Source organism: Pseudomonas glycinis, assembly GCF_054871425.1.
On record NZ_JBTYHF010000002.1, the window covers coordinates 453,587 to 511,257 of the forward strand.

Consider the following 57,671-nt stretch of genomic DNA (forward strand, 5'->3'; position numbering starts at 1 on the left):
GTGGTGATCAGCTCGGACGTGATCCGCGATGAATTGAACATGCTCATCACCCAGAACGAGCCGACCTTCAAACCCATCACCAAACGCAAGGGCAGCGCCGGGCAGTTCGAGATCAGCGAAGATTCCCACGCATTGCTCTGTGCAACGCTGGGTCTGAATGCCGTTCAGTGACATCGTCGCGGTCAGTGGCTTGCTGCTGACCCTGACCACGTTCATGTTCAATCTGGCGTGGCCGGCGCTCAATGAAGCGCTGGCTGAGGATGAATTTCAAAAAGGTTCGCAGGGCCGCAAGCGCAGTCGAGACAAGGTGATGGCTGCTTTCTACTGGCGAGCATTGCCATTGACGTGCGCTTTCGTGGCGCTGTTTTACGTTAACTTGCCGGCAGCAGTCGGGATCATGCGCAGCAGCACGCTGGACCTTTGGGATTTCGATGTGGATCGCACGTTATACGTGATGGTGGTGGTTGCGCTGCTGGTGTTTGCGCTAGTGAACGCTGCATTGGCGCTGAGACTGCTGATGAAATGGCGAAATCTGCGTTGATCGCCAACAAAAAAAGACCCGGTTCAGCCTGCCTGAACCGGGTCTTTTTTCTGTGGGAGCGAGCCTGCTCGCGAACGCCTAATGTGCCTCACATCGCTGACAGGTGACGGCCATTCGCGAGCAGGCTCGCTCCCATATTGGTCACACGCCAAACTGCGCGCGGTACGCTTCCACGGCTGGCAAATGCTGTTTGAGCTGCGGATCGTCGGCGAGGAACTCCAGCACCTGATTCAGCGAGACAATGCTGATCACCGGGATGCCGAAGTCGCGCTCGACTTCCTGGATTGCCGACAACTCGCCGTTGCCACGCTCCTGACGGTTCAGTGCGATCAGCACACCGGCGGCCTTGGCGCCGTCCTGGGAAGCGATGATCTGCATCACTTCACGAATCGCGGTGCCGGCGGTGATTACGTCGTCGATGATCAAGACTTCGCCAGTCAGCGGTGCGCCAACCAGGCTGCCGCCCTCGCCGTGGGCCTTGGCTTCCTTGCGGTTGAAGCACCATGGCAGGTCACGGTCGTGATGTTCGGCCAGCGCAACGGCGGTCGTGGCCGCCAGCGGAATGCCTTTATAAGCCGGGCCAAACAGGACGTCGAAGGAGATGCCGCTCTCGGCGATGGCGGCGGCGTAGAAACGCCCCAGCTGCGCCAGGGCCGAACCCGAGTTGAACAGGCCGGCGTTGAAGAAGTAGGGACTGGTGCGCCCGGACTTCAGGGTGAACTCACCGAAGCGCAAAACGCCGCGATCGATGGCAAAACGAATGAAATCGCGCTGATACGCTTGCATGAAAAAAACCCCAAATACCACGGATTTAGCTAATTAGCTTGACGCCGTGTATCATACACGCACGCGATTTTTGGGGCCATTTATGCGGATCATCAGTGTGAACGTCAATGGTATTCAGGCGGCAGTCGAGCGCGGTTTGCTCAGTTGGCTGCAAGCCCAGAATGCCGACGTCATCTGCCTGCAGGACACCCGTGCCTCCGCCTTTGAACTGGATGACCCAGCCTTCCAACTGGATGGCTACTTCCTTTATGCCTGCGATGCTGAAGTCCCTGCCCAAGGCGGCGTGGCTTTGTATTCGCGGTTGCAACCGAAGGCTGTCATCAGCGGTCTCGGTTTCGAGACGGCCGACCGCTACGGGCGCTACCTGCAAGCAGATTTCGACAAAGTCAGTATTGCCACCTTGCTGTTTCCTTCGGGGATGAACGGCGATGAGGACTTGAACCAGAAGTTCAAGCTCATGGACGATTTCGGCAAGTACCTGGACAAACAGCGACGCAAACGTCGCGAGTACATTTATTGTGGCTCGCTGTACGTTGCGCAGCAGAAACTCGACATCAAGAACTGGCGCGACAGCCAGCAATCTCCAGGCTTCCTGGCGCCGGAACGCGCCTGGATGGACGAGATTGTCGGCAACATGGGCTATGTCGATGCGCTGCGCGAAGTCAGCCGCGAAGGCGACCAGTACAGCTGGTGGCCGGATAACGAACAGGCCGAGATGCTCAATCTGGGCTGGCGTTTCGATTACCAGATCCTGACCCCGGGCCTGCGTCGCTCGGTGCGCAGTGCACGCCTGCCGCGTCAGCCACGGTTCTCGCAGCACGCGCCGCTGATCGTCGACTACGACTGGACGCTGACCATCTAAGCGTCCTCGCAGCCAAAAAAAATGCCCGCATCGTGAGATGCGGGCATTTTTTATGCGCCATGCTTTCTAGACGGCAGCGAAGAATGGCAAGGCCAGGTACAGCTTGATCACGATGACGTTAACGATATCGATGAAGAACGCTCCTACCATCGGCACTACCAGAAACGCGATCTGCGATGGCCCATAGCGCTGCGTCACCGCTTGCATGTTGGCAATCGCTGTCGGCGTGGCGCCCAGACCGAAGCCGCAATGTCCCGCAGCCAGCACTGCGGCATCGTAGTTGCTGCCCATCACCCGGAACGTCACGAAAATCGCGAACAGAGCCATGACCAGCGCCTGCACGGCCAGGATGATGAAGATCGGCAATGCCAGCGCCGCCAGATCCCAAAGCTTCAGCGACATCAAAGCGATTGCCAGAAACAGCGAGAGGCTGACATTGCCGAGCACGGAAACTTCGCGCTCGAATACCTGATACAAGCCAAGCGCTGACAGACTGTTGCGCAACACCACACCCACAAACAGCACGCAAACAAACGTCGGCAGTTCGAATGCAGTGCCGTGCAGCACTCCATTCAACATGTTGCCTGCGAGCAGGCTGACGGCAATAAGCGCCAGCGTCTCGACGAACGAAAACGGCGTGATCGAACGTTCCTTGTTCGGCTGTTCAAAACCTCTTGGCAGTCGAGGCGCTTGCTGGGGACTGCAGCCCGGCACTTCCACGCGCTTGATCAGCAACCGCGCGACGGGCCCACCGATCAGCCCACCGAGCACCAGACCGAACGTCGCTGAGGCCAGCGCCAGCTCTGAAGCCGAGGCCAGGCCATATTTCTCGCTGAATACCGCGCCCCATGCGGCGCCAGTACCGTGGCCGCCGGCCAATGTGATCGAACCCGTCAGCAAGCCCATCAAAGGATCGAGTCCGAGCAAGGTTGCCAATCCGATGCCCATGGCGTTCTGCACCACCAGCAAGCCAATGACCGCCAACAGGAAGATGCCGACGATGCGCCCGCCCTTTTTCAGGCTGGCAAGGTCGGCACTCAAGCCAATCGTGGCAAAGAACGCCAACATCAACGGTGTTTGCAATGATGTATCGAAGCGGACTTCAATATCGAAAGTGCGCAATATCAACAAGAGCAAGGCAACCACCAGGCCGCCCGCTACCGGTTCAGGAATATTGTAACTTCGCAGAAAGCCGACACGCGTAACAAGCCCGCGTCCGAGCAGTAGTACTAAAGAAGCGGCCACGAGCGTGCCGTAGAAATCGAGCTCAATCATGTGGATTATTCTTGGCTAAGTATTCACGAGGCGAGCGTTTACCTGGGCTCGACGGGTGAACCGGCTGATTTTATCAACACTGATTACTGGGGAATTCAAGCGCCATCGATGGCTTGAACATATCGGAATGTTTCAACCGAAACATTACATCGGGCAACTTTAACAACCAGCTCGCGCCAATAACAAGAACGAGAATAAGCACGCGGTCGATCAGTTGTGACCAAAGATGTAATAGAGAAATATCAGCAAATAAATGCCAAACCGCACATCGACAACAGACTAGTCCTACAACAAAAAACAATTATTGAGTTGCACAAATAAAAATACCCCGATAAGCCGGGGCATTTCCATATAGCGATACAACAGACTGTTACTTGATCAGTCGCCAAGTGAACGGATATCTGTATGGGAAACCTTCGTTGGCTTTGACCCCTGCAATGATCGTCAGGACCAGTGCCGCGATTGCCAGCAAGCCAAAGAGGAAGAAACCGATGATCAGCAGCATGAGCAGGAAGCAGATCATTGAGGCTATCGCCACCGTGATCTGAAAATTCAGTGCTTCTTTGCCCTGTGCATCGATGAACGGGTCCTTCTCGCGCTTCATCTGCCAAAGGATCAGCGGCCCGATCAGATTGCCGAACGGAATCCAGATCCCCAGCAAGGCGGACAAGTGACAGAACATCGCCCACTGGCGAACCTCCTGGCTCGGTTTGGGCAGCAACTCTTGCTCGTCACTCATCACGTCCTCCTTGTGGTCAAAATCTCAGTCGGCCAGCGCAGCCTTCTGCAATTCGAAGATTTCGTTCATGCCCTGCTTGGCCAGTTCCAGCATGGCATTGAGCTCATCAGGCTGGAACGGCGCGCCTTCAGCGGTGCCCTGCACTTCGATGAAGCCGCCGGTGCTGGTCATCACCACGTTCAGGTCGGTTTCAGCTGCAGAATCTTCAAGATAGTCCAGATCCAGCACCGGCTCGCCCTGGTACATGCCGACCGAGACCGCACCGATCATCTGCTTGAGCGGGTCACCGCCTTTCAGGCCGCCGCGCTTCTTGATCACTTTCAAGGCATCGACCAGCGCAACCATGGCGCCGGTGATGGACGCGGTGCGAGTACCGCCATCGGCCTGGATCACGTCGCAATCGACGTACAGGGTCACGTCGCCGAGCTTGGACATGTCCAGCGCTGCGCGCAGAGAGCGGCCGATCAGGCGCTGGATTTCCAGAGTACGACCGCCCTGCTTGCCACGACTGGCTTCACGCTGGTTACGCTCGCCGGTGGCGCGTGGCAGCATGCCGTACTCGGCAGTCAACCAGCCCTGACCCTGGCCTTTGAGGAAGCGCGGTACGCCGTTTTCGACGCTGACGGTGCAAATGACTTTGGTATCACCGAATTCGACCAGTACGGATCCCTCGGCGTGTTTGGTGTAGTTGCGGGTGATGCGGATCGAGCGGAGCTGATCGGCAGCGCGACCACTTGGACGTTTCATAGGGATACCTGTACTGAGGACGGAAAACTGCCGAGCATTATAGAGCGCTGCACCGCGAGTGGGCACTGGTTAAAACCGCCGGCCGACGACCGAAGCCCCTCAAGCGCGCATAACCGACGGGCTGCAGCGCTTTGTCACACCGTGTGTTTGGGCGCATTCGCCGCACTGCGCTACAATCCTGCGCCTTTGCTGCCAGTCGGCTTAAATTCATTGAAATCGCGCCTGCGAAACAGCGTTTCGCGCCGATCTGCATTGCGAGGTCACCGCCATGGTGCACAGCATGACCGCCTTCGCCCGCGTCGAGAAAGCCGGCGTTCAGGGCACCCTGAGCTGGGAACTGCGCTCGGTCAACAGCCGCTATCTGGAACCGCACCTGCGCTTGCCCGAATCGTTCCGCGATCTCGAAGGCGCCGTGCGTGAAGCGCTGCGTCAGGGCCTGTCGCGGGGCAAACTGGAATGCACGCTGCGCTTCACCGAAGAAAGCACCGGCAAACCGCTGCAAGTGGACCGCGAGCGCGCCGCGCAACTGGTGGCCGCTGCGGAAACCGTGGCCGGGCTGATCAAGAATCCCGCCGCGCTGAATCCGCTGGAAGTGCTGGCCTGGCCCGGCGTGCTGGTGGCCGATGCGACCGACCCGCAAGCGCTGAACGCCGAAGCGCTGGCGCTGTTCAACCAGGGCTTGAAGGATCTGAAGGCTGGCCGCGAGCGCGAAGGCGCGGAGCTGGCTCGCTTGATCAACGACCGCCTGACGTCCATCGAAGAAGACGTGGTGACCCTGCGAGAACTGGTGCCGCAGATGCTCGCCACCCAGCGCCAGAAGGTCCTCGACCGCTTCGCCGACATGAAGGCCGAGCTCGACCCGCAGCGCCTGGAACAGGAAATGGTCATCCTCGCGCAAAAAAGCGACGTGGCCGAAGAACTGGATCGCCTGAGCACTCACATCATCGAAGTTCGCCGGGTGCTCAAGTCCGGTGGTGCCGCCGGGCGGCGTCTGGACTTCCTGATGCAGGAGCTCAACCGCGAGGCCAACACACTGGGCTCCAAAGCCTTCGACCCGCGCAGCACCCAGGCCGCCGTCAACCTCAAGGTGTTGATCGAGCAGATGCGCGAACAAGTGCAGAATATTGAGTAAGGCTACCCTGACATGACCCAACACACCGGCACCCTGTACATCATTTCCGCGCCGTCGGGCGCGGGCAAGAGCAGTCTGGTCAAGGCGTTGACCGACGCCGATCCGGAGATTCGCGTTTCCGTTTCGCACACCACCCGCGCCATGCGCCCGGGCGAAGTGGATGGCGTGAACTACCACTTCGTGACCCGCGAAGAGTTCGTGAAGATGGGCGAGCACGGCGACTTCCTTGAACGCGCCGAAGTCTTCGGCAACTTCTACGGCACCTCGCAAAGCCGCCTGCAGCAAACCCTGGACGAAGGTCACGACCTGATTCTGGAAATCGACTGGCAAGGCGCCGAGCAAGTGCGCAAGCTGATGCCGCAAGCGCGCTCGATCTTCATCCTGCCGCCATCGCTGCAAGCCCTGCACCAGCGCCTGACCAACCGTGGCCAGGACAGCGACGAGATCATCGACGGCCGCATGCGCGAAGCGGTCAGCGAGATGAGCCATTACGTCGATTACGATTACCTGATCATCAACGACGATTTCGCCCATGCGCTGGACGATCTGAAAGCGATTTTCCGCGCCAATCAGCTGCAACAGAAACGCCAGCAAGTGCGTTTCGGCAAATTGCTGGCTGAATTGCTCGGCTGAAACAGCACTTCCCAAAATGCCTGCAAGCGCTTTACATTGGTGCTTGCAGCGCGTTGAAGGGTCTGGTCAAAAAATCAGCGCTTCCCTAATCGCTGGTGATTTTTTAAACTGCTTAGTCCGCTCGCCCAACCGGGCAGCGCGCATATTGCATTCGCTCCGAGGAATACCATGGCCCGCGTAACCGTTGAAGACTGCCTAGAACACGTGGAAAACCGCTTTGAGCTGGTCATGCTCTCTACCAAGCGTGCCCGTCAACTGGCCACCGGCGGCAAAGAGCCATTGGTGCAGTGGGAAAACGACAAGCCGACTGTTGTCGCGCTGCGTGAAATTGCTGAAGGCCTGATGAGCTACGAGTTCATCGCCGAGCAGGAAATCGTCCAGGATGAACCGCTGTTCGCAGCGTTCGAGGACGAGTCGAACGAGGCCGTCTAAGCCTATGCCTGGTCGACGTAGCACGGCGCGGGGTCACAGCTTTCGGCAGGAATCATCATGCCGAGCATAGACGCCCTCGCCGATCGCTTATCGACCTACCTCGGCAACGACCAGGTCAACCTGGTCCGCCGAGCGTATTTCTACGCCGAACAAGCCCATGACGGTCAACGCCGTCGCAGCGGCGAGGCGTATGTCACGCATCCTCTTGCCGTGGCCAATATTCTTGCCGACATGCACATGGACCATCAGAGCCTGATGGCCGCGATGCTGCATGACGTGATCGAAGACACCGGTATCGCCAAGGAAGCGCTGCAAGCGCAGTTTGGTGAAACCGTGGCCGAACTGGTCGACGGGGTCAGCAAACTGACCCAGATGAATTTCGAGACCAAGGCCGAAGCCCAGGCGGAAAACTTCCAGAAAATGGCCATGGCCATGGCGCGCGACATTCGCGTGATCCTGGTCAAGCTCGCCGACCGCCTGCACAACATGCGCACGCTGGAAGTGCTGTCCGGCGAAAAACGCCGGCGCATCGCCAAGGAAACCCTCGAGATCTACGCGCCCATTGCCAACCGCCTGGGTATGCACGCGATCCGCATCGAGTTCGAAGACCTCGGCTTCAAGGCCATGCACCCGATGCGTTCCGCGCGGATCTACCAGGCGGTCAAACGCGCCCGGGGCAACCGCAAGGAAATCGTCAACAAGATCGAAGAGTCCCTTGGCCATTGCCTCGCCATCGACGGCATCCAGGGCGAAGTCAGCGGTCGGCAGAAACACCTCTACGGCATCTACAAGAAAATGCGCGGCAAGCGTCGGGCCTTCAACGAGATCATGGACGTCTACGCGTTCCGGATCATCGTCGACAAGGTCGATACCTGCTACCGCGTGCTGGGTGCTGTGCATAATTTGTACAAACCGTTGCCAGGGCGTTTCAAGGATTACATCGCGATTCCCAAGGCCAACGGCTACCAGTCGCTGCATACCACGCTGTTCGGCATGCACGGTGTACCGATCGAGATCCAGATCCGCACCCGCGAAATGGAAGAGATGGCCAACAACGGCATCGCCGCCCATTGGCTGTACAAATCCAGCGGCGACGAGCAGCCCAAAGGCACGCACGCACGCGCTCGCCAGTGGGTCAAAGGCGTGCTGGAAATGCAGCAACGCGCCGGCAACTCGCTGGAATTCATCGAGAGCGTGAAGATCGACCTGTTCCCGGACGAGGTCTACGTATTCACGCCAAAAGGCCGGATCATGGAGCTGCCGAAAGGCTCCACGGCAGTCGACTTTGCCTACGCGGTACACACCGACGTCGGCAACAGCTGTATCGCCTGCCGCATCAACCGTCGTCTCGCGCCGCTGTCCGAACCGCTGCAAAGCGGCTCCACGGTCGAGATCGTCAGCGCCCCCGGCGCACGGCCGAACCCGGCGTGGCTCAACTTTGTGGTTACCGGCAAGGCACGCACGCACATTCGTCATGCGCTGAAGCTACAACGCCGCTCCGAGTCCATCAGCCTCGGCGAACGCCTGCTGAACAAGGTGCTCAACGGTTTCGACAGCTCGCTGGAGAAGATCCCGGCAGAGCGCGTCAAGGCAATGCTTACCGAGTACCGCCTCGAACTGATCGAAGACCTGCTCGAAGACATTGGCCTGGGCAACCGCATGGCCTACGTGGTCGCCCGCCGCCTGCTTGGCGAAGGCGAGCAGCTGCCGAGCCCGGAAGGTCCGCTGGCAATTCGCGGTACCGAAGGCCTGGTGCTCAGCTACGCCAAGTGCTGCACGCCGATCCCGGGCGACCCGATTGTCGGGCACCTGTCGGCAGGCAAAGGCATGGTCGTGCACCTGGACAACTGCCGCAACATCAGCGAAATCAGGCACAACCCGGAAAAATGCATCCAGCTCTCGTGGGCCAAGGATGTCACCGGCGAATTCAACGTCGAGCTGCGGGTCGAGCTGGAACATCAGCGTGGCCTGATCGCCCTGCTGGCCAGCAGCGTCAACGCGGCCGACGGCAACATCGAGAAAATCAGCATGGACGAACGCGATGGTCGCATCAGCGTCGTGCAGTTGGTGGTCAGCGTTCACGACCGTGTGCACCTGGCCCGCGTGATCAAGAAACTGCGCGCTTTGACCGGGGTGATCCGCATCACCCGCATGCGTGCATAACCTGCCTATTACAAGGAGTCCTACATGACCAAAACCGTCATCACCAGCGACAAGGCCCCGGCCGCCATCGGCACTTACTCCCAGGCGATCAAGGCAGGCAACACCGTTTACATGTCGGGCCAGATTCCTCTGGACCCGAAAACCATGGAACTGGTCGAAGGCTTCGAAGCCCAGACCGTCCAGGTCTTCGAGAACCTCAAAGCCGTGGCCGAAGCCGCCGGCGGTTCGTTCAAGGACATCGTCAAACTGAACATCTTCCTCACCGACCTGAGCCACTTCGCCAAGGTCAACGAGATCATGGGCAAGTACTTCGACCAGCCATACCCTGCCCGCGCCGCCATTGGCGTGGCCGCCCTGCCGAAGGGTGCGCAGGTTGAAATGGATGCCATTCTGGTCATCGAGTGATGCGCACGGCGCGGCCTCCACGCCGCGCCGACTGCCGCAAGAAAAGGTTTTGAAAGGATTCCACCATGCGCAAAGCGCTAGCTCTCTCGCTGCTCGCCCTGTTTCTCGGCGGCTGCGCCAGCGACCCTGCCGACCGTGACATCAGCGGCACCTGGATCAATCAGGTGGCAATCGATGCCGCCGCCAAGGGCGGCCCCCTGCGTGAAGCGCTGCAGGCTTACGGCCCGAATCTGGAATGGGACGTCAACACCAAGGCCGGTCAGGCCCGCTACACCAACGGTTTTGAGAACGTCGAAGGACGGCTGCTGGGCGAAGAGTCCGGCGCCTGGAAAGTCGACTTCTATGGCAGCTCCGCCAGCGAACTGAAACGCGACGGTGGACGTTTGCAGCAAGCTGCCAGTGACAACGAACCCGAACAAGTTTTCGATCGCGCACAGATCCCGGTGCCGGAAGGCGCGCCAATCGGTGCAAGCTTCGAACGCGCTCTGTATTCAGCGTATTTGGGCGGCAACTGGACCATCGCCAGCGGCCAGGGTGAAGGCGGCACTGTGCAGTTCCAGGCAGACGGCCAGGTGACCGGCCTGCCGGGCGTTGATCGTTATGCCTTGTGCCTGGCGGGCGATTGCGCATCGATGAGCAATGGCAACGACAGCATGTGGCTGCAACTCAATGGCCAGGGCAACAACTGGATCTTTGTGCGCAAGGGCAAGGAGCTTGAGATTTTGCAAGCAGTCAACGCTGCGCTAGCGGATGAGCAACCGCAGTTCGCCGCGGGTGAGCGCAAGTGGTTGCTGGAAAAGCAGTAACCTGCCTCCGAAATCTCAGAAGATCAAATGTGGGGGCGAGCCTGCTCGCGAACGCGGTGGGTCAGTCAAACTGATAATGACTGACATACCGCATTCGCGAGCAGGCTCGCTCCCACAGTGGTTTTTGTGTTGCTGGAAATTCAGCACTTACCTTCAAGGATCGCTGCATAGCCTTCGCGGTAGCTGGGATATTTCGGCACCCACCCCAACGCTTTCGCCCGCGCATTACTGCAACGTTTGCTGCCAGTGCGCCGCACGCTGGCGTCTTCGGCCCATTCAGTCACACCCAGGTACTCGCGCAACCAGCCCACCACTTCGGCCAACGGCGCTGGCGCGTCATCCACACCGATATAGAGCTGGTCCAGCTTGACGCCCTCGCGGTCTTTTTCCAGCAAGAACGCCAGCAGCCCCGCTGCATCATCGGCATGAATACGATTGCCATACAGCGGCGGCTCGACTGCCACGCGATAGCCGCGACGCACCTGGGTCAGCAGCCACTCGCGCCCCGGACCGTAAATGCCGGTCAGGCGCAGCACGCTAGCCGGGATGCCGCTATTGAGCGCGACCTGCTCGGCTTCGAGCATCAAGCGACCTGAATATCCGGCCGCGACCGTCTCGGAGGTCTCATCCACCCATTCTCCGTCCTGCTGGCCGTACACGCTGCTGCTGGACACGAAGATCAGTCGCTCGGGCACTTGCCCATAGTCGTTCAGCCAGCTCAGCACGTTCTGCAAGCCTTGCACGTAGGCCTTGCGATAGCCCTCTTCGTCGTGATCGGTGGCCGCAGCGCAATACACCAGATAATCGACAGCACCTACCGGCCAGGTCGCCGGGCATTCTTCGTTGAACAGATCGCCGGCGACGCCGATGACACCCTCCGGCAGCTTGGAAACGTCGCGGCGCAGGCCATGGACTTGCCAGCCAGCCGCCAGCAGTTGCGTGGCCAGACGACTGCCGACATCACCACAACCGGCAATCAAAACAGAAGGCGCGGACATCAGAAAACTCCCATCAGAAAGGCACAGACTAGCTCTGGCACAGGACGAACGGCTAGCAATGAAGGAAAAAAAGTTACTCTATTACTTTTGTTAACAAGAATTACTTGCAATAATGCATGCCACTTTTGTTCTCGGCCTCACGAGGCCTGGAAGAGCAACAACGTTTTTCTATCTCAGGTCCGGCCAGCATGACACGTAATCAAACTCCCGCTTCGCCAACCACTCGACCTCGCGCCTGGAGCGCTGTCGCGGCTCTGTTGCTCAGCCTGATGCTGGCACCGACCGCCGCCTTCGCCGACGCTCAAGCGCCCGCCACCCCAGCCGCCACCGAGCAGAGCGCAACCGCTGCCCCTCCGGCTGCACCGGCCGCCACCGATCCGGTGCAGGCTGTCGACGCGGCCGACGCACCTGAAGCCCTCGAAGCCGACAACACCTTGGGCATGGCCCACGACCTGTCGCCGTGGGGCATGTATCAGAACGCCGACATCATCGTGAAAATAGTGATGATCGGTCTGGCCATCGCATCGATCATCACCTGGACTATCTGGATCGCCAAAGGCTTCGAGCTGATGGGCGCCAAGCGTCGTCTGCGTGGCGAAATCGCCGCACTGAAAAAAGCCACCACACTCAAGGAAGCCAGCGCCACCGCTGGTAAAGAAGGCACTCTCGCCAACCTGCTGGTGCACGACGCGCTCGAAGAGATGCGCCTGTCGGTCAACAGCCGTGAGAAAGAGGGTATCAAGGAACGCGTCAGCTTCCGCCTTGAGCGCCTCGTAGCGGCCTGCGGTCGCAACATGAGCAGCGGCACCGGCGTCCTCGCCACCATCGGTTCGACCGCACCGTTCGTAGGTCTCTTCGGTACCGTGTGGGGCATCATGAACTCGTTCATCGGCATCGCCAAAACCCAGACCACCAACCTCGCCGTTGTCGCACCGGGTATCGCTGAAGCCCTGCTGGCCACTGCACTGGGTCTGGTTGCGGCGATTCCTGCGGTAGTGATCTACAACGTCTTCGCCCGCTCCATCGCCGGTTACAAGGCGCAGGTCTCCGATGCCTCGGCAGAAGTCCTGCTGCTGGTCAGCCGCGATCTCGACCACCAGCCTGAGCGCAGCTCGCAGCCGCACATGGTTAAAGTGGGGTAATCGGCCATGGGCCTGCATTTGAAAGAAGGCGCAGACGACGATCTGGCCGAGAACCACGAAATCAACGTCACGCCGTTCATCGACGTGATGCTGGTGCTGTTGATCATCTTCATGGTGGCCGCGCCGTTGGCCACTGTGGACATCAAAGTCGACCTGCCCGCCTCGACCGCCAAACCGGCGCCGCGGCCGGAGAAACCGGTGTTCCTCAGTGTCAAAGCTGACCAGCGCCTGTTCCTCGGTGACGACGAAGTGAAAGCCGAAACCCTCGGTGCCACCCTCGACGCCAAGACGCAAGGCAAGAAAGACACCACCATCTTCTTCCAGGCCGACAAAGGCGTGGATTACGGTGACCTGATGAGCGTGATGGACAGCCTGCGCGCCGCCGGTTACCTGAAGGTTGGTCTGGTCGGTCTCGAGACGGCAGCCAAGAAATGATCACGACGCGCCATAAGCTGACGCGTTACAGCGGTAGCCTGGCCGTGGTGCTGGGTGTGCATGCGCTGGCCATCGCGCTGGCGCTGAACTGGACTGCCCGCCCGCCCATCGAATTGCCGCCGCAGGCAATGATGGTCGAGCTGGCCCCGTTGCCTGCCCCGCCACCGCCGGCTCCGCCGAAAGTCGTCACACCGCCGCAGCCACCGGCTCCGGTGGAAGAATTGCCGATTCCGAAACTGGCTGAAGTACCGAAAGCGGAAATCGCGGTACCCAAACCCAAGCCGAAGCCCAAGCCAAAACCGCCGAAGCCGGTCGAGAAAAAGCTGCCCGAGCCGCCGAAGGAAAAACCTTCCGAGGAAAAACCGGCCGATACTCAACCGACCCAGGCGCCAACGGAGAAATCCGCCCAGCCGGCACCGGGCCCATCGCCAGCTCAAGTGGCGGCCAAGGCCAGTTGGCAAGGCGCCCTGCTGGCGCATCTGCAGAAGTACAAGAAGTACCCGCAGAGTGCGCAGTCGCGGGGCAAGGAAGGCTTGAATCGTCTGCGCTTCGTGGTTGATGGCGAAGGTAATGTGCTGTCGTTCGAACTGGTGGGCCGCTCTGGCAACGCTGATCTGGACCGGGCCACCCTGGACATGATCCGCCGCGCGCAACCGCTGCCAAAGCCGCCGGCCGACATGCTCAACAACGGCTCGATCGAAATTGTTGCGCCGTTTGTTTATTCGCTGGAGCGTCGCCGTTAAGCAATATCGCAATCTGTGGGAGCGAGCCTGCTCGCGAAGAGGTCGTGTCAGTCAGCACATTTTTGCCTGACCCACCGCTTTCGCGAGCAGGCTCGCTCCCACAGGGTTCAGCGTAAACAGGGAGAGGCACCGAAAGGTGCCTTTTGCGTATCTGCCAGCGGCAAACCGTCCTCGACCGGTGTCGCACTCAGCCCGCAGTCTGATAACGTGCGTCTATCGATTGCAGCCGGTATGCTTGGCGCGCATCTTCATGGACGCTTGCTATGACCCTCACAGAATTACGCTACATCGTTACCCTCGCCCAAGAGCAGCATTTCGGCCATGCCGCCGAGCGTTGCCACGTCAGTCAGCCGACGCTGTCGGTGGGCGTGAAGAAACTTGAAGACGAACTCGGTGTGCTGATTTTCGAGCGCAGCAAAAGCGCCGTGCGCCTGACCCCGGTCGGCGAAGGCATCGTCGCCCAGGCGCAGAAGGTCCTGGAACAGGCCCAAGGCATTCGCGAACTGGCCCAGGCCGGCAAGAATCAGCTGACCGCGCCGCTGAAAGTCGGCGCCATCTACACCGTCGGCCCGTACCTGTTCCCGCACCTGATCCCACAACTGCACCGGGTCGCCCCGCAGATGCCGTTGTACATCGAAGAAAACTTCACCCACGTGCTGCGCGACAAACTGCGCAACGGCGAGCTCGACGCGATCATCATCGCCCTGCCGTTCAACGAAGCCGACGTGCTGACCCTGCCGCTTTACGACGAGCCGTTCTACGTGCTCATGCCGGCGCAGCATCCGTGGACCAAGAAAGAGTCCATCGACGCCGGCCTGCTCAACGACAAGAGTCTGCTGCTGCTCGGTGAAGGCCACTGCTTCCGCGATCAGGTGCTCGAAGCCTGCCCGACCCTGACCAAGGGCAACGACGGCGCCAAGCACACCACGGTCGAATCCAGCTCGCTGGAAACCATTCGCCACATGGTCGCGTCCGGCCTGGGCATCTCGATCCTGCCACTGTCGGCAGTGGACAGCCATCACTACGCCCCCGGCGTGATCGAAGTGCGCCCACTGACCGCGCCGGTGCCGTTCCGCACCGTGGCGATCGCCTGGCGCGCGAGCTTCCCACGGCCGAAAGCCATCGAGATCCTCGCCGACTCCATTCGCCTGTGTTCGGTGGCCAAGCCTGCCGCGCCGGTTACGGCCGGTTAAGCGAGCGTCATGACGGAGCTGTCGCAAGTGTCGGTGACGGCACTCAAGGGTGTCGGCGAGGCCATGGCCGAGAAACTGGCCAAGGTCGGCCTGGAGAATCTGCAGGACGTGCTCTTCCACTTGCCGCTGCGTTATCAGGATCGCACCCGCGTGGTGCCGATCGGTGCGCTGCGGCCGGGACAGGACGCCGTGGTCGAAGGCACCGTCAGCGGCGCCGACGTGGTCATGGGTCGCCGGCGCAGCCTGGTCGTGCGCTTGCAGGACGGCACCGGCGGGCTCAGCCTGCGCTTCTACCATTTCAGCAACGCGCAGAAAGAAGGGCTCAAGCGCGGCACGCGGGTGCGCTGTTACGGCGAAGCCCGGCCCGGCGCCTCAGGCCTGGAAATCTACCACCCGGAATACCGCGCGATCACCGGCGACGAACCGCCGCCAGTCGATGAAACCCTGACCCCGGTCTATCCACTCACCGAAGGCCTGACCCAGCAGCGCCTGCGCCAGCTGTGCATGCAGACCCTGACACTGCTCAAGCCGAGCACCCTGCCGGACTGGCTGCCGACCGAACTGGCCCGCGACTATCAACTGGCGCCGCTGGCCGATGCGATCCGCTACTTGCACAATCCGCCCGCCGACGCCGATGTCGATGAGCTCGCCCTCGGCCATCACTGGGCGCAGCATCGCCTGGCTTTCGAAGAACTGCTCACCCATCAACTGTCGCAGCAGCGTCTGCGCGAAAGCATGCGCTCGCTGCGCGCGCCAGCGATGCCGAAAGCCACCAGGCTGCCGCCGAAATACCTGAAGAACCTCGGCTTCAGCCCAACCGGTGCTCAGCAGCGCGTCGGCAATGAAATTGCCTACGACCTCAGCCAGCACGAACCGATGTTGCGCCTGATTCAGGGTGACGTCGGCGCGGGTAAAACCGTGGTTGCCGCCCTCGCCGCGTTGCAGGCGCTGGAGGCCGGTTATCAGGTCGCGCTGATGGCACCGACCGAGATCCTCGCCGAACAGCACTTCATCACCTTCAAGCGCTGGCTCGAACCGCTGGGCATTGAAGTCGCGTGGCTGGCCGGCAAGCTCAAGGGCAAGAATCGCGTCGCCGCGCTGGAACAGATTGCCAGCGGCACGCCAATGGTGGTCGGCACCCACGCGCTGTTTCAGGACGAAGTGCAGTTCAAGAACCTTGCGCTGGTGATCATCGACGAACAGCACCGCTTCGGCGTGCAGCAGCGTCTGGCGTTGCGGCAGAAAGGCGTCGGCGGGCGCATGTGCCCGCACCAACTGATCATGACCGCCACGCCGATTCCACGCACACTGGCGATGAGTGCCTACGCCGACCTCGACACCTCGATCCTCGATGAATTGCCGCCCGGGCGAACGCCGGTCAACACCGTGCTGGTCACCGACACCCGCCGCGTCGAAGTCATCGAGCGAGTACGCAGCGCTTGCGCCGAAGGACGTCAGGCCTATTGGGTGTGTACGCTGATTGAAGAATCCGAAGAGCTGACCTGCCAAGCCGCCGAAACCACGTTCGAAGACCTCACCGCCGCCCTCGGCGAATTGAAAGTCGGGCTGATTCACGGGCGCATGAAGCCGGTCGAGAAAGCCGCAGTGATGGCCGAGTTCAAGGCCGGTAATCTGCAACTGCTGGTCGCCACCACCGTGATCGAAGTTGGCGTCGACGTGCCCAACGCCAGCCTGATGATCATTGAAAACCCCGAGCGCCTCGGCCTCGCGCAACTGCACCAGTTGCGCGGTCGGGTTGGTCGTGGCAGCGCGGCCAGCCACTGCGTGCTGCTCTACCACCCGCCGCTGTCGCAGATCGGCCGTCAGCGTTTGGGCATCATGCGCGAGACCAACGACGGTTTCGTCATCGCCGAAAAAGACCTCGAACTGCGTGGCCCCGGGGAAATGCTCGGCACCCGTCAGACCGGCCTGCTGCAATTCAAGGTCGCCGACCTGATGCGCGACGCCGACCTGCTGCCCGCCGTGCGCGACGCCGCCCAGGCTTTGCTGGAGCGCTGGCCGACTCACGTCAGCCCATTGCTTGACCGTTGGCTGCGCCATGGGCAGCAATACGGCCAAGTGTGAGCACCGTCGCAGTTTGTGCAGGATCGTTCCTACAGAGCTGGTTATACTCCTGCCATTGTTTCAAAAACGGATACAGACCATGACCGAAGCTGCTCTCGTCCCCGAATCTCCGCAAGCTCCGTCTGTTATTCGGCTGCTGCTCAACAAGCTGGGCGTTGCCTACGAAGAAGTGCTCGACCACCACGGCCTCAATGCCTCGCGCAAGGTGCAGGCCGTGTTGCTGGACGATGCCGTGGGCGCGTTGATGGTGTTGTTTCCACAGAGCCAGTTGCTGGATCTCAACCGCCTCGCCGAACTCACTGGTCGCCGTCTTACAGCCGTGTCCACCGAGCGCCTGGAAAAGATGCTCGGCAAACACAATCTGAGCCTGCTGCCGGGCCTGCCGGCGCTGACCAGTTCGCCGTGCCTCTACGAAGAAAGCCTGCTGCGCGAGCCGAAGCTGCTGATCAACTCCGGCGAGCCGGGCCTGCTGCTGGAAATCAGCAGCGAAGACTTCAAATCGATGCTGACCAAGGCCAGCGCCGCCAACTTCGGCGAAGCCCTGAGCAGCATTCGCCCGAACCTCGACCGCCCGGACGATGACCGCGAGGAAATCACCCAGGCCGTGCAGGCGTTCACCGCGCGGCGCATTCAGCAACGTCTGGAAGCGACCATCGAGATTCCGCCGCTGGCCGAAACCGCGCAAAAAATCATCAAGCTGCGCGTCGACCCCAACGCCACCATCGACGATATCACCGGCGTAGTCGAAACCGACCCGGCGCTGGCCGCGCAAGTGGTGAGCTGGGCGGCGTCGCCCTACTACGCCTCGCCGGGCAAGATTCGTTCAGTGGAAGACGCGATCGTCCGCGTACTCGGCTTCGATCTGGTGATCAACCTCGCGCTGGGCCTGGCCCTCGGCAAGACCCTGAGCCTGCCCAAAGACCACCCGCAACACACCACGCCGTACTGGCAGCAATCAATCTACACCGCCGCCGTCATCGAAGGCCTGACCCGCGCCATGCCGCGCGCCCAGCGCCCGGAAGCCGGCCTGACCTACCTCGCCGGTCTGCTGCACAACTTCGGTTACCTGTTGCTGGCCCACGTCTTTCCGCCGCACTTCTCGCTGATCTGCCGTCACCTGGAGGTCAACCCGCACCTGTGCCACAGCTACATCGAGCAACACCTGCTCGGTATCAGCCGTGAACAGATCGGCTCGTGGCTGATGCGCTACTGGGACATGCCGGATGAGCTGGCCACCGCCCTGCGCTTCCAGCACGACCCAAGCTACGACGGCGCCTACGCCGAATACCCGAACCTCGTTTGCCTGGCCGTGCGCCTGCTGCGCAGCCGCGGGATCGGCTCCGGGCCGGATGAAGACATTCCGGATGCGTTGCTCGAACGCGTTGGTTTGAGCCGTGACAAAGCCAACGATGTCGTCAGTAAAGTGCTTGAGGCTGAAGTGCTGCTGCGTGAACTGGCTTCGCAATTCAGCCAGGCATAAAAAACCCGCGCTCACGGATCATTCTTTTTCCTGAGCGCGGGCAATTGCAGCTTCGTCATTTATCAAGCAATGAAGCGTGCGATCCATCCGCTCTTAGGCAGACTCAGCCGGTCTCGCCAATATTCACCGCACATAACAATTTTATTTTGCCCGGTAACTTGCACATTCAGAGTCGACTCCAGCCTCTCTGACGTATTAACTGTTACATAGCCACCGCTGAACTGCGTGTCAGGCTCGCCAGTAAGCTTGTAACGTGCACAGACGGCATGCATCTCGTCAGTTACGAACGCCCCGCCGCTGGTGCCGGCGACAATCAGCTTGCTTTCATCTGGGTTATCAAACGTACAACTCGTCCAGTTTTGGCCGATTTCAGGCACAATTTTTGTAAATAGAGGCTGACCATTATTGAAAAGAGGGTGAGGTGAGCCATCCGCACTGAGCACGACAATCACGCCCTCACCATCAAAAACCCCTTGGCCATCCTGGCCTCCAACCAGAGCAATTATTCCGTCCTTTTTTCTTACAGCAATATCGCGAAACACCGGCAGCCGATCAGACTTCACGATGAACTCGCCGAACTCATTGTCCCGCGTTCCATGTTCAGTGAAGCGCACAGCATAAGTCCCGAAGGTGCCTTCATCATCAAAGTCGCCATACACCACCAAGCCACCGTCTACATGAGCGGCCACTCCGCGGGCGGCGTTATCACCTGTCGCACCCAGCTCAGCCAATTCAACAGTGGCCGAACCGATTTTGTTGAAAGTGTTGTCGAAACTGCCGTCAGGATTGAGTCGCATGACCAAGCCTTTAGTTTGCTGTGAAGCATGATCAAAACCGAAATAAACCAGAGCCACTTTGCCCCCTGGCAACTCGATACCGGACGCACCAGAGCTGGCGCCGCTCTGGATTGCAGACTTTTCATGCCCAGGTATATTTTGGCGTGCACGAGCTGCCGTTAGCGCTCCATCAAGTGGTACGGGCCCTGAACCGTACGGAAATTTGGCGACACCGCCTTCACCGAATTTATCGTTGAGTCGCCCGTCTGGCAGGAGCTGGATAAGCACAAAACCGTTCTCACCATTCGGAGGGCGTGTACTGTATTCGACCGTAATCAGTACCCCTCCGTTACTCAGCAAGTTTGCGCCAAACTTCCCTGATAAAAATTTCTCCCCTGTCGAAATTCGCGCAAATCCTTGCTGGTTCTCGCCAAACCCGGTGCCAACATCAAGCTCGCCATGGTCCGTGAGCCGTGCGACTACGAAGCCGGGGAAAATACCTAATTCATTCGCCACGACGAACAGTCGGCCGTCAGGCAACGGAAGAACAACGTGCGGAGCAATGCTGATAAACTCGGGAAATTCCCAATTGAGTATGCCGTCAGCGGCAAATGTTGAATCAAGCTCACCTGCTTGTATGGTCATGTTGATAACTCTCCAATCCGGATAAGTCCCTTTACTGCTGGACATCTCGATCAAGCATCATTATGCAAACAAAAACACCTGTCATTTCTGACAGGTGTTCAGGGCCTTATGTGCCAATTTACCGACTTATTGAGCCAAACAATCACACTGGAAAGATGGTGCTTCAAGTCTTGGGCTTGGCCTTCCTCGGCACCAAATACTTCATCAACCCCTGAAACCACATCACCAGCGCCGGGTTACCCTTGAGCTGAATCGACTTGTCCTGAATCCCCTGCATAAACGCCAACTGCTTGTTCTTCGCCTGCATCGTCGCAAAGCCATAACCGGCATCTTTAAACGCAATCGCAAACGCCGGCTCCGCCACCACCCCAGACTTGCTGGTGATGCGCTGATCCTTGACCACGAAATGCCGCGCCACTTTCCCATCCAGCGTCTGCAACTGAAACACCAGATCCTTGTCACCCAACTGCTGCTGGAACGCAGGATTTGTCCGGCTGGCCTTACCCATCAACAAACCCATCATCCACAGGAGAAAACGAAATTTCATGCGCACAGCCTCAAAAGGAAAATGAACGGCCGGGGCAGTGTAAGGGATTCGGACGATAACGCCAGTATCTGACTCTATTGGAAGAGGATGCAGACCATTTCCCGCACGATGACCGCCAAGTCACGATTCCGCAAGCAACGTCCTACACCTGTTGAAACACATCCCTGTAGGAGCTGGCGAAGCCTGCGATCTTTTGATCTTCCGCCCCGCGAATCTATGGGAAATTTCCCGCAAAGTGCGGGGCTGTCCATGAACTAGGCGAGTTGGTGCGGTGGGGATAGGCTCTGTGGGTCGCCGCAAAATCGGTGATACGGACGTGCAAGTCCGGTTCAGGTGCACAATCGTTAGTGGCGTTTCGCCGAGCGTTTTCCTATGCTCCCGATCGTTATGGCGGCTGTGCGTCGGAGACCTTCGGGTCTGCCGGGTTCCTGAACCGGTCTTGCACACCAACGCACAGCTGCCACCTATTCGAAGTGCAAAGCGAATTGGTGTCGGCCTCATAACTTCAGGAAGCTGCACCATGATCAAACCAACACCCAATCCCCCAGAAAACCCCGATATTTCGCCCTACGAATCTCTGGAATCAAAGAAATTCCACGAAGCCGCCGAGCGCGCCCTCGACCACCATTTCAAACCAGCCGTTGAACCACATCCCAAACGCGAAACCGGCCTCTTCAAACTCTCCCCCGGCACCGACGCCGAAGCCCTCATGGCCAACGCCTCCGAAGACCTCCTGTCCATCAGCGTCATCGCCTGCGACCTCGCCGACGACCTCCACGGCTCCCGCCGCTCAGTGGCGCTGGCCCTGAGCAGAATGGCGGACGGGGTGAGATTGATGGTGGAAGGGACGCTCGACCAGATTGAAGTGCGAAGCGTGGCGGCCAAGCCGTAGTGAGATTGGTGAATGAAAAAAAAGGGGACGTTAAGTCCCCTTTTTCAATATTCCCTGCTTCACCACTGGCAGCCTGTTTCAGGTTTCGAATCTACGTTGTAATCGTTTTCAAACGAATACTTCTTTGCAGATTTGTAATTCGTATACGTCATCGCATCAACCCGGCCACCCTGAGTGACCATCTGATACTCACCTGTCAGTGCGCCATCAACTACTTCAACCCAAGTTGTCGTGTACTGGTAGGGCCGGCCATACACGAGTTCTTCTTGTTCAGTACTGCGATGAACCAGCCCGATTGCCTTTTTCGACTTGCTGTACTTGACGCCAGCACCGCTCCATTTGGCGACAGAGTCGTAATAGGTTCGGAATTCAAAATTTATGGGTTTGCCTTCGTAGGAGCGGAAGCAAAAAACCTCGGTCGTGACCTCGCTATGAGCCGCCAGAGGAACGAAAACGAGCAACGCGGAAAACAATGCAGACGAAAATTTCAAACCGAACATTCCTTTAGCGGTTCATGGGTAATAAAAAACACGCTTTCAGCAACTCAACGAACGCTGGTCACGCCTCGGGCGCCATAGCACTGCGCTCACCCACCCTCGACGGGATCTTCGAAGCCTTCCCCGCTTCAGACATTCGCGATGAGTATTGCTTGTATGCCGCCACCGCCCGCTCTTTATCGTTCACGGCCCAATAACTGTCAGCGAGATTCAGGTAAGCAACCGTCCTGTTTGGGTGGTTGGCAATCACTGCATTGAGCAACTCAATCGACTCAGCGTAATAACCCGCCTCGCCCAGTAAAAACCCAAGGTCGTTGGACCAGCCGGGACGCTGCGGGTAGTAGTACTTTGCGACGATATAGCTATCCGGGGGACAAGTGTCATGCGAGCCACCGCCCATCAACGCGTAGCTCATCGTATCCTTGAAGGAAGAGTCATCACCCTTTCGGTAGGCTGCCAGCGCCATATCCAGCAGATCAGCTGAATCGACAGTCATCAATTTCTTTCTAACGCCCTCAATACTGCCAATACGAGCAACCTGCAGCTTCTGCAGCGCTTCACGCCCATCGAAAGAAGCGAGAGTGATGGGGCCCAATGTCTGCACCGGCAACTCCACTACGCTAACAAGCGACCGGTCACAGGAGTCGTTGTTCGCCACTTCCAGCAGAGCTTTCAGCTCAAACTGCTTTGAACCTTTGTTGAAGGCGAACAACAGGTTGAAGTTGTAAACCGCGTTATCTTCCTCGCTGGTTACCAGCGCGATGTAATCCCCAGCCTCAACGAACGGTTGCTTGACCACAGCTTCCTCAGCCTGTGGATCAATGACGGTCATGACGCCAGGGCGACCTTTGAGTACATGGACGCTGAAGACACCCTGAAGAGCGGACGAGTACTGACTCTTGATCAGAGGCAGCGCCTTCGACGTATCGAGCAAAATTTCCTCATTACGTGCCTGCACCGGCGCGATCAACAACCGATTGGAGGCCTCGTCCGCATCTCCTGCCAGAACAAATACGTTTTGCCGTGATGCATCACCCAACAAGCTAGCCGGAATTTCCTTGAGGACTTGGGGCGCAGCAAGCGCGGGAGAACCCGGTACAGCGAGACAACAAGTTAGAGCGCAGAGAACGCTCTGCAATACGCGTTTCACTTTCTTCAATCCTTGATTCAATCAAATGATGTCCAAATACGTCCCAATTGAGCCCCGATTAGGCACCGGGTTCAGGCGCGCCGCATTTCAGCTCTTTGATTTGCTCGTTCTTGATCGGAATCACACAAGCAAGGCGCTTCTCTCCGAGCCCACGAAGCTCCGTCAAACTGAGCGTCACGTGCAACCCATCCTCGGCAAACACATGATCCTCAAACCCGGCATCGGCATAGTCCGTCCAAAATGCCTTGCCCTCGAAACTGCAAAACCGCTTGGAGGACAGCACTCTCCAACCGCCGTTGGGCGCCAGTATCTGGACCGTCAGGCATGGGCTGCCAAAGGTGCTGACATAACGTGCCACGACATCGCCGAAGCGCTGAGAGCCGGACAGGTACACCTTGTTGAGATCGACCACATTACCCGGCTCATCAGCGACGATTGTGTCCAGGTAGGCCGCACGCTCCAGACTTATTCTGGCCATGCAGTTGCTGATCGTCGTGACATGCGCTGCCACCCCAGGCTCGATTTCCGTGGCTTCAAGCGGGCACGTGGTGTCGCGTAGCTTGATCCAGGCGCGCTGGGATTCTCTGGCCAAGGCGACCAGCGCCTTACCCTGCTCAGGGTCGCGCCGTTGTTGAGCCTCAAACCGTCCCAGCAGCTTCTTGTAGCTGGCATTGAGTTGTGTGTCGGCTTCTTTGCGAGCTGCCTCCACACACCGATCGACCTGGGCGCTAACGGTGATTTCTTTACAGTCGTCCTCGGCTATCGCGCAGGAGGCAAACAGGCATCCAAAGGACAACGCGATAAAACGCGCAAACATGTTCAATTTTCCATTCCCTGAATGACGGATCGCTCAACGACACGTTGAGGTATTTTCTGCGTCTTGCCGTCGGCGCTCATCGCGTCGCGGTACTGGCTGTAATAGCGCTGCGCTTCGTCCTTGCGATCGAGACGCCAGAGTGAATCGGCGATGTTCAACATCAGTACCGTCCGTTTACCAACGGCCTCAACGCCGCGATAAAACTTCAGCGCCAACTCATCTCTACCGCCCTCGGCCAAATAGAAGGCCAAGTCGTTGAAAGCTTGAACATTGCGCGCCGGTGGGTGACAAGCCATATAGGACTCTGGACTTATAGTGCGAAGATTGAATTCGAGTTCTTCCACGCGAGATTGCGGCATCTCAATATTTGAGATCTTCTTCAATAAGTCCTTTGGAGACGGCGTCTGCATGACGAGGTCAGACGCATCCTCTTCTCCGGAAGTCCACCGATTGCCCTCCCACTTGCCGTAGCAAAACCTGGCTACGTGCTGACTGAGCACGCAACCGGTCTCCATCGAAATGACCCCGCAACCAGTTTCCTCTGTCGGGATTTCTTCACCCTCTTGGCCAATGACAACGCCATACAGAGTCTGAAGGAGGAGCAATGTTTTCTTGTCGGGACTTAACCAAGCCTCATGCGTTTCAGTACCCACCGCGGGTACATAGAGGGGAAACGTTTTTCCATTGGCGGTAATCGAGGCAACCGCCGACTCCGCAGCAGGCCTGCCCCATGTCTTGTCCTTCAGCGTCACTAAGTGCCCGCCAACCCCCACGATCTGAATATTTTCAGACAAGGCATTGGCTGAAGCTAACAGGCCCATGACAAACATCAACCGCTTAAGACTGCCCGCGAGAAGACGGATCATCCACTCACTCCTCATCCATCGGCGATGATTCCACGTCGGTCATGCTCAGCAGTCGAAATTCATTGTTCACAAATTCGTAGTAACGGTCCCGGTTACCACTTTCCAACGCATTCCCTTGGGCATCTTCTTCGCCGTCGAGCGTGATGCCGGAGACGATGATCAAGCGGCTGTCGGGCTGGTAAACCATGCCGAACGTGCTGCCGTCGTAAGCATTCGGCAGACCGCCAACCACTTCACCGGTCTGGGCGTCCAGCACTTCGCCGCAAATCGCGCTGCCGCCACAGCCGAGCCTGTGAAGGATGTAATGGCCGGCGAAGTTGACCTTGCCTTTCAGGGCTTGCACCCGTGCCTGATCCATCATTGGGCTGCTGTTCTCTTGCGGCACCAGCTTATGGTTGGGGCCGGTGAAAACGGGCGTGACGGTGTAATCCTTGAAGACTGGATCGGCAGCGAATGCCATGGACGCGGCAGCCAATATCAAGCTGCCGAGAAGAACCGAAAATCCTTTCACGCTGTAGCTCCGTCGACGTAATGCATTTTCGGGATGTTCATTCGAAGGCAATGACGCGCACCGCTTTCTTGATTTGCTCGAACCCTTCGTTGCTGATCGCCAGCGGGGCGGATGAACCCGATTCCGCCGAGCCAATCAGCACGTCTTTGCCCCTCAGCAGGCAAAAAGCGACGCGGGTTATGTGCCGTCGTGACTTGTCGTGGAAACCGAAAATGAATCCCGAAGAGTTCTCCCCGCCCCATTGCTCAAAGGTATAGGTGTTCGCACGACCGGCCAGCGAATTGGGCACCCAGCCCTGATCGGTAAGGGTCGCCGGACACCTGCGGTCGTTGTCGTCACGCAGGATTTGCACCGCAAACGCATCGTCTTCCGGGGGTTTCCAGTCGGTGAGAAGCGAAAAGTACTCCGAGTTTTCACACATCAAACCAAACCACGGCTGGCTCAGGTCGCCGTGTTTCTCGAAGTGCCAGTCGGCACCACTCGACGTCTGCGCTTGCCACAAGCCAGGAGCGCTGGACGGTTTTGGCAGTTGTTTGGCTGCGATAAATACCAAATAGAAATCGTCGAACTTCAGCCATTGGTTCTGCAGCAGCGGCATGGAGAACCGACACGAACCCATGTCTACAACTGTCTCGGTCGGGCCTTGCGCAACCGGCGACTGGCCGGGCTCGTTACCGACCAACACAGCACTTGCGGCAGTCACATAACCCACCTGTAAAAGCGCGACCAGACCAAAGATCAATTCGCGGAGGTATCGTAGTTTCACTTCGCATCCTTCGAATTGATCAATTCCAACTCCCCATCCCGATACACCACCTCACACCCCACCCACGCCGGATCCACCTGCGGCATCACCGCCGACGGCTTGCGCAACTCCCGCAACAACGTCGAGCCATGCGACAAGCGCCCACCCATCCGCGCAATCACCGCCCGCGCAGTTTGGTAGTGTGCATGCCGCCCGGGATCGAGGGTGTCTTCGAGCAAGATGTCGGCGCCGAGGATGCCCTGCACCTGCCCCGGATAAATCATGAACCCGGTCGCCAGCTCCGCACCTTCACGACCGTCCTGCCAGAAGCTGCCGTCGCGGGTGCGAATGTCGGGGTGCGGTGCAAACCAGTGCTCGCGATCCGCCAGCGGCATGGCTTGGTGCAGGCGGAAGAAGATGCGCATCAGGTTGTCGCGGTACCATTCGCGCACTTGCAGGTAGTAGCCGCGCAGGCCCGGCAGGCCGGTGGAATGGGCGAGGCGAATCAGAGCTGGCCATTGCGAGAATACCTGTAACGGCAACTCAGTCGCCCTAGGCCGAGGCGTAGCGGGATCGGTTTCCCACGGCAATCGATGCGGACTGTTTTCAAGGTTGTCGTAAGCGGTTGGCGGGCGGCCCAGCCAATCGCCGCCACTGCTGGCCAGCGCCGTGGCAATGCACAGATTGCCTTGCACCACGAATACGTAAAACCGGGTGAACCAGTCCGCGAGTTGTTGGCCATCGGCACTCTGGGCGACGAGTTCGGCCAGTTCCCGATCGAAGCGCTGCAAACCATTTTCAAGGTTCAGCAAATGCCCGCGAGCCTTGCGTTGCATACGCAAAAACAGCGGCAACGAACGCAGCATCTTCAGCGGTTGCCACGGCAGATGTGGCGTCGCGCCGCCAACTTCACCAGCGTAGTTATCGGCGCTGATGCCCCAGTCGGCCAACCGGGCGAGGAACAAATCATTGTTGATGTAGGACGCGCCGCCGAACACTGCGGTGAACGGCTCGTTGTCCTGCAACACCCGCGCATCCCAACGCGCCATGATCGCCGGAATACTCGCGGCTGCTCGGCGCTGGGCGTATTCCACTAGCACGCTCGGTTGCGGCGGCAGGATCTCGGCGATGTTCGCGGCGGTCAGGTGTCTGCGCCAGCCGTAATCGCTGATCGGCCGGTATTGCAGCAGCCACAGTTGTGAGCCGTCCCAGGCCCATTCGACATCGCCGGGCACGTAGTGGAACACGCGCAGTACGTCTTGCAAAAAGCGCCAGAGCAGGTCTTCGGTCAAACCGTGGGACGGCGTGAACGTGCCGCTGCGCCAGGCATCGCCGAGCCGCGAAAGCGTTGCCCGCGAGGGGCTGACGTGACCGTCGGCCAGCGATTCGAGATGGCCTTCCACCCACTCAAGTTCTACCGAGAGATGGCGCACGAAAGCGATGCCGGAAACGACCGGCGTGATGAAGCGCTGCACCACCACTTCCTCGACACCTTCGGCCGTCAGTTCGGCAATGCGTTTCGGCACATTGGCGGACGGCTCGCGCAGATAGGTGGTGCTCAAACCGGCATTCGCCGAGTCGGCCTGATCTTCACCGTAACTGGAGGATCGCACCGCCCAGGTCACATCAGGTTGGGCGACGAGAAATGCCGGCAGACGCGGATCGGTGCAATCGTTGAGGGTCAGCGCTGCCGGTACCGCTTGCCGGGCCAGTTCAGCCAGGCGCAAACGCCCACCCTTGGTGTGCGCGACAAACCCGCGCTCGCCCGACTCCAGCCACTGCGCGAACTGCGCAGGCGAGTCGATCCACGGGTAATGACCCCAACCAGATTTGAGGCTGATGGTCAGATCAGCGCGCGCAAGAATCGCCGACCACGCCGCCGCTTGCTCGATGCCGAGCACCGCGTCCTGATCGCCCCAGACCAGCTCGACCGGATCGGTGATCCACTCCAGCAGCGGCAGCGCAGTGTCGGCGCGAACCAAATCCCAGTGCGGTACGAACGCACGGCAGCGCGCATAACCGGCGCCCATGCGCTGGTACTGCGCGGGTGTCCAAGTCTGGTTGGAAAACTTGCGCGCGAACAGCGTGGGTTTGTTCGACAGCAGCCAGTGGATGGTCTTGCGGATCGGAAGCGGCGACATCAGTGCCGGTAACAGCCGCTGCCACAAAAACGCACCGACCGGCGCCAGCAAAACACTGCGGGAAAAGTGCCCGGGCCGACGTTGCAACGCATGCAACACCAGCAACGCATTGACCCCGACCGCCATGATCGCACTGCCCTGCTGTGTCATCGCCAGCAAGGATTGCGCGTAGTCCGCCAGATCCTCGCAAGGCGGCTGCGAATTCGCGCCGAAGCCCGGCAACTCCAGCGGCACCACGTCGTAGCGCTGGAAGTGTGGCAGCGCGTCGTCCCACCAATCGGCAGCGCTACCGTTGCCGGCCAGCAGGTATATCAACGGCTTGCTCATGAGCGATCCTCAGGTCAGATCGCGCAGAGCGGCGTCGAGGGTTGGATAACGGAATGTGTAGCCGGCCTCGGTCAAACGCTGCGGCACCACGCGCTGACCGTCGAAGAACAGCTGCGCCATCTCCCCCGCCATTGCACGCACTGGCGCGGCGGGAATGTGCAACCACACCGGGCGTTTGAAGACCTTGCCGGCCTGCTCGGAGAACGCTGCCTGACTGACCGTTTCGGGCGCGACCATGTTGTAGGTGCCACGCAGAGTGTCGTCGTTGAAAGCCCGCGCGATCACCTGAAGCACATCGTCGCGATGCACCCAGCTCATGATCTGCCGACCATCGCCCATGCGTCCGCCGAAGCCCAGGCGAAACGGAATCAGCAACGGCGTCAACGCACCGCCCGGGCCGAAGACCACGCCGAGACGCAGCACCACCTGACGCACGCCGAACTCCGTGGCCGGTTGCGCGGCGGCTTCCCAACCCGCACAGAGTTCGGCCATGAAACCCTCGCCTTTGCTGGCGTGTTCGTCGAGGTTTTCACTGGCGTCGCGCACGCCGTAGAAACCGATGGCGGAGGCTTGAATCCATAGCGCTGGTTTGTGCTTGGTGTTTTTCAGCCAGGTCATCAGCGCTTCGGTGGTGCCGACTCGGCTGGCGAGCAGTTGTGCCTGACGCTTGGGAGTCCAGCGTGGGCCGGCGACAGGGGCGCCGGCGAGATTGATCACTACGTCGAAGGTGTCGTCGTGGCTGAGTTCGTTGAGAGAATGCACGCAGCGGACGCGGCCGTTGAATAGATTGGCCGCGTTCAATGGATCGCGCGTCAGTATGCTGACCGAGTGGCCGGCGGCGAGCAGTAGGTTGACCAAGGCTTCGCCGATAAAACCGGTGCCGCCAGTGATCAGCACGCGTTTGAAAGCGCCGCCGGCAAACGGGTTGGATTGGCTCGGAGTCTTTACTGAAGGAGATTTCCGGCGGTCATGCCGATACAGCCAAAACAGTGGCGGCAACAACACCAGCAATGCAAAACCATCTAGCCATAGATGCGACCAAACCTGTTGTTGCGCTGAGAGCCACATGTCCTGCGGCGCCCATAACAGGATGCCGGCGCTCAACCAGCCCCAGACTGCCGGGGCTTTCAAGCGATTGCCCAGGTGCACCAGCGCGAGCATGTACAGCGAATAACTTTGCAACGTCGCGCCGAACAGCGCGAGCCACCAGACCTGTTGATCGTGTCCGGCCGCGGGCACCGCATCGGTGCCCCAGAACGACAGTTCGAGGACTTGCAGGTAGCCATCGAGCAAGCCGGAGTCACCGGCCCAGGTCAGGGTAAGACCGGCGAGGATGTGCGTGATCGCAGCGGCATATAGCCAAAGCACCAACGCTGGGCGAAGCGAGGAAGAAGAGGCTGGCATTCCGTGTCCTGAGCGCATTCCTTGGGGGTGGGGAGTTTAAAGGAAAATCGGGGCGTCAGATGCTCAAGCGTTAAACGTTTTAGCGTGAGGGATTCAGACAAAACTTGTGCAAAACCGCCTCAAACAGCCCCGAAATTCAAATGCAGTGGCTGGCTTTGATCGGCGCCGTGGCTGACGATCCCAATCGCCCCACGTTGAAGACGCCCAACTGGTCACCTTTGTCAGCCGACATTTGATAACAGGCTAACGCCCGCGATATATCCTTCGTTCCCAACTCCCCACCCTCAAAGGTCGAGGCTAGGTAATTCATCGCGTCCGTGGAGCCCATGGTAATCGCTCGAATAACCTGCTCTTCTGCCTGCTTGGGATGGAGGCAGGGGCCGTTATAGTCAGTGGAGTTTCCTGAACAAAGAAACGTCGCATAGCCCATGGCACCCTTTGGTATTTTCGAAGCCGCTTTGAATAAAGCCTCAACCTTAGGGGTTTCCAATTGAGACGCCATTTGCGAAAGACTCAGGCTTGCCGCCGACAGGCTCGCCTGTGCATCACCCGACTCTGCAGCACACACAAAATTCTCCAGGGACGCTTCAATCAGCTCCGCAGTCAGCCGGTATTGCTCAAGAAACCCCAGCCCACCTAACGCTTCGGCACGCTGATAACAAAAGTTTTCGGCGCGGCTCATTCCAGGGTTATCTGTTGTAACAAGATCCTTGTCGCTGATCGACCAGTCCTCAATCCCCTCAAGCACCCAGCACGCCTGACGAGAGAAGTTGAAGATCTTGATATTGCTGTTGCCCGCCCGCTTATCCACCACGTTGACGTGACTGTCGTCGACCTCTTCGATCTCGACTCCAGGCGTTTTGCCGGGTGTGATGGCGGCCATCAGCGGGTAGGTGAAAGTAGCCCCACTGACACCCGAGGTCGAAGGCTCAAAGGTACTTCGATCCTTCGCCGCTACCGGTTTCAACACCAGCGACTTGACCGTCATTGCAGTGAGACGGCGTTGTGATTCGCCGTTGGCGGAAAACGCCGCAATGAAAGGCGCGAATTCCTCCGAGGGGCAAGCGTCCCTGGTGGGAGCCGTCGACGAGTTCTTGTCGGATGCAAGAGCAGGGACAATCTTGTCCAGATACGCCGAGCGCTCACGACTCATTCTGGCGATGCACGAGTTAACCGCGAACACATGCGCCGGCATCCCCGTCTCGATTTCGAATGCCTCCAAAGGGCAGTTCGCATCGCGCAATTTCAGCCACGCACGTTGCGACTCCTTGACCTTCGCCGCGTACTCCGCGCCCAACGCCGGATCTGTTCGATAGTCAGACTCAAGCCGCGTCATCAACTGCTTGTAGCTGACGTTCAATTGCGCATCGGCAGCCTTCGTCGCCGCCTCCGAGCAGGGCACCATTTCCAGGCTTGAGGTGACATGGCTGCAGTCGTTCTGCGCATAGGCCGCTGAAACTGGCAGCAGCAGCGCGGCTAGCAGGGTTAAAACAAAACGGTTCACTATGTTCATCCTTGAGTCATTCAGGCTTTGCGTTTGGTGAATCGGGTGATGCATTGCTTGGGGATGTTCATTTCCCAGTAAGTGCTGAGCAACGCTTTGCGTTTTTTGTCGACGCGCAGATTAACGAAGTCGTCGCCGCAGTCCGGCTGTAACTCTTCGAAGGTGCCGGTTTTGGCTTGGTAAACGAATACCCGGTAGTAGTCGTACGTGCCCATGCCGTCATCCAGCTGCCAGATCGCGAAATCCTGGCCGCCGTCGAAATTGAAATCGTCGAACTGCATGTGGAGTTCGTTTTCGGCTTCAAAATCGATGGTTCGCGACTCGCTGTGCGTTTCGCTTTTAACCGCGATGTTCAATGTGGAGCCCTCGAGACCCAGCGTAGCGTTGACGCCGTCGGTGGGACTGAATGTGGTGGTTTCGGCTAACACAGGGAAGGTCCACATCAGAGCGAGCAGTGATACCGCTAGAGTTTTGACTGGCATGTACGGTCCTACTTCCATTTACGTTCGGTTTAACTGTTTTTTCATTTCCGGTTTTAAGCAAAAAACTGTAGTGGAAAATTGCGGCAGACCACTTCTCGTCCGTTACTGAGGAGTGGTCCTCCCAATATTATTCTTGAGTGCTTAAAGGTTTTCTTTCAGCTCTGTGCAGTCACTCGCAACGGCGAGGATTTTACGCGTACCATCATTAAGGACACACACAGGTTTTTCAAACCTACCTCGCATTTTCTGACAAACAGCGTCACCTGCTTTCTTATAAACACACTGTTCGCCGGAAATGATTAACTCCTTCCCTGGCATCAAAGTAATAACTTTAGAACCATCAATACGGTAGATATTATCGTAGATTGAATCACCAGCCTGCTGAACATCTTGATAATTTCCGTCCTTTAGTTCTGAAGCACCAGCAGGAATATCTCCGATATAGTGGGCTTCTCCGCCATTAGCTGGAGCAGCAAAAATCATTATTTGAGCATTTAAGCCCATATCGTCACTCGTCGGATAAGAAAATATGATCGATTTATTTTCCGCTCCTTGCGCTTGTCTAACGATATAATCTGACCGACATCCGCGATCAGTATTGTTAACAAAAAAGACTTCCTCTTCAAAAGAAAGAATCAACCTAGCCGAATCAGAACTCTGACCACGTTCTTTGCATATTAGGCTATGCTCAGCTGAGCCAGAATAAGCGGCGCCACTATAAACAAACAAAAGCAATATAATTAATCGAATCATCCGACTGACCTCAGAAACGAAAAAAAGGGGACAGACCACGTTTTTCGGAAAATCGTGGTCTGTTCCCATTTCCGTGGGACGGATTCAGCTAAAAGTGAACCGCCCCGTTTTCTCTATTGGCGCGCACACAACTTTTAATGTTTTTTGTCCTGCAAGCTAAAGTAATTTTTAATGCTCGCCGCATCTTTATAAGCACAGACCACTTTATTTCCCGTAACCAGATCTGCTCCCTCCATACAATTATCTAGAGATGGGTCAGGCAAATCGCCACTAAAATGAAGCAAGGATACACGTCCACCATCTCTCCTTATTGGAAGCTCCATTACCGAATAAGCAAAACCGTCAAATGCCGAGTTCGACAATTTTCTTTTTGTCAACACAAACATAGATTTTCCGGCTCTCGCAGGGGACTTCCACTCGTAGAAAAATACAGAAGCGATCTGATCCCCCTCAACCTTCCAAACATAGTTTAGAGAGGGTTTACCGGAGCTCAATGATGAGTAATATATCTCAGCATCGGCAACATGCTCTTCTTTAGCTATCGCCTTCAGACTATTTTTCAAAAAAAATACAGCGATCTTTTCTTCGCCCAAAGAGGCTACCACCGTAGGATGGAATTCACCTATTGTGGGTGCGGCATCCGCAAACACATTGGACGCTAGGAAACCAAAAACTACATACGGAATAAAATGCCGCTTAAATAGAGTTAAATATTTTTTCAACTTTATATATCCTTTTGAGGAAAAAATGGAACAGACCACGTTTTTCGTGGCAAATACTAAAACCGTGATCTGTCCTCATTTCACCCTAAGAGCTGCCCGCGGGATGGACTAAAAAAATAAATCCGTCCCTTTTATTACGATCGCTCTAAAACTCTCTTAGGAATTTTCATGGCTTTTCCCGACTGCTGCATCATAGAGATATATTTTTTATAGTTCTCTGCAGCCAAATCTTTTTGGCTCAACCCCCAATATGCATCAGCTATATTCAAGTAAGCGACAGTTCTCTCTGGGTTTTCAGAAATCACCTTTCTTAGTAGTTCAACCGATTCTGAATAATATCCTGCCTCAGCAAACAAAAATCCGAGATCATTTGTCCAACCCACCTTATCAGGATAGAAATACGCTTCAGCTATGTAGCTTTCAGGTGCACAGGACTCACTACTGCCCCCATCGGCAACAAGATAACCCATAGATTCTATGAGCTTGTTTTTATCATGATTTTTGTATGCAACGAATGCTTGGTCTGCCGTCGAGACAACAAAGGATGACATGAGTTTTTCACCTTTCACCCGCCCCGCCTGAATTTCTGAATTTAATTTTTGAAGATATTCAAATGCAGTCGCACCGTCGAAATCTTCAAGTGATTTAGAAATCAAAACATTCGAGGGTAAAACATAAGCACTTTTAAGAGATCTATCGCACGATTCATTATTAACCGTATAGACAACCCGGCTAACTGCCACACTTTTGCGAGTAGCATCATATTCAAATTGAACATTAAAGTTCTGCGACGTTTGGTCTTCTTTTTCGGTAATCAAATTCAAAACATCGCCGACAACATGAGCGTCTGACTTGAACGTGTATATTTCCCCTTGAGAATCCACAACACCTATAGTTTTATCGACGCCTTTAACAACAGACACATTGAAGCCGTCATAACTTTTAGGCGAGTACACATTATTAATTTTCGCCAACGCCGATTTTGCACTCAATATAACTGTGTCTTTCCCAGACACCTCAGCAACCAAGACAAGCTTATCGGGAAGTGCAGCATCGTCATTTTTTACGAGCAGGAGTCTTGAAGACTTTAATCCAGGAACCAAACCAACATCAAACTGTTTCTTCACCATTTCTAAAGGAGGAGGACTATCGTTTGCAGTACCAAGTGAAGACTGGCCAGCAAAAAAAATAAATAAGAAAATCTGTAGACACCAAATCTTTTTTAAATTAATCACTTATTAAGCTCCTGATAAATCGCTGTAAAATTAGCCCTGCGCTCCGCATAACTATCAGTATGCTTATTAACTACTTCTGTAATTTTATTAGTAGAGTCCGTATTTGGCGCCACCAAATCATTTATATTATTTACATCCCAAAAACCCATAGCCGATAATAATCCTATTTTCGTATCCAGCAACTGGTCTGGATTAGAAACCATTTCAATGGTTTCCTCAGGTATCTTTTGCTTTAAGCGGTCCTCTACCGCCTGATAGTTCGATTTCCACGTCAGCTGAATAAACCCTTTGCCTTTATACTTCTTACCTTCTTCACAGCCGCCTGCGGTCAATACAAATCCACCTTGTACTGAGTTGCAGCAATAAATACGCTTCGCGATTTCGTCTTCATTTGGGAATTGGGAATACGCTTTATTCTTACGAATCGTATAGGCGCTCTTTGCCGCAGGACTTAGTGCATTATACTGCGCCATTGTAATGCGTTTATATCCATACAGTTCAGCTTCTGCAGGATACGTGTTGAAATACCTTCCAAACTTAGACCTGAGAGCTTCAGCTGAATACCAAAGATCTTCTACCTTACCTACCAAAGCGCTACCAACCTCGGTCTTCACTTGAGCAAAAAACTGAGCCATTTTCGGCGCGGTATTAATTTCAAATCGATCAGCATACTTATTAAATAACCCCCTTACCTCCTCACGCTTTTGATCGGTAGAGTCTGGGAACATTTTCTTCATTTGATCGAAAGAGATCAGTTCCGCGGCCGATGAAGTAAACCCAGCTATGAACTCTATCGGATGAATGTGCCAAACTAGACTGGATTCAACTGACGCTTTTCCAGATAGCTCATCCCAGAAGATAAATTTATCTATCCTCTCTTTTTCATGAGCCTTTAATTTTGGCGAATGCTCTAAAATATCATTCAGCCGAGCCCATTTTGGTTGATTAGCTCTATCTTTCCATTCCGTTGGATGCTTGGCGACAAGCTTTGACCATTGAGAGCGTGTGTCAGTATCCTTCAACGCGCCGGCCAACTCTGATGCGTCTATCTCTTTATTATTATCTTTATCGATTTTTTCAAACAATCTTTTGAAGAAAACGGGCATATCGTTTGGATCGAGAAATCCATCAGCAGCAGCGTTTGACTCCTCCACTATTTGAAAGCCCAGCTTCGCCCAATCATGCTGCGATATTAAAGTGGCGCCAGCCTTACGTACTAAACCGGCCACGTTTTGCCCTTCGTCTATTACATTGATCTCATACCACTCTTGTGTATCTTTATAAATCGGCGCTTTGCTTAACTCTACAGCATGCAGTTCTTTCAGAGAAACTTCACCAGTGGCTGGGGCCTTTAACTTAACCAGAGAATTTTTGGCTAAATACAAATACTGTCTGCCAACTTTTAAGGCAGCAGTATTATTCAAAAAGTCTTCTATACCTGTATCAGCGGTAAAAATTTCTATATGGGCTTGGAACTTACTACTAACCTCCCCAGCTTCAGTGACATTCTCCATTTGCCCAAGGTAACCGACAGGATCTCCCGCCTTAATTCCAACTCCTATGTTCAAAACAGTGTCAACAGATGCCGGTTCAGCTACACTCCATTTTAGAACATTATTTTCCGAAGTATTTTCAACACACGCCCAGAATGTCGGTGGCACATTTCCTGTGGCGACCGGACCACCACTCACCAGCGTGCATTCGGCCATACGCTGCAGGGATGGCCCGACAACTAAATTCAAAACTTTTTGACTATCAAAAGCTACGACGCTGTTCATCATCAACTGCAAGGCACCGAGCGAAGCACCCGCTGGCTTGCCATTAGTAGGATCTGACGGTGCACCGAAAAGGGGAAGCTTATTAACTACTGTCCCATGAACCTTGCCCTGCCAATAGGTTGGCCGCTCTCGCTCTGGTACCTTTTCTTCCAACCAAACTCTATCACCGGCGTTGTTTTTATAGGGTTCGCCGGCCTTTAAGTACGCAAACCAGACTTCACTCCCTACTTCTCGTGTCTTTTGTGAGTTTAGCTGCACACTTCCAGATATGATTTTACCTTTAGCATAAATTCGGTCTGTACCCGCGACCGGACTTTGATCTAAGATTTCAAGTTTCGAGTCTTTATTTAACTTACCCACAGACACAATACTAGATGACACTGGCAATTCGTCATATGCTTTAAAATCATTGACCTGCATTGTCACTTTCGGCTTAGGCGCTTCCTCAGGAGGTATAGGATAACGATCAAACGGTAGCAAATGCATATATAGGCTATAGAATGTCAGCTTATTTTGCTTCCCCTTATTCGCCCCTTCTTCTGGATTAGGTGCAGACTTATACTCGTGCCGGACCAGACAGAAAGAATTCGAAAACTTTAATTTTTTTGAACTCCCACCTGCATCAAATGGTGATTCTAGATATTCTTTATTTAGGCGATAAGCAACGACTTCACCATCAGCCATACACCGTAATGGTTCATCCAATACACATTGGGGAGTGCTTGCATCGCTAACATGTAATCCGCCATGCCAGAATTTGTTACTACCTAACAAATAATGACCAGATACTTCGCTCTCTAGTACCTTATATACTTCGTCAGCCCCAGTGAACTGCTTGCCATCTGGTTTACGGAATGGATATTGGAAGCTCATCAGCGGAGCTGGGCCTGCCGGTGCAGGGGCCGGCGCAGGATTAGGTGCGGGTGCTGGTTGTGCGCCTCTGAATTGGGGCCTCGGGCGTAAAAACTTTTCAGGCATTGGCCAGTAACCACTGCCCACCCCATATTTGGCAGATTTCGGTCCGTTTGAAGACTGTGAACCGAAGAAATTCCCCCGATCTCGAACAGGCGATCCGGAGATGTCTTCGATGACCCCAGTGTGCCCATGAAAGTTTATCCACAGCGCAATATCGCCAGGCTGTACTTCCGCAAGCGGGATTACATCAAAAAAAGTAGTGTCGGCATTTAACCCCGATGTTGTGAGGTAAGGGATCGTATATCCAGCATCCTTAAGCATTCGATACAGAAGCCCGGAGCAGTCGATTTCCTTTTTACCATCTTCATCATGGTCAGTCTCGCCCTTGAAAGGGCCGTACTCGTAACCAGTGCGATATTGCTGCCTTTGTTCAAGTAGTCCTGTGCTCATCAAAAGCTTCCTGCTTCAAAACATTGAATAGAGTTATCGCTGACGACGCCTCGGGCTGCCAAGCGCTCAACCAAAGCGTTAGCCGTCTTAGGATCGGTTTTCTGAATATTCCGGTAACACGCCATCGCGCGAGGCAAGTCAGCCGCTACAAGGTCTCCCGCTTCGTACACTTCACCTAATCGAATCAGCGCGTTAGTCGAACCGAGACGGGCGGCACGCTCCAATGTCGCTATTGATTCTTTGGGGTTAATACAACCGTGATTTTCGTCGTATTCACCTTCATCGCAATAAAAATCTGCGAGAGTCAAGCCGGCATCCGGCACTTGTTCTGAAGCTTGAATCAACAACGCCAGGATTCTGGAATTCTCCAAGCGTGGCGCTTGTCCAGAAAGACTGATTCCCGCGGCAGCGAATGCTGCTTGCGCCGAACCCTTCCGGGCGCCATCTAAATAGCTATCCAATGCCGCGGCGTACAAATAGATCCCTGATTCGGGAGACGCCTTGTTGACCAACCTGTCGAATATGACGCCTTTTTTTAGTTCCAGCTCACCGGGAGTTAGTCTCTCAGACTGAGTGATCTCTTCCATCACCGCATCGATTGCCCAGTCCTCCACTCGACTCAGAGCCCAGCAATCACTGTGTTTGAAGACGAAAATCTTCAAAAAATGGCCCGCCTCATCACGGACGACCACTCTGTCAGGCACCTTGGGTTCGATAGTGAGACCCAATTTGGCAGCATTTTCCGGAAGCAGCACCTTCAACTCATCGACGGAAATCGAGCCCAAGCTCCGTTCGACGACCTTCGGTATTTTCCCGTCCGCAATGACGTGAACATGCTTCGCAGGAGTCGCAATAAACGCTTTCTGTATCTCTGGCTCAGATGCAAAAATTTTTACGAACTCAGCAAAATTGCCGCTTGGGCATTGGGCGGTGCTGGACGAAGAGGCAAAGGCTCCCGAAGTCATCCCCCAGCACAACAAAACAATCGAAAACCACTTCATCTGCCTTACGTACCTGTTTGTTGTCATCACGACATTCATCACTCAGAAAACACAAAAAAAGCCTTCGGCTTAACCTTCTCAGGCGGCGAATTCCCCAACGCCTGATCCATCAAACTCCCCGCCTTATCCTTATCCGCCGCCCCCGGCAGCACCGGCGGTTTAATCCCGATGCCGGTGCCCGATCCCGCAGAACCGCCAGCATTGATCTTGATCACCGGCCCAACCACCGTCACCCCACCGCCATCCAGCTTGATAAAGCTCCCACCCCCAAGAATGGTCAGCTCCGTCCCCGCCTCAATAACAATCTTGTCCCCAGCCTTGAGGTGAATTTCTTTCCCCACGCTGGTCAGTTGCGCAGTCCCCAGCTTCACATGCTGGTTCTGCCCAATCGTCAGGTGATCATCCAGCTTCGCTTCAACCTTGCGATCGGAAATCGTGGTGCGGTGTTCCTCGGCTTTCAGCTCGGTGTAGGTGTTCTTCACCACTGTGTCGTGACGTTCATTACCGACCCGAATCTTCTGGTCATGCTCAACGTTTTCATCCCAATCCCGCTGCGCATGAATGTAGATCTGCTCCGCACCTTTCTTGTCTTCAATGCGCAGCTCGTTGTAGCCACCGCCACCCGGTGAGCTGAGTGTTTTGAACACGCTGCGCGTCTTGTTCGCCGGCAGTGCGTACGGCACCGGGTTTTCCTTGTGGTACAGGCAGCCGGTCACCAGCGGTTGGTCGGGGTCGCCTTCGAGGAAGGTGACTAGGACTTCCATGCCGATGCGCGGGATGGAGATGGCGCCGTAGCGGTCGCCGGCCCAGGAGCTGGAGACGCGCAGCCAGCAGCTGGTTTTGTCGTCGGCCAAGCCTTCGCGATCCCAGTGGAATTGCACTTTGATGCGGCCGTATTGGTCGCAGTGGATTTCTTCGCCTTTGGGGCCGGTGACCATGGCGGTCTGGCTGCCGAGTACGCGCGGTTTTGGGTGTTCGAGGGCCGGGCGGTAGAACACGTCCCACGGGGTGGCGAGGAAGGTGTTGCGGTAGCCCTGGTGGAAGTCGTCTTTGTTGTCGGTGGTGTCGCTGGTCACGCCTTCTTCGAGGACTTGCGGTTGTTTGCCTTCGTGGAAGATTTCGGTGAGCAGCCACAGGTCGTTCCACTCGCTGCGCGGGTGGTCGGACATTTCCATGAAGTGGCCGCTGACCAGTCGGGTCTGGTCGCCGCGACCTTCGGCCTGGCGGTAGTCGGCGCGGTGGCGTTCGAGGGCGCGTTGGCTGAGGAACTTGCCGCGCGCGCGGTCGATGAAGCGGCCGGGGTAGTCGTAGTCTTCGAGATCCGGCTCGGTGCTGTCGCTGTCGGGTTTGTACGCGGCTTCCATTCGCAGGCGCGGTTTTTCGAAGTCGTAGTCGCGGCGCGTGGTGCGCGTGGTGCGGGTTTCCAGGCGCAGTTTGAACGCTTTGATCACCGGCTCGTCGGCGACCATGCCGCTGCCCTGCACGTACGCAGTCGGCTGACCGAGATTCTGGAACACGGTCTGGTCGTCGCCGAACACCAGCATATGCGCTTTTTCGCTGTGCTGGAAGTGGTAGTGGATACCTTCTTCTTCGCACAGACGCTGGACGAAATGCAGGTCGGTTTCGTCGTACTGCACGCAGTAGTCACGATCCGGGCACGGCTGGCTGAGCTGGAAGCTGTAGGCGTTGCTCTTGATGCCGTGCTCTTCGAGGATCAGCGCGATGATTTTCGGCGCCGACATCTGCTGGTAGATGCGCTGGTTGGTGCGGTGATGCAGGTATTGCAGTTGCGGCACGATCGAGACTTTGTAGCGGGTCAGGCGCTTGCCGGCATCGCCCTGGGCGACGCGGTAGATCTGCCCGTGAATGCCCGAGCCCTGTGGATCGAATGCCAGAAACGCCTGCTTGTGCAGCAGTTGTTCAAGGTCCAGATCGGGGTTTTCGCTGACCAGCTCGAGGTCGAAGCGATACGCCTGGCTGATGCCTTCGGTGCCGGTGAACGACAGCACTTGCAGGTCGCCGACGTAGTCTTCGACCTTGAGGCTGAAGTGGGTTTCGTTAGCTGAGTTGAACATCGTGTGCTCCCTGTTCGAATGTCATCCGTTACGCCCGAAGTCGCAGACGTTGCAGCCAGGACGAAGTGGCGCCCAAGGCGTCACGCAATTGTTGGGCAGTGATGGTGCGTTCTGCCGGGTTGAAGCTCAGCGCGGTTCGCAGCGCTTGCCAGCCGTGCTGGGGTAGATTCGCTGGGGCGCGCAGCTCGCGCTCCAGGTGCTCGTCGCGGGCCTGGGTCGAGGGCAAGCGGCGGAACGGGTGTTTGCCGCCCGCCAGTTCATAGATCACGCAGGCCACGCCGTACACGTCCGCGCTGGCCGACAACGGTTGACCCTCAAGCAGTTCGGGGGCGGCGTAGCCCGGGGTCCAGGCGTTGAAGCGCTCGCGGCTCAGGTGCGGCAGGCCGGGCAAGGTGCCCTCCTCTGCCTGCCCCAGACCGAAGTCGAACAGGCGCAGGCCGTCTTCGCTGAGCATGACGTTGCTCGGTTTCAGATCACCGTGCAGCACGCCGCGACGGTGGGCGTAGGCCAACGTGTCGAGCAGCGGCAGGACGATGTCGCGCAATTCTTGCCACGGCAGGCCGAGGGGCCGCTCGCAGAGCAATTTGTCCAGGGTCAGGCCACGCATGTATTCCATGGTGATGAAGGCCCGCTGGCAGTCGGTGTCGACTTCAAAGGTGTGCGCACGCACGACATTGTCGTGGCGCAGACGCCGGGTCAGAGCGAACTCGCTGTAGAGCAAGGCACTGGCGTCCGGCGATTCGGCAAATTCTTCGCTGAGGATTTTCAGCGCGATGTAAGGGTCGGGATCGCCGAACTGCTCATGCAGCAGATCCCGCGCCCGGTAAACGGCGCCCATGCCACCGGCCCCGAGCAGACGCTCAAGGTGGTAGCGACCGGCGAGTACATCCGGCAGCGCACCGATGCTGGCCTTGGTCGGCGCCAGCAACGGTTCGGCCTTGTTGCCCTTGGCGAAGGCGAAGTAGGTCAGGTTGCTGGCCTGTTCTTCGCTGATCAGCAGGTCATCGATGGGCGATTCGAGTTCACTCATTGGCGGATCACCACGGCAGTCAGGTTGTCGCGCGCGGCGCCCCGCAGAGCGCCGTCGAACAAACGTTCCAGCGCCACGTGCGGCGCGCTGAGGCTGAGGGCGTTGCCGAGGGCATCGCTGCTCAGGCCCTGATACAAACCATCGCTGCAGAGCAAAAACACATCGCCCGGGTAGACCTCGAGTTCAAGCACATCCAGGGTCAGTGTGTCGGCGGCGCCGACGGCTCGGGTGAGTGCCTGAGCCGCCGGGTGCGCTGCCGCCTGTTCGACGCTCATTTGCTGCTCGTCGATCAGTTGCTGTTGCAGCGAATGGTCCTTGGACAGTTGATACAGCCGCTGCCCGCGCCACATATAGCAACGACTGTCGCCGGCCCAGATGCAGGCCGCGCGATTGCCTTCCACCAGCAGCGCGACGACGGTGCTGCCCATGATGCTGTCGTGATGTCCGGCAGTGACCGTCAACTCCTGGCCCAAGCGCCGGTTCAGCCAGTGCAGGCACTGGCGGATGGCTTTGAGGCGTTCGTCGAAGTCCTCGTGTTGCGGCAACTCAGCCAGGCTGGCGACGATCAACTGGCTGGCGATGTCGCCACCCTGATGACCGCCCATGCCGTCCGCGACCACCCACAGCCCGTGCTGCGGGGAGTCGAGGAAGGCATCTTCGTTGCGCGCCCGCACCTTGCCCGGGTCGGTACGCGCCGCGCTGCGCCAGGGACTGGCCACCAGCATCAGAGCTGCACCGGCATACGGAAGGTGCGCAGCACGCCCATGTCGAACGGGTTCGGCGTGCGCTGGCTGGTCAGCAGGTAGTTGGCGCGCAGGCCGCCCACGTCCGCTTTCAGTACCAGCACGTCACGACCGTTCAGGTACTCGGTCTGCATCAGGTCGAACAGACGGAACAGCGACCATGGGCCGGAGTTCTTCTCGATACCGATCGGACGCCCGGCCATCTTGTCCATGACCAGACTGGTGCGACCGTCTTCAGCATCGGTCGGCCACTTGAAGGTCATTGGCAGGATCGGGCCGTGACGGTATTCCATGGTCTTGTCGCCGAACTTGAATTCGGAACGGCTGACCGCCGGGTCGAGGGTGTACGGCTCCAGTTTGAACTGCACGGTCGGCTCGGCCGGGTTGATCGAGAAGAAGCTCTGGCGAATCGTCTGCGCCGCCGCCATCTGATCGAGGTAGACCTTCGATACCGGCAGGCTGTGACCGTCGACGCTGCGCATGCGGTAGTTGCCCGGATCGCCGCTGACGAATGGACGCATATAGCTGTCGAAGAAGCGGTCGACGGTACCTTGAGCACGGAAAAACTCACGGAAGTCGCTGATCGCCACGTCGCTGGTGCTGCTGGCGCTGAACGGATAGCGCTTGCTGATGGTTTTGCCATACACGCTGTACAGCTCGTTCTGATAACGGCCGTTCAGGTATTGATAGGCATCGTTGAGCACCAGACGCCACGAGTCTTCGGCCAGCACGTTGAACCACACGCTCAGCGGACGCGGCAGACGACCGGAGGCATTGCGCAGGTTGGTCAGCGCATCACGCTGGCCGCTCATGCGCGTCTTGGCCATCTCGAACGCGGCTTGCTCCGGCGTGCTGGAGCGGGCCAGACCGGCCAGTTGCAGTTGCAGGTCGTTGAGCGCGCTGAACGCTGGCGTCAGGTCAGCGCCCGGGCCGTTATTGTCATCGAGCAGACGATGCAGCGGTTCGAAGCGGCGTTGCAGGGATTTCTTCGCGGTGTCCGGCAGATTCTTCGCCACGTTCAGCGCCGAAGCCTTGTCGGCGGCAGCCGCGGCGAGTTTGCCGACCTTGCCCAGTTTGCCTTTCTGCCCGGCCAGCGCATCGGCGGCTTCGCCGGCTTCATCGACCGGATCAGCAGCGGCTTCGAAACGGGTGTTTTCACGCACTTCGGTGAGCAATGCGAGGACCGGCGAGTTGGCCGAAGTCAGGCCCGCCAGTTGCTCGGCGCCTTCGCCAGCGTCGCTGATTGGTGGCAGTGCGACCTGGCCAACGGCTTCGCTCCAGTAGTTGGCGTAGTCGCGGAAGTACAGCTGCTCGAGTTCGACCATCAGGCGACGCAAGTCCATGTCGCTGATGCCCGCGCCTTCGCCCAGCACCCAGTTGTCACGCAGGATATCGGTGACCAGAGCCGCGCCCTGCACCGAGAAATACTGCTGATAACCCTGTTGGGTGTAGAAACCCGGGATCACGTATTCAGTGCCGATGAACAACGAGCCTTGCGGGCCGAGGTGTTGGCTGAAGCGGTAGTCCGGCAGATTGCGCGCCTGCTCGCGGAGCATGCGGTAAACCACGTTGGCCAACGATTCGCTGCGCAGGACCTGACGCGCCTGCGTCACCAGTTGATCGTTCAGCGGGTAGATGAACGGCTGCTTGAGCAAACGCTCGAGGTGCGTATTCAGACCGTTCTGCACCGCGGTGTTGCCGGTGTAGCGCTGCGACCAGTCAGTGGCGACCCAGTCCTTGAGCCACGCCGCATCGCGACGGTCCTTCATGTTCAGCATCAGGTACGCACGCAGGCTGTTGAGCAGGCGATCGCGGTCCTTCATGTTGGCGCGGATCTGCCCTTCGAGCATGGTTGCCACCCGTGGCAGCAACTGCGCTTCAAGCTCACGCTCGTAGGCGGTTTTCACAACCGGGTTGATCTCTTCGCCCTGATACAGCCCGCCACGCTCGTGGTACGACACGTCGCCCTTGCTCGGGAACACCTGAGTCGCTGCGTAGCTGGTGTCGAGCACTTTCAGCACGCCCATGGCGTCATCACGCGGCGTCACGGCCGAGCGTTGCTGAGTCCAGTTCTGCGCCAGCGTGCGCAGGTTTTCCAGACGCTCGTAGTTGGCCGAAAAGCCACCGGCCCAGAGCATGCCGAACAGCGCCAGCGCCGCCAGAGCGCCGACATACAGCGCACGCTGGCCCCAATGAATGCGGCTGCGCTCGCGCTTGTCCAGACCGGCCAGATCGGCTTCGGGGAAAATCACCTGGCTGAGCAAGTGATGAATGAACCGCGAACGGCCGCTGCGCAGGGTCGGCAGTACGCCGGCGTTCATGCCCAGGCTGGCGCCGATGCCGGCGGTGGTCGAATCCATTTCCTGGGTCAGGTGCGGCGCGCTGGTCAGGTAGAAACCGCGCAGTTGCGTGGCGCGCTGATAACGGTTGCCGGTGAACGCCATGTCGACGAACAGGCACAGACGCTCGCCGATCTGCCCCAACTGATGCGGGAAGTCGAGGATGCGCCCACGGCGCTGAGTGTCGCGCTCGGAGTGCATGCGCATGATCACTTGGCTGTTCAGGCGGCGCAGCAGCTCTTCGAACTCGTTGCGCAGGACCGTGACGTCGGTGCCGACCTGATCCTTGCGGAAACTGGTGCCGAGCACCTGATCGCTTTCTTCGCGGGTCAGTTGATCGAAGAACTCGTCGAAGCCGAGCAGCTTGTCAGCCTTGCTCAGGACCAGATACACCGGCACGTCGACGTGCAGTTTCTGATGCACATCCTGCAGACGGCTGCGCACCTGGCGCGCGAGGGTCTCGATGTCCTGCTCGCTGCCGCCGGTGAGGGTTTCCACCGGAATGGTCACCAGCACGCCGTTCAACGGACGACCGCGACGACGCTTGCGCAGCAGCTCCAGCAGGGTGGTCCAGGCGTTGCCGTCGACTTCGGCGTCCGGTTGAGTGGTGTAGCGCCCGGCGGTGTCGATCAGGACACCGTGATCGGCGAAATACCAGTCGCAATGACGGGTGCCGAGGGTGTCGCGGGTCAGCTTGCGGTCGATCTTGTTGATCGGAAATTCCAGACCGGAAAAGTCCAGCAGGCTGGTTTTGCCCGAGGCCTGCGGACCGATCAGCAGGTACCACGGCAAGTCACTGCGCCAGCGCTCGCTGCGACCGCGATACAGGCTCGAGGTCTTCAGGGTTTTCAGCGCGTCTTTGAAACGCGCCTTCAACTCTTTCTGTTCTTCGTCGATCAGCTCTTCGCGGCGGATACGGTCCTGACCGTCCTCGCTTTCTTCCTCGGCTTTCTTGCGGATACCCGCGCGCCAACTGACGAAGACCATGGTCAGGCCCCAGATCAGGAACAGCACGCTGATGGTCAGCAGGCGCGAGGTCGCGCTTTCCCAGAACTTGTAATCATCGACCGCCAACAACGGGCCGACGAACCACACCAGCAGCGCCACGAACAGCACCAGCAGCAAGGTCCAGACCCAGGTCTGGCGCAGGAAGGCGCCGACTTTCTTGAAAAAATTTTTCATCACACGTCCCTGTTTTACGGCTGCGCCTGCGGTTGCACCGCGGCTGGATCAAGCGGCTGATAAGGATGCAGAACAGTGTCGCGTTGTTCGCTCAGGACCCAGGCGAAGCCCGAATACATCACCACCAGGCAGACCAGAGTAAAGAGCACCACCATCCACGCCGGCACGATACGCACCAGGTTGCGGCGCTGGTCGTTGAGGCCTTCCCAGTGCGGCGACAACTCGCGCGGCACGTCGCCGCGCAACTGACGGATCTGCCGGTACAAGGCGTCGCGGATGCCTTCAAGCTCAAGCATGCCGCGTGCCTGTACGCGGTACTTGCCCTCGAAACCGAGGGACAGGCACAGGTACATCAGTTCGAGCATCGGCAGGTGCTTGACCGGGTTTTTCGACAGCCGATCGAGCAGCTGGAAAAACTTCTCGCCGCCGAAGGTTTCGTTGTGGAAGCTGCTTAGCAGGCTCATCTGCGACCACTCGCTTTCGTTGCCCCACGGCGTGGTCACGACGGCTTCGTCGACCACGGTGCAGAGCACGTAACGCGCGGCCATCACCTGGCTGCTTTCGGCGCCGTTGTGCAGGGCGCGTACTTCAAACAATTTCAGCCCGGCAGTCAGCCGCTCATTCAGTGCATACAGGTCTTCGCGGGTTTCGCTGTGCTTGAGACGCACCACTTCCGAAAGCAGATCGGACGAGGCCGCGACCAGCGAGTTGAGGCTGATGTTGAAAGCCTCGGCCGGACGCAGGCGCGCGGCGTAGATCATGCGTTCTTCCAGTTGCTCGAAACGCGGCGGCGCGGCGAAGTCGGTCAGCGGACTCGATGCCGGTCCGTGGCCCTGACGGTCGAGCAGGACGGTTTTGTCGTCCTGGTTGTAATCCGTTTCCTTGATCATGTCGGTCAGTTCCTGATGGCCCAGAATTTCAGTTCAAGCTCGGCGAATTCGCCGGACACGTGGAACGCGAAACCGCCGGAGCGTTCGAGTTGTGCCAGGTCTTCGGAACTGAGTTCGAGAATGAAATAGGTTTTGTTCGAGTGGAACGCGATCTGCCGTGGTGCCACCGGCAACGGTTTGACCTTGATCCCCGGCAAGTGCAGGTTGACCAGTTGGCGGATGCGCTCCACCGGGCCGACCTTGAGGTGCTGCGGCAAACGCTGACGCAGTTCTTCGGAGTCGCAGTTGGCACTGGCTGCCAGCACGAACGAGGCCGAGCCGAGCAGTTTGTGGTCGTGCAACGGCGAAACAATGATGCCGTACTGACGCGCCTGCAGGATCAACTCGATGGCGTGCTGTTCGAGCACCATCGACAGCACCTGACGGATCGCTTCCATCAGTTTGCGGAAGCTCGCGCCCTGATCGGCGTGGGAATAGCGGCTGTCCAGACGCGGGCGTTTGCTCTCGCCGGAGAAGGTCGCCAGATCACCGAGCATGGTCAGCAGCGTGCGGTACAACTCTTCCGGGTGCACCTGCTCAAGACCCAGGTAATGGCGCAGCAGCAGTTCGGTACGATTGATCAGTTGCAGCATCATGAAGTCGCCGACTTCAGCGCCGCCGACTTTGCCATTGGAGCGAATTCGCTCGGCGATGGTGTCGCCACGGTGGCTGAGCATGCTGATGACTTCTTTCAGGCACGACAGCAGGTAGCTGGAGGCGTGGGCCTGAATGTAGGTCGGGACGAAATCCGGGTCGAGGCTGATCACGCCGTCGGGCGTGGTATCGAGCACGTCGCAGATTTTCAGCTTCACATAGGCCTGATCGCTCTGCTGCTCGCCGAGCAACAGTTTGAAGTCCGGACGACCGCAGCTGACCTGGCTGGCGGAATCGTCGCCGGCGTTGGAGTCGGCGACTTCGGCGTCATACGCGGTGTAGCGCGCGAGCACGTCGGATTGCTCCGGGCGCCGGGCCTCGATGTGGTTGCCGGTGACCAGCGGCAGCGCCAGATAGATCGGCGTGTTGCCGGTGTTCGGCGGCACGTCCAGCGCCAGCGGCTCGGTGTTGCCACCGAGTTCGAACAGGCTGCCGTCGGGCAGAATCCCCGAGGCTTCACTGATCACCAGTTTGCCCATGTTGAGGAACTGCAAGTCGATTTCCAGATTGAGAAAACCCCAAGTGTAACCACCGAGCAATTGCGTGCGGGTTTTCATCTGGTGATCGTAATAGCGATCGTTGTGCTGGAAGTGCTGCGGTCGCAGCAGCATGCCTTCCTGCCAAATGACTTTATGGGTGTTCATGATCAGTCATCCGCCTTGGCGAGCACTTGTTGGGTATTGCGGATACCGGCCTGATCGAGGGTCAGATCAGCCTCGGTGAGTTCCAGCGGAGTGATCTGCACGGTGTGGCGCCATTGCGTATCCGGCAGGTCGCGATAGGCAGCAAGGATGCCCACGTAACGGCTGCCCTCCTCCACGCTGAGTTTCAGTTCCACGGTTTCACCCGGGCGCAGTTCAAGTTCTTCGCTGGCCACCAGATCCGGGTTGAGGGATTCCTTGGCGCGCTCGTAGAGGCTGAAGAAATCAGCGTTCTCGAAGGTCACCGGGTGCTTGAGTTCGAACAGACGCACGACGATCGGCGACGGCCGACCATTGAGGTCCGGGTTGAGCTGATCGCTGCCGGTCAGTTTCAGATTGATCTTGGTCACTTTCGAGTACGGCGACAGCGACGAGCAACCGGCAAGCAGCACCAGCACGGTGAGCGCAGTCAGCGTCTTGAAAAAAGCGGTCGAGCGGCGAGACATGCGCATCATCCTTGGTGGTCGGTGTGGAGGGTGGAGATCAGGCGGATCTGTTCTTCGTAGGCCTGGGCAAAGTCGCGGGCCAGCAGACGCTCGCTCCAGTCATCGTCCTGACGCAGTGCCTGGTGATAGCGGCCGAACGCTCTCCAGCGACCGCCCGAAGTGGCGATCAATGGCTTGCTGTCGCGCTCGAAACGCAGGGTCAGTTGCTCCGGCGAGAAGTGCTCCAGCGTGCCACGCACAGCGGCGCGACTGGCGGTCAGCAAAGCCACTTGGTGCGCCTGCAAATCACGGAATGCACGGGAGATCGCTTGCTCGGCCGGCAGGTGTCCAGGCTTGCTTGGCTGCAACAGAATCTGCAGTGCTTCGCTCGGATCGACGGCGAATTTCAGCGGGTTCTTGTTGGTGCCTTGCACGGTGGTCTGCGCCAGACGCAGTTCGTTTTTCAGCTCGGAGCGGGTGCGCAGGCTCTGCTGCAAACCGCCGATGCTCTGGCGCAGCAGGCGCGCAGCGTTGAGCGCCAGCGCTTCGCGTTCGTCGTGGCTGAGGCCTTTGACGTCGACGCCCAGCGCCGCGCCGAAGTGCTCCCAGAAACCTTCGCTCTGACGCTCGACGGCTTTCGGTGCAGGCGCCGGCTCAGGTTCGACCGGGGCGGCAATCAGCTCCGGGACCATCAGGCTTTCCATGTCGATGCGCGCGTAGTCAGCACGTTGACGGGAGTCTTCCGGCTTGGCGGTAGGCGACAGCAGTTCGTCGATTTCCGAGTACACGCGCTCTTGCTGTTCGAGGGCGTTGAGCGGGTCGAGGTCAAGAAACGCGTCGTCCGGAATGATGCTGCCAGCGGCGCGCGGGCGGCCGACTTCGCCGTCGAAGGTCGCCGGGTCACGAACCAGCCGCGCACGGATCTCGAAGTCGCCGAGAATGTAGGTGCTGCCGTGCTCGATGCGCACCGGCTCGCCCTTGTGCAGGCGCGCGCCGCTGCTGCCGTCCTGGACACCGTTGCTGCTGGTGTCGGTGAGGAAGAACGAGCCCTCGCGGTAGCTGACAATCGCGTGATGATTGGACAGGTGCCGCTTGCGGTCAGGGATGATCCAGTCGCAGTCCTCGCCGCGCCCGATCACGCCGCCGGCCTGCTTGAAGGTCCGCTGGCACAGCTCGGTGGGCACGAACTGCTTGGTGTTCAGCATTTCGAAAACCAATTCCATGTTTGATGCTCCTTGCGGTCACTTGCCGCGATTGACCGCTTGCGGATCACCCAACGGGCGATAGTCGTTGTCGTTGAATTTGTAATTGCCGCTACAGCCGCCAAGGCCGCATAGAACGACGAGGGTCAGCAGGACAGCGTGCCAGTGACGAACAGACATCAGAGGGTCTCCAGGTGTAGACAAAGCACAAAGCGCCGACCCTTGCGGGCGGCGCTGAAATAAGTTCTTGAGGTGGGCTCGAAGCCTCTAGATCGGAGCCTTGAGCCATAGCCTGGAGGTACGGCGACCTCCCGTGGCGAGGGGACTTGTCCCCGTTGGGGCGCGCAGCGCCCCCATAACCTGCCAGCGCGATTTCTCAGTGAAACCGTATGTACCGGACTGCGACTGCTGCGCAGCCGGACGGGGATAAATCCCCTCGCCACAGGGTATGTGTTGGGTTCGAAGAAGTGCTGTAGCTCAACCATCAAAGTCACCCAAATTGATATTCAGGCGCCCGAGGCGGTACAGCAGCGTGCGCCGTGGCAGGCCCAGTTCGCGGGCCGCGAGGGTCTGGTTGCCGTCGTTCTTGCGCAGGCAATCGAGCAGCAATGTGCGCTCGACCTGCTCCAGGCGTTCGCGCAGATTCAGGCCGCTGTTGTCTTCCGGCATCGCTTCCAGGCGCAGGGAAAAATGCTCGGCGAGCAACTCGCCGCCCTCGCAGAGCAACACCGCGCGCTCGACCAGTGCCTTGAGTTCGCGAACGTTGCCGGGGAAGTTGTAGCCGCACAGATGCTCCAGCGCCGAATCCGACCAGCGCACCGGGTCACGCTGCAAAAACGTGCAGGTCTTCTCGGCGAAATGCCGGGCCAGATCGAGGATGTCGCCTTCGCGCTGACGCAGGGCCGGAAGCTCGATCGGGAATTGTGCGAGGCGGTAGTACAAGTCCTCGCGGAACTTGCCTTCGCTGACCAGCGCCGCCAGATCACGGTGCGTCGCGGCGATGATGCGCACGTCGATCTTGTGCGTGTCGTTGGAACCCAGCGGACGAATCTCGCCTTCCTGCAACACGCGCAGAATCTTCGCTTGCAGCGACAACGGCATGTCGCCGATTTCATCGAGCAGCAACGTACCGCCATTGGCCGCGTCGAACAGCCCGGCACGATCGCGATCGGCACCGGTGAAGGCGCCTTTGCGATAGCCGAACAGCTCGCTTTCCAGCAGGTTTTCCGGGAACGCCGCGCAGTTCTGCACGATGAACGCCTGGGAGCGACGCGGACCACAATCGTGAATCGCCCGTGCCACCACCTCCTTGCCGGTGCCGGTCTCGCCACGCAACAGCACGGTGTACGGGCTGTGGAGGATCTTGCTGATCAGCGAGTAGGTCTGGCGCATCGCCGCGCTTTTACCGATCAGGCCGTAGCCGCTGATGCTCGGCACGCTGCGAGTGGCGGTGGCCGATTCGGCGGTTGGCTGACGCAGGCGTTGCAGCAGATGCAGTTGGCCGAGCACGAACGAGCCGAGCTGGCCAAGGGAGTCGGCGAAACCCTGCAAGTCAGTGCGACGGCGACTGGCACACAGCAGCAAGCCCTCGACCGACTTGTGCTGATTGACCAGCGGCACGCACAACAGCGACTGCCACGGCGTGCTCGCCGCTGGCAGAAAACTGGTTTCGTGCAGGCTGCCGGTCAGGTCGTCGAGGCACACCACGCGGTTCTGGCACAGGGCGAATTGCAGCAGTTGTTCACCGTTGTAATCCGCCGGCAGGCTCGCCGCCTGACGCGGTTGCAGCGCGCCGTCGAGGCACTCGGCATTCATCCCCAGGCAGGTGTGGGTGGCGTCGAGCAGATACAGCTGCGTCAGTTCGCAGCCACTCAGTTCGGCCAGGCCACGGACGAATTCACCCAGCAGCGCAGCACTGTCCGCCGCGCGCGAAAGACTGGCGAACTGCGCCAGCAACGCTTCGGCATAGACCAGTGGCTGCGGCACTTGAGTGAACATCACGCCCACCTCAGACGAACTCGCAGGTCACGCTGGAATTGCCGTCGAGCGTGGCATGCACACGCTTGAGGCTCTCGCCGGTCGCCATCGCGTCGAGCAGACGGTCGGCCACCAGCGGCAGCACGTGTTGATCGAGCAGATGATCGATCAGGCGCGCGCCGCTTTCGCTTTGCGTGCAACGCTCGGACAGGTGATCGACGAGGTTCTGGCACCAGCTGAACTCCAGCTGACGACGGTTCAGGCGCTCGCCTAGACGGCCGAGTTTGATCTCGATCAGCTCGCGCAGCACCGGCCCGCCCACCGGGTAGTACGGCACCACTTTCATCCGCGCCAGCAGCGCCGGTTTGAAGTGTTTGCTGAGCACCGGGCGAATGGTTTCTTCGAGCACTTCGGCGGTCGGCCGTGCGCCGTTTTCGCAGAGATCGCTGATCTTGTCGCTACCGAGGTTCGAGGTCATCAGGATCAACGTGTTGCGGAAGTCGATCTCGCGACCCTCGCCGTCGTTGGCCACGCCTTTGTCGAAGATTTGGTAGAACAGGTTGAGCACGTCCGGATCAGCCTTCTCGACTTCATCGAGCAACACCACCGAATACGGCTTCTGACGCACGGCTTCGGTGAGCATGCCGCCCTCGCCGTAACCGACGTAGCCCGGCGGTGCACCGATCAGACGTGAGACGGTGTGCTTCTCCTGGAACTCGGACATGTTGATCGTGGTGATGAAGCGATCGCCGCCATACAGCAGATCCGCCAGTGCCAGCGCGGTTTCGGTTTTGCCGACGCCGCTCGGGCCGACCAGCAGGAACACACCGACCGGTGCGTCAGGCTTGTTCAGACCGGCAGCGGTGGCGCGCATCGAGCGATCCAGCGCGTGCACGGCTTGCTCCTGACCACGGATGCGTGTGCGCAGGTCGGTGGCGAAGCTGGCAACCTTGGCGTTGTGCTCGCGGGCCAGTTGCGCCAGCGGCACACCGGTCCAGGCGCTGATCACTTCGGCGACCAGACGCGGGCAGACTTCGAAGCTGACCAGACGTTCTTTGACTTGCGCAGCGGTCAACGCGGCGTGGGTTTCATGCAGCTGAGCTTCCAGCGCTTCGACGCTCTGGCCTTCTTCGACTTCGGCGCCCATGGTTTCAATCACGGTGCCTTCGGCGTCTTCTTCCACGCTGACGGTCGGCTCGACGGCTGCGGCTTCGCGGGCCTTGGCCAGTTGCTGACGCAGTTCCAGCAGGCGCTCGGCCAGTGCTTTTTGCTCAGTCCACAAGGTCTCGAGCGCAACCATCTCGCTTTCGGCTTCGTCCAGCCGCGCTTCCAGTGCCTCCAGCGCTTCGTGGTCGATCAGCAAGCCAGCTTCGGCATCGCGGCGCAGCGCCTGGCGCTGACGGCCACCTTCAGCCAGTTCGCCACGCAGGCGCTCGAGACTTTCCGGGGCCGCAGCGAGGCTGATGCGCACGCGGGCGCACGCGGTGTCGAGGACGTCGACGGCCTTGTCCGGCAGTTGCCGACCGGCCAGGTAACGCGCGGACAATTCAGCAGCGGACACCACCGCGTCATCGCGCAGGTAGATGCCGTGGCTCTTCTCGTAGACCTGAGCCAGACCACGCAGAATGGTCACCGCTTCGCTGACGGTCGGTTCGTGCAATTGCACAGGCTGGAAACGACGGGCCAGCGCCGGGTCTTTCTCGAAGTATTTCTTGTACTCGGCCCAGGTGGTCGCGGCGATGGTGCGCAGTTCGCCACGGGCCAGCGCCGGTTTCAGCAGGTTGGCCGCATCGGAACCGCCAGCGTTGCCGCCCGCGCCGATCAGCGTGTGGGCTTCGTCGATGAACAGGATGATTGGTTTCGGCGAGGCTTTGACTTCGTCGATCACGCCTTTCAAACGACGCTCGAATTCACCTTTGACGCTGGCGCCGGCCTGCAACAGGCCCATGTCCAGCGACAGCAGTTCTACGCCTTTGAGCACTTGCGGCACTTCACCGGCAGCGATGCGCGAGGCGAGGCCTTCAACGATGGCGGTCTTACCGACACCGGCCTCACCGACGACGATCGGGTTGTTCTTGCGACGACGGGCGAGGATGTCGACCATCTGGCGGATCGCGCCGTCACGGCACAACACCGGGTCGAGTTTGCCGTCGCGGGCCTGTTGGGTCAGGTTGTGGGTGAAGCGCTGCAACAGCGATTCGCCTTGCGCCGCCGGCTTGCCGTTGGCCGCCGGTTGCTCCTGTTGCGACAGGGCAAATTCCTTCAGGCGATCAATGTTCAGTTTGGCGAGCAGCGGTTGATAGCGGCTGCCGGCATAACGCATCGGGTTGCGCAGCAACGCCAGGATCAGCGCGGCGTCTTCGACCTGGGTCTGGCCCAGCTCGAGGTTGGCCACCAGCAGCGCGTCTTGCAGCCATTGCACCAGTTCCGGAGCGAATACCGGGTTGCGCGAAGCGCTGTGCTCGACCCGCGATTGCAATGCAGCGGTCAGTTCACCGGCGTCGACGTCAGCATCTTGCAGCGCGCGCGACAGCAAGCCGTTCTGGCGCTCGAGCAAGCCCAGCAGCAAGTCTTCGACGAGGATCTTGCTGCCGCCACGGGCGACGCAACGCTCGGCCGAACGTTCCAGATCACGACGGGTTTCGGCGTCCAGCGCCTGGATGAGTTGTTGCAGGTCTACGTTGATCATGGCTCACGTCCTTAATGAATTTTGCTGCCCAGGGTCACCACGCCGTCCGCTTTTTCGCGGCCCAGCCAACTGGTCCAACCGAGGCGACAGGCGTTCTGCTCACCGATGCGCAGTTCGCGGATTTCTTCCTGGCGCAGGACCAGGCGAATGTCGTAATCGAGCGGGTCACGCAAGGTGAACCGCACCAGCGCGCAAAGCGGCTGGTAACCGAAACCGATCGGCAGGAATTCATGGAATCGCTGCCAGTCGAGTTCGGTGATGTGAATGCGGAATTTGCCACTGCGATCGCGCACGTGCTCGCCCAGTACCAGGTCTTCGCCGAGTACGCTGTTGGCGCGGCCCAAACGATTGCGCTGCTCGTCGAGAATTTCCACGCGGCGCTCGATGCACTGCTCGATGACCAGGTCTTCGTGCTTGAAGTAGTAACGCAGCACGGCTTCGATCAGCGCCGCCGAGTGCGCCCGCAAGCTGAGCAGACCGAGGTACGGCAGCAGGCGTTTCCAGTTGAGTTCCTTGGCCTTGCGGATCTCGTCGCCACCCAGGCCGATCAGCGCAAAAAGTTGCGCCGAGAACGGGTCAATCGCGCCGCTCTGGAAGCTCGCGCGGTAGCGGTACTTGCGCCAGATCGGCAGCATCAGTCGTTGCAGGCGATGGTGGAACAGGTCGAGGAAATTGCGCGTCGGGTTGCCGTCCTCGCTGTCGCCCAAGGCCTGTTCGCCATAGAACGCCGGCAGCGGCGAACCGGAGCCGACCAGACCGATCAGGTTGAAGCGCATGCGCGCGCGCATCTTGCCGTGTTCTTCGAAAAACTCGACGCGATCGACGTCGCTGCGCGGAAAGCCCAGGCTCGGGTTGGCCTGGAACTCGACCTGGTCGTACAGATCGTCTTCGCTCAGATGCGGGTGTGCCTCGCGCAGCCGGTCGATCACCAGCAGCACGGCCTGAAACAGCGAGTACTCGCGTATTACCTTGGTCAGCCCGCTTAAAGCAGGGGCTGCAGGCCCATACGTGGTGTCCATTGGTACACCTCTCCCTGTGTGCTTTTTACCCGCAGCTCATGGAATGAATTGAGACTGGCGTAAAGCGCGAAAAACTCGTTGAGAACCGAAGCGAAGACGAACAGGTCGCCTTCGCCTATATAGCCTTCCGGGTCGATGGTCAGTTCGGTGCGCAAACCGCGCACCGGCAGGCCGCGATGCAGGCGGTCGACGTGGTGATGCTTGATGTGCTTGAGGCCGCCGAGCAGGCGCTTGCTGACCTTCTCCGCGTGCTGGTCGTAGTAGCGCGGCAGGTCGTAGGTTTCCAGAATCACCTTCAACGCATTGACGTCGGCCAGCGACAGATAGTTGAGCGACATGTTGCTGATCAGCTTCCACAGGAAGTCACGGTTCAGCGGCGGCGCGAAGCTCGACGTGGCCGGGGTGATGTTGCGGAAACTGAGGAATTCCGGGGTCTGCTCGCTGGCCATGCAGATGTCGCCGAGCTTGAGCTTTTTCGGCAGGTTCTGGTTGGTGCACATCAGCTCGATCGACAGGGTTTCGTGGGCTTCGGTGTGGCGGATGCCGAAGCTCAGGTAAGTGTCGAGGCCGTCATGCAATAAGGACGAACGCTGGCGAATGCTGTAATGCGGACGGCTGTTGGGCACGTCGAAACTCGGGTCGTGCTCGAAGGACTCGAACGGCACGTACTCCTGATAACCGAGACCGCCGGGCTTCCAGCCAGTGACGGTTTCCACCGAGAACACGCCGCAGTTTTCCAGGTCGTATTCCGCCGGCAGCAGCAGGTACTCGTCCTGCTTGCCGTCGAGACGGATCGGCAGAGCGTCGTGCTCGAACAGATTGACGATCGGCGTGCAGAACAGCTTCACGTTATCGAGCGTCGGGCGCATGCGCATGATGCCGCTCTTGCGGATGTCGAAACGCAATTCGAGGCCACGCATCTGCTTGAGGGTGTCTTCCGGCAGCGCCTTGAGAATGTCCAGACCGTTGACGTCGACGAACAGGAACTTGTCCTGGAAGGCGAAATATTCCTGCAAGTAGCGATAGCCACGGAAGGTGTTCAGCGGATACGGGATCAACGCTTCTTCTTCGGCAAAACCCACCGGTTTCACCCGGTCGCCGGGAATCTTGAACGCCATCGGCTTGCCGCTGACGCCATCAATCGGCTTGCCGGCGCCGTCGAGCGGGATCAGTTCGATGCCGTCGAGGTTGCGCAGCAGGCTCAGGTAGAGCATCTGGCTGATGTAGCGCTCACCGGCAAAGTGCAGGCGCAACTTGCTCAGCTCCAGTTCGCCGAGGTGGCCGTCAGCGCTCATTTCCAGACGCAGGCTGAGCAGCGAGCCATCGCCCTTGACCGAGTAGTTCAGCGCAGCCAGATCCAGCGGCAAGACTTCGGTCGGGTAACAGGTGCGGAAACGGCAGCGCACGTCTTCGATCGGCTTGCTCTCGATCGGCGTATCGCGCTCAACCAGCAGCGCCGGGCCGGAACGCTTGAGCGGATCAAACTGCAGAATGCTGAACGCCGGCAGCGGGCGCATGTAGTTCGGCCACAGCAGCTGCATCAGCGAATGGCTTAGCTCCGGCAGCTCGTCGTCGAGCTTCTGGCGCAAACGCCCAGTGAGAAACGCAAAGCCTTCGAGCAACCGCTCCACATCCGGATCCCGACCGGCCTGTCCCAGATACGGCGCCAGCGCCGGACTACGCTCGGCGAAACGGCGACCGAGCTGACGCAGTGCGGTGAGTTCGCTTTGGTAGTAGTGGTTAAAGGACACGGGGTACCTGCCTGGTAATGGAGCTCATGGAATTACCGACCTGTGAATTACGTTCAACGCCCGACTTGGTCATTGGATTGCACCCGCAGGCCGACTTGGCTGAATGCGACCTGTGATGTTTCGCAAAGCCCAGCGCAACTCGATGACTTGAGTGGTGAGGATCGCCAGCAACGTGACGCAACCTTGGGCCACGCCGTAGA

General features: G+C 58.3%; 52 protein-coding genes (2 of these 52 running past the window's edge). 16 read left to right on the plus strand and 36 right to left on the minus strand.

The features are described from left to right. Both ACYSTU_RS06165 and ACYSTU_RS06170 read left to right on the plus strand, forming a co-directional pair. On the plus strand, positions 1-171 hold the 3' end of the coding sequence (locus tag ACYSTU_RS06165; protein ID WP_016772546.1) for a hypothetical protein. Its footprint begins 402 nt before the window's first position; the window shows 171 of its 573 coding nt (coding positions 403-573); its start codon lies off the left edge, out of view; the stop codon is at positions 169-171. Then, entirely contained in the window at positions 158-541 is a 384-nt protein-coding gene (locus ACYSTU_RS06170; protein WP_016772545.1) for a hypothetical protein, read from the plus strand. Before ACYSTU_RS06165 ends, ACYSTU_RS06170 begins: the two co-directional genes overlap by 14 nt. 141 nt (positions 542-682) lie before the next feature. On the opposite strand, the gene pyrE is transcribed toward ACYSTU_RS06170, so the two are convergent. Continuing rightward, positions 683-1,327, minus strand: a complete 645-nt coding sequence (gene pyrE, locus ACYSTU_RS06175; protein WP_027616815.1) for an orotate phosphoribosyltransferase — start codon at positions 1,325-1,327, stop codon at positions 683-685. An 82-nt stretch (positions 1,328-1,409) separates the two neighbouring features. On the opposite strand from pyrE, the gene crc reads away from it, so the two are divergent. After that, positions 1,410-2,189: a catabolite repression control protein Crc gene (gene crc / locus ACYSTU_RS06180; protein ID WP_016772543.1), complete on the plus strand. Its 780-nt coding sequence runs from the start codon at positions 1,410-1,412 to the stop codon at positions 2,187-2,189. 66 nt (positions 2,190-2,255) lie between these two features. On the opposite strand, the gene gltS is transcribed toward crc, so the two are convergent. The 3 genes from gltS to rph form a co-directional block, all read right to left on the minus strand. Further along, positions 2,256-3,464, minus strand: a complete 1,209-nt coding sequence (gltS, locus tag ACYSTU_RS06185) for a sodium/glutamate symporter (RefSeq protein WP_498996821.1) — start codon at positions 3,462-3,464, stop codon at positions 2,256-2,258. 370 nt (positions 3,465-3,834) lie between these two features. Further along, positions 3,835-4,203 carry a DUF4870 domain-containing protein gene (locus ACYSTU_RS06190; protein ID WP_016772541.1) on the minus strand — a complete coding sequence of 123 codons (369 nt, stop codon included), beginning with the start codon at positions 4,201-4,203 and terminating at the stop codon, positions 3,835-3,837. Positions 4,204-4,227: 24 nt separating this feature from the next. After that, complete coding sequence (gene rph / locus ACYSTU_RS06195; RefSeq protein WP_024014799.1) at positions 4,228-4,950, minus strand: ribonuclease PH; 723 nt, start codon at positions 4,948-4,950, stop codon at positions 4,228-4,230. A 268-nt stretch (positions 4,951-5,218) separates the two neighbouring features. On the opposite strand from rph, the gene ACYSTU_RS06200 reads away from it, so the two are divergent. The 6 genes from ACYSTU_RS06200 (at position 5,219) to ACYSTU_RS06225 (ending at position 10,521) form a co-directional block, all read left to right on the plus strand. Next, positions 5,219-6,082 (plus strand): YicC/YloC family endoribonuclease, encoded by an 864-nt coding sequence (locus ACYSTU_RS06200; protein WP_016770639.1) that lies wholly within the window; start codon positions 5,219-5,221, stop codon positions 6,080-6,082. Positions 6,083-6,094: 12 nt separating this feature from the next. Then, the gene (gmk, locus tag ACYSTU_RS06205; RefSeq protein WP_039757364.1) at positions 6,095-6,715 is read left to right on the plus strand and encodes a guanylate kinase; all 621 of its coding nucleotides are present in this window, start codon (positions 6,095-6,097) and stop codon (positions 6,713-6,715) included. A 168-nt stretch (positions 6,716-6,883) separates the two neighbouring features. Then, positions 6,884-7,147 (plus strand): DNA-directed RNA polymerase subunit omega, encoded by a 264-nt coding sequence (gene rpoZ, locus ACYSTU_RS06210; RefSeq protein ID WP_008030604.1) that lies wholly within the window; start codon positions 6,884-6,886, stop codon positions 7,145-7,147. A gap of 57 nt (positions 7,148-7,204) precedes the next feature. Next, positions 7,205-9,310: a bifunctional GTP diphosphokinase/guanosine-3',5'-bis pyrophosphate 3'-pyrophosphohydrolase gene (gene spoT, locus ACYSTU_RS06215; RefSeq protein ID WP_007920338.1), complete on the plus strand. Its 2,106-nt coding sequence runs from the start codon at positions 7,205-7,207 to the stop codon at positions 9,308-9,310. Positions 9,311-9,334: 24 nt separating this feature from the next. Further along, positions 9,335-9,715: a RidA family protein gene (locus ACYSTU_RS06220; protein WP_014340863.1), complete on the plus strand. Its 381-nt coding sequence runs from the start codon at positions 9,335-9,337 to the stop codon at positions 9,713-9,715. A 65-nt stretch (positions 9,716-9,780) separates the two neighbouring features. Next, positions 9,781-10,521 (plus strand): hypothetical protein, encoded by a 741-nt coding sequence (locus ACYSTU_RS06225; protein WP_024014801.1) that lies wholly within the window; start codon positions 9,781-9,783, stop codon positions 10,519-10,521. Between the two features lie 140 nt (positions 10,522-10,661). On the opposite strand, the gene ACYSTU_RS06230 is transcribed toward ACYSTU_RS06225, so the two are convergent. Then, positions 10,662-11,519: an SDR family oxidoreductase gene (locus ACYSTU_RS06230; RefSeq protein ID WP_498996832.1), complete on the minus strand. Its 858-nt coding sequence runs from the start codon at positions 11,517-11,519 to the stop codon at positions 10,662-10,664. A 188-nt stretch (positions 11,520-11,707) separates the two neighbouring features. On the opposite strand from ACYSTU_RS06230, the gene exbB reads away from it, so the two are divergent. From exbB to ACYSTU_RS06260, 6 genes are all read left to right on the plus strand, one after another. Then, positions 11,708-12,661 carry a tonB-system energizer ExbB gene (gene exbB, locus ACYSTU_RS06235; protein ID WP_136493187.1) on the plus strand — a complete coding sequence of 318 codons (954 nt, stop codon included), beginning with the start codon at positions 11,708-11,710 and terminating at the stop codon, positions 12,659-12,661. Between the two features lie 6 nt (positions 12,662-12,667). Next, a complete protein-coding gene (gene exbD, locus ACYSTU_RS06240; RefSeq protein WP_016772535.1) occupies positions 12,668-13,096 on the plus strand; it encodes a TonB system transport protein ExbD in 429 nt (142 codons plus the stop codon). Beyond that, positions 13,093-13,839 carry a TonB family protein gene (locus ACYSTU_RS06245; RefSeq protein WP_498996836.1) on the plus strand — a complete coding sequence of 249 codons (747 nt, stop codon included), beginning with the start codon at positions 13,093-13,095 and terminating at the stop codon, positions 13,837-13,839. The genes exbD and ACYSTU_RS06245 overlap by 4 nt, the downstream gene beginning before the upstream one ends. 263 nt (positions 13,840-14,102) lie before the next feature. Further along, complete coding sequence (locus ACYSTU_RS06250; RefSeq protein WP_024014805.1) at positions 14,103-15,032, plus strand: hydrogen peroxide-inducible genes activator; 930 nt, start codon at positions 14,103-14,105, stop codon at positions 15,030-15,032. A gap of 9 nt (positions 15,033-15,041) precedes the next feature. After that, positions 15,042-17,117: an ATP-dependent DNA helicase RecG gene (gene recG / locus ACYSTU_RS06255; protein WP_024014806.1), complete on the plus strand. Its 2,076-nt coding sequence runs from the start codon at positions 15,042-15,044 to the stop codon at positions 17,115-17,117. A gap of 79 nt (positions 17,118-17,196) precedes the next feature. Further along, entirely contained in the window at positions 17,197-18,597 is a 1,401-nt protein-coding gene (locus tag ACYSTU_RS06260; protein WP_041476626.1) for an aminoacyl-tRNA deacylase and HDOD domain-containing protein, read from the plus strand. A gap of 62 nt (positions 18,598-18,659) precedes the next feature. On the opposite strand, the gene ACYSTU_RS06265 is transcribed toward ACYSTU_RS06260, so the two are convergent. Together ACYSTU_RS06265 and ACYSTU_RS06270 are read right to left on the minus strand one after the other, a co-directional pair. Beyond that, the gene (locus ACYSTU_RS06265) at positions 18,660-20,018 is read right to left on the minus strand and encodes an NHL repeat-containing protein (RefSeq protein WP_498996841.1); all 1,359 of its coding nucleotides are present in this window, start codon (positions 20,016-20,018) and stop codon (positions 18,660-18,662) included. A gap of 163 nt (positions 20,019-20,181) precedes the next feature. Beyond that, positions 20,182-20,565, minus strand: a complete 384-nt coding sequence (locus ACYSTU_RS06270; RefSeq protein WP_016772529.1) for a helicase — start codon at positions 20,563-20,565, stop codon at positions 20,182-20,184. Positions 20,566-21,085: 520 nt separating this feature from the next. Here ACYSTU_RS06270 and ACYSTU_RS06275 point away from each other — a divergent pair. Then, the gene (locus ACYSTU_RS06275) at positions 21,086-21,457 is read left to right on the plus strand and encodes a DUF6124 family protein (RefSeq protein WP_122698716.1); all 372 of its coding nucleotides are present in this window, start codon (positions 21,086-21,088) and stop codon (positions 21,455-21,457) included. A gap of 59 nt (positions 21,458-21,516) precedes the next feature. Here ACYSTU_RS06275 and ACYSTU_RS06280 read toward each other — a convergent pair whose 3' ends face one another. The 29 genes from ACYSTU_RS06280 to ACYSTU_RS06420 all read right to left on the minus strand — a co-directional run. After that, the gene (locus ACYSTU_RS06280; protein ID WP_122698804.1) at positions 21,517-21,948 is read right to left on the minus strand and encodes a hypothetical protein; all 432 of its coding nucleotides are present in this window, start codon (positions 21,946-21,948) and stop codon (positions 21,517-21,519) included. Between the two features lie 67 nt (positions 21,949-22,015). Further along, positions 22,016-23,104, minus strand: coding sequence for a tetratricopeptide repeat protein (locus ACYSTU_RS06285; protein WP_498997219.1), 1,089 nt, complete (start codon positions 23,102-23,104; stop codon positions 22,016-22,018). A 58-nt stretch (positions 23,105-23,162) separates the two neighbouring features. Beyond that, positions 23,163-23,921 carry a lysozyme inhibitor LprI family protein gene (locus tag ACYSTU_RS06290; protein ID WP_498996845.1) on the minus strand — a complete coding sequence of 253 codons (759 nt, stop codon included), beginning with the start codon at positions 23,919-23,921 and terminating at the stop codon, positions 23,163-23,165. A 2-nt stretch (positions 23,922-23,923) separates the two neighbouring features. Next, entirely contained in the window at positions 23,924-24,787 is an 864-nt protein-coding gene (locus tag ACYSTU_RS06295) for a tetratricopeptide repeat protein (RefSeq protein ID WP_498996848.1), read from the minus strand. A gap of 4 nt (positions 24,788-24,791) precedes the next feature. Continuing rightward, complete coding sequence (locus ACYSTU_RS06300; protein ID WP_217879869.1) at positions 24,792-25,247, minus strand: hypothetical protein; 456 nt, start codon at positions 25,245-25,247, stop codon at positions 24,792-24,794. An 88-nt stretch (positions 25,248-25,335) separates the two neighbouring features. Beyond that, positions 25,336-26,040: a hypothetical protein gene (locus ACYSTU_RS06305; protein WP_498996851.1), complete on the minus strand. Its 705-nt coding sequence runs from the start codon at positions 26,038-26,040 to the stop codon at positions 25,336-25,338. Positions 26,041-26,060: 20 nt separating this feature from the next. Further along, the gene (locus tag ACYSTU_RS06310; RefSeq protein WP_498996853.1) at positions 26,061-28,511 is read right to left on the minus strand and encodes an alpha/beta hydrolase; all 2,451 of its coding nucleotides are present in this window, start codon (positions 28,509-28,511) and stop codon (positions 26,061-26,063) included. A 9-nt stretch (positions 28,512-28,520) separates the two neighbouring features. Next, positions 28,521-29,915, minus strand: coding sequence for a TIGR01777 family oxidoreductase (locus tag ACYSTU_RS06315; RefSeq protein ID WP_498996856.1), 1,395 nt, complete (start codon positions 29,913-29,915; stop codon positions 28,521-28,523). A 136-nt stretch (positions 29,916-30,051) separates the two neighbouring features. Beyond that, positions 30,052-31,419, minus strand: coding sequence for a lysozyme inhibitor LprI family protein (locus ACYSTU_RS06320; RefSeq protein WP_217879038.1), 1,368 nt, complete (start codon positions 31,417-31,419; stop codon positions 30,052-30,054). A gap of 20 nt (positions 31,420-31,439) precedes the next feature. Then, positions 31,440-31,901, minus strand: a complete 462-nt coding sequence (locus ACYSTU_RS06325; RefSeq protein WP_093096903.1) for an XAC2610-related protein — start codon at positions 31,899-31,901, stop codon at positions 31,440-31,442. 141 nt (positions 31,902-32,042) lie between these two features. Beyond that, positions 32,043-32,654: a hypothetical protein gene (locus tag ACYSTU_RS06330; RefSeq protein WP_498996861.1), complete on the minus strand. Its 612-nt coding sequence runs from the start codon at positions 32,652-32,654 to the stop codon at positions 32,043-32,045. Positions 32,655-32,788: 134 nt separating this feature from the next. Beyond that, positions 32,789-33,376: a hypothetical protein gene (locus ACYSTU_RS06335; protein WP_217879040.1), complete on the minus strand. Its 588-nt coding sequence runs from the start codon at positions 33,374-33,376 to the stop codon at positions 32,789-32,791. A 134-nt stretch (positions 33,377-33,510) separates the two neighbouring features. Then, on the minus strand, positions 33,511-34,611 hold the full coding sequence (locus tag ACYSTU_RS06340) for a tetratricopeptide repeat protein (RefSeq protein WP_217879041.1): 1,101 nt from the start codon (positions 34,609-34,611) through the stop codon (positions 33,511-33,513). Further along, complete coding sequence (locus tag ACYSTU_RS06345; RefSeq protein ID WP_498996865.1) at positions 34,608-37,754, minus strand: hypothetical protein; 3,147 nt, start codon at positions 37,752-37,754, stop codon at positions 34,608-34,610. The genes ACYSTU_RS06340 and ACYSTU_RS06345 overlap by 4 nt, the downstream gene beginning before the upstream one ends. Next, entirely contained in the window at positions 37,754-38,755 is a 1,002-nt protein-coding gene (locus ACYSTU_RS06350; protein ID WP_208939236.1) for an SEL1-like repeat protein, read from the minus strand. Before ACYSTU_RS06350 ends, ACYSTU_RS06345 begins: the two co-directional genes overlap by 1 nt. A 38-nt stretch (positions 38,756-38,793) precedes the next feature. After that, a complete protein-coding gene (locus tag ACYSTU_RS06355; RefSeq protein ID WP_498996869.1) occupies positions 38,794-40,830 on the minus strand; it encodes a type VI secretion system Vgr family protein in 2,037 nt (678 codons plus the stop codon). Between the two features lie 28 nt (positions 40,831-40,858). Then, positions 40,859-41,860, minus strand: a complete 1,002-nt coding sequence (locus ACYSTU_RS06360) for a serine/threonine-protein kinase (protein ID WP_071172095.1) — start codon at positions 41,858-41,860, stop codon at positions 40,859-40,861. After that, entirely contained in the window at positions 41,857-42,585 is a 729-nt protein-coding gene (locus ACYSTU_RS06365) for a PP2C family protein-serine/threonine phosphatase (RefSeq protein ID WP_498996871.1), read from the minus strand. Before ACYSTU_RS06365 ends, ACYSTU_RS06360 begins: the two co-directional genes overlap by 4 nt. Continuing rightward, positions 42,585-46,124: a type VI secretion system membrane subunit TssM gene (tssM, locus tag ACYSTU_RS06370; protein ID WP_498996874.1), complete on the minus strand. Its 3,540-nt coding sequence runs from the start codon at positions 46,122-46,124 to the stop codon at positions 42,585-42,587. Before tssM ends, ACYSTU_RS06365 begins: the two co-directional genes overlap by 1 nt. A gap of 14 nt (positions 46,125-46,138) precedes the next feature. After that, complete coding sequence (gene icmH / locus ACYSTU_RS06375; protein ID WP_016772511.1) at positions 46,139-47,014, minus strand: type IVB secretion system protein IcmH/DotU; 876 nt, start codon at positions 47,012-47,014, stop codon at positions 46,139-46,141. 5 nt (positions 47,015-47,019) lie between these two features. Then, on the minus strand, positions 47,020-48,351 hold the full coding sequence (gene tssK, locus ACYSTU_RS06380; RefSeq protein ID WP_016772510.1) for a type VI secretion system baseplate subunit TssK: 1,332 nt from the start codon (positions 48,349-48,351) through the stop codon (positions 47,020-47,022). Positions 48,352-48,353: 2 nt separating this feature from the next. Then, the gene (gene tssJ, locus ACYSTU_RS06385; RefSeq protein WP_016772509.1) at positions 48,354-48,854 is read right to left on the minus strand and encodes a type VI secretion system lipoprotein TssJ; all 501 of its coding nucleotides are present in this window, start codon (positions 48,852-48,854) and stop codon (positions 48,354-48,356) included. Positions 48,855-48,859: 5 nt separating this feature from the next. After that, a complete protein-coding gene (gene tagH / locus ACYSTU_RS06390; protein WP_016772508.1) occupies positions 48,860-50,056 on the minus strand; it encodes a type VI secretion system-associated FHA domain protein TagH in 1,197 nt (398 codons plus the stop codon). A gap of 18 nt (positions 50,057-50,074) precedes the next feature. Further along, positions 50,075-50,215, minus strand: coding sequence for a hypothetical protein (locus ACYSTU_RS06395; RefSeq protein ID WP_003229566.1), 141 nt, complete (start codon positions 50,213-50,215; stop codon positions 50,075-50,077). Positions 50,216-50,512: 297 nt separating this feature from the next. After that, on the minus strand, positions 50,513-52,033 hold the full coding sequence (locus ACYSTU_RS06400) for a sigma-54 interaction domain-containing protein (protein WP_498996881.1): 1,521 nt from the start codon (positions 52,031-52,033) through the stop codon (positions 50,513-50,515). A gap of 10 nt (positions 52,034-52,043) precedes the next feature. Then, entirely contained in the window at positions 52,044-54,701 is a 2,658-nt protein-coding gene (tssH, locus tag ACYSTU_RS06405; RefSeq protein ID WP_498996884.1) for a type VI secretion system ATPase TssH, read from the minus strand. 11 nt (positions 54,702-54,712) lie between these two features. Next, entirely contained in the window at positions 54,713-55,720 is a 1,008-nt protein-coding gene (tssG, locus tag ACYSTU_RS06410; RefSeq protein WP_056790879.1) for a type VI secretion system baseplate subunit TssG, read from the minus strand. Continuing rightward, positions 55,684-57,471: a type VI secretion system baseplate subunit TssF gene (gene tssF / locus ACYSTU_RS06415; protein WP_039757337.1), complete on the minus strand. Its 1,788-nt coding sequence runs from the start codon at positions 57,469-57,471 to the stop codon at positions 55,684-55,686. The genes tssG and tssF overlap by 37 nt, the downstream gene beginning before the upstream one ends. A gap of 69 nt (positions 57,472-57,540) precedes the next feature. Further along, positions 57,541-57,671, minus strand: the final stretch of a protein-coding gene (locus ACYSTU_RS06420; RefSeq protein WP_498996888.1) for a hypothetical protein. 292 nt of this gene lie beyond the right edge of the window; 131 of the gene's 423 nt are visible here — the last part of the coding sequence; its start codon lies beyond the right edge, outside the window; it ends in the stop codon at positions 57,541-57,543.

Excerpts from the sequence above, each read along its gene's own strand:
- ACYSTU_RS06170 (WP_016772545.1), top strand. The coding sequence starts at position 158 with ATGCCGTTCAGTGACATCGTCGCGGTCAGTGGCTTGCTGCTGACCCTG.
- pyrE (WP_027616815.1), bottom strand. The coding sequence starts at position 1,327 with ATGCAAGCGTATCAGCGCGATTTCATTCGTTTTGCCATCGATCGCGGC.
- crc (WP_016772543.1), top strand. The coding sequence starts at position 1,410 with ATGCGGATCATCAGTGTGAACGTCAATGGTATTCAGGCGGCAGTCGAG.
- gltS (WP_498996821.1), bottom strand. The coding sequence starts at position 3,464 with ATGATTGAGCTCGATTTCTACGGCACGCTCGTGGCCGCTTCTTTAGTA.
- ACYSTU_RS06190 (WP_016772541.1), bottom strand. The coding sequence starts at position 4,203 with ATGAGTGACGAGCAAGAGTTGCTGCCCAAACCGAGCCAGGAGGTTCGC.
- rph (WP_024014799.1), bottom strand. The coding sequence starts at position 4,950 with ATGAAACGTCCAAGTGGTCGCGCTGCCGATCAGCTCCGCTCGATCCGC.
- ACYSTU_RS06200 (WP_016770639.1), top strand. The coding sequence starts at position 5,219 with ATGGTGCACAGCATGACCGCCTTCGCCCGCGTCGAGAAAGCCGGCGTT.
- gmk (WP_039757364.1), top strand. The coding sequence starts at position 6,095 with ATGACCCAACACACCGGCACCCTGTACATCATTTCCGCGCCGTCGGGC.
- rpoZ (WP_008030604.1), top strand. The coding sequence starts at position 6,884 with ATGGCCCGCGTAACCGTTGAAGACTGCCTAGAACACGTGGAAAACCGC.
- spoT (WP_007920338.1), top strand. The coding sequence starts at position 7,205 with ATGCCGAGCATAGACGCCCTCGCCGATCGCTTATCGACCTACCTCGGC.
- ACYSTU_RS06220 (WP_014340863.1), top strand. The coding sequence starts at position 9,335 with ATGACCAAAACCGTCATCACCAGCGACAAGGCCCCGGCCGCCATCGGC.
- ACYSTU_RS06225 (WP_024014801.1), top strand. The coding sequence starts at position 9,781 with ATGCGCAAAGCGCTAGCTCTCTCGCTGCTCGCCCTGTTTCTCGGCGGC.
- ACYSTU_RS06230 (WP_498996832.1), bottom strand. The coding sequence starts at position 11,519 with ATGTCCGCGCCTTCTGTTTTGATTGCCGGTTGTGGTGATGTCGGCAGT.
- exbB (WP_136493187.1), top strand. The coding sequence starts at position 11,708 with ATGACACGTAATCAAACTCCCGCTTCGCCAACCACTCGACCTCGCGCC.
- exbD (WP_016772535.1), top strand. The coding sequence starts at position 12,668 with ATGGGCCTGCATTTGAAAGAAGGCGCAGACGACGATCTGGCCGAGAAC.
- ACYSTU_RS06245 (WP_498996836.1), top strand. The coding sequence starts at position 13,093 with ATGATCACGACGCGCCATAAGCTGACGCGTTACAGCGGTAGCCTGGCC.
- ACYSTU_RS06250 (WP_024014805.1), top strand. The coding sequence starts at position 14,103 with ATGACCCTCACAGAATTACGCTACATCGTTACCCTCGCCCAAGAGCAG.
- recG (WP_024014806.1), top strand. The coding sequence starts at position 15,042 with ATGACGGAGCTGTCGCAAGTGTCGGTGACGGCACTCAAGGGTGTCGGC.
- ACYSTU_RS06260 (WP_041476626.1), top strand. The coding sequence starts at position 17,197 with ATGACCGAAGCTGCTCTCGTCCCCGAATCTCCGCAAGCTCCGTCTGTT.
- ACYSTU_RS06265 (WP_498996841.1), bottom strand. The coding sequence starts at position 20,018 with ATGACCATACAAGCAGGTGAGCTTGATTCAACATTTGCCGCTGACGGC.
- ACYSTU_RS06270 (WP_016772529.1), bottom strand. The coding sequence starts at position 20,565 with ATGAAATTTCGTTTTCTCCTGTGGATGATGGGTTTGTTGATGGGTAAG.
- ACYSTU_RS06275 (WP_122698716.1), top strand. The coding sequence starts at position 21,086 with ATGATCAAACCAACACCCAATCCCCCAGAAAACCCCGATATTTCGCCC.
- ACYSTU_RS06290 (WP_498996845.1), bottom strand. The coding sequence starts at position 23,921 with ATGTTTGCGCGTTTTATCGCGTTGTCCTTTGGATGCCTGTTTGCCTCC.
- ACYSTU_RS06295 (WP_498996848.1), bottom strand. The coding sequence starts at position 24,787 with ATGATCCGTCTTCTCGCGGGCAGTCTTAAGCGGTTGATGTTTGTCATG.
- ACYSTU_RS06300 (WP_217879869.1), bottom strand. The coding sequence starts at position 25,247 with ATGGCATTCGCTGCCGATCCAGTCTTCAAGGATTACACCGTCACGCCC.
- ACYSTU_RS06310 (WP_498996853.1), bottom strand. The coding sequence starts at position 28,511 with ATGAGCAAGCCGTTGATATACCTGCTGGCCGGCAACGGTAGCGCTGCC.
- ACYSTU_RS06315 (WP_498996856.1), bottom strand. The coding sequence starts at position 29,915 with ATGCCAGCCTCTTCTTCCTCGCTTCGCCCAGCGTTGGTGCTTTGGCTA.
- ACYSTU_RS06325 (WP_093096903.1), bottom strand. The coding sequence starts at position 31,901 with ATGCCAGTCAAAACTCTAGCGGTATCACTGCTCGCTCTGATGTGGACC.
- ACYSTU_RS06330 (WP_498996861.1), bottom strand. The coding sequence starts at position 32,654 with ATGATTCGATTAATTATATTGCTTTTGTTTGTTTATAGTGGCGCCGCT.
- ACYSTU_RS06345 (WP_498996865.1), bottom strand. The coding sequence starts at position 37,754 with ATGAGCACAGGACTACTTGAACAAAGGCAGCAATATCGCACTGGTTAC.
- ACYSTU_RS06350 (WP_208939236.1), bottom strand. The coding sequence starts at position 38,755 with ATGAAGTGGTTTTCGATTGTTTTGTTGTGCTGGGGGATGACTTCGGGA.
- ACYSTU_RS06355 (WP_498996869.1), bottom strand. The coding sequence starts at position 40,830 with ATGTTCAACTCAGCTAACGAAACCCACTTCAGCCTCAAGGTCGAAGAC.
- ACYSTU_RS06360 (WP_071172095.1), bottom strand. The coding sequence starts at position 41,860 with ATGAGTGAACTCGAATCGCCCATCGATGACCTGCTGATCAGCGAAGAA.
- ACYSTU_RS06365 (WP_498996871.1), bottom strand. The coding sequence starts at position 42,585 with ATGCTGGTGGCCAGTCCCTGGCGCAGCGCGGCGCGTACCGACCCGGGC.
- tssM (WP_498996874.1), bottom strand. The coding sequence starts at position 46,124 with ATGAAAAATTTTTTCAAGAAAGTCGGCGCCTTCCTGCGCCAGACCTGG.
- icmH (WP_016772511.1), bottom strand. The coding sequence starts at position 47,014 with ATGATCAAGGAAACGGATTACAACCAGGACGACAAAACCGTCCTGCTC.
- tssK (WP_016772510.1), bottom strand. The coding sequence starts at position 48,351 with ATGAACACCCATAAAGTCATTTGGCAGGAAGGCATGCTGCTGCGACCG.
- tssJ (WP_016772509.1), bottom strand. The coding sequence starts at position 48,854 with ATGTCTCGCCGCTCGACCGCTTTTTTCAAGACGCTGACTGCGCTCACC.
- tagH (WP_016772508.1), bottom strand. The coding sequence starts at position 50,056 with ATGGAATTGGTTTTCGAAATGCTGAACACCAAGCAGTTCGTGCCCACC.
- ACYSTU_RS06395 (WP_003229566.1), bottom strand. The coding sequence starts at position 50,215 with ATGTCTGTTCGTCACTGGCACGCTGTCCTGCTGACCCTCGTCGTTCTA.
- ACYSTU_RS06400 (WP_498996881.1), bottom strand. The coding sequence starts at position 52,033 with ATGTTCACTCAAGTGCCGCAGCCACTGGTCTATGCCGAAGCGTTGCTG.
- tssH (WP_498996884.1), bottom strand. The coding sequence starts at position 54,701 with ATGATCAACGTAGACCTGCAACAACTCATCCAGGCGCTGGACGCCGAA.
- tssG (WP_056790879.1), bottom strand. The coding sequence starts at position 55,720 with ATGGACACCACGTATGGGCCTGCAGCCCCTGCTTTAAGCGGGCTGACC.